We start from the raw sequence: 41,006 nt of genomic DNA on the forward strand, positions 1-41,006 counted from the left end.
CCGAAAATAGATCTTCTTTTGTAAATAAATAATCCTAGTAAGCCAGGTAATATTAAACTCATTAATAAGCCTATTAATGATAATATGCTAAATCCACCCACAATAACACTGTAGATTGACCTAAGTAGTATAGCTATGAAGCATGAGTACACACCAACTTTTTTCTTGAATAATATTAATATTAAAGATATGAATATTATTATTGAGAAAACAAGAGAAATTGAGAAGTTTAATGTTGTTGCTTGAGCTAATGCAGTATCAGCTGCTGATTTAAAAAAAGTACTTCCTGATTGTGCAACAGCCTTTTGCCCTTCAATTAGTACTTGTCTCTTTTCTTCTAGATGTAATAAATTGTCAATAAGTGAATATATTCCACCTACAGAAAGTATAATATAAATAATTGAGCATGTAAGTATTCCGCCGCCTAATTTCTTTTCTTTCATTATTTTTCCTCCTTTTAAATAAATTACAAAATATTGTATAGTTAATAATTTATCATAGTTTTTACCATAAATCAATAAAAAAATTAATTCAAATTATTAGCTAATAAACCTATATTTCTGCATATATTTAAATATGGGGGTGAGTATTATGGAAAATAAGGATTTTAAAAGTGTTAAAGGTATGTTTTTTAGTGTTAGAAAAATAATAGCATTAGGAGTTACGGGTGTGTTTTGTTATTTAAGCATTAGTGGTAAAATAACTAGCACTGAATTTATACCGATTTTTAGTATGATAATAGGTTATTATTTTGGAAAATCGACAGCTTTAGATGGTCCAAAGAATATTAATCAAAGTGATGAAGAAAATTCTAACATATAAAATTAGCAGCGGATTTCTAAAAAAATAACAAGTCGATGTGCAAAATAGACTAGCATATTGGCTTGTTATTTTTAAAAAGGGAAGAGCACTCTATAAATACAGTATTATTTCTAGTAAAATATATAGGTATATAGTAAACTGTTAGAGATTAGGGAACTGAAAGAAAATAGACTAGAATCCTATTAGGTATTTAAAAAAATTCCCTTTATTAGGCTAAGATACATATATGGAGGATTTATTTATGAATATACAAAGTTTTTTAAAATTAGTAGAAATACAAACGAAGGTAGCAAGTGTTATTCCTTTTATGATTGGGACAAGTTATGCAATATTTAAATTTGATAATTTTAACATTAAAAATGCATTTCTAATGTTTTTAGCAACGATATTTTTTGATATGACAACAACAGCAATAAATAATTATATGGATTATAAAAAAGCTATAAAAAAAGATGGTTATGGATATGAGACGCATAATGCTGTAGTTAGTTATAATATTAATCCTAAGACTGTGAGAGTAACAATATATATAATGTTAGTTATTGCAGCAGTACTTGGAATAGTGTTAGTTGAGAATACGGATATTGTTGTACTAGCATTAGGAATGGTTAGTTTTACTATAGGAATACTTTATTCTTTTGGACCAATTCCAATATCAAGAACTCCATTTGGAGAAATATTATCAGGTCTTACAATGGGCTTTATAATAACATTCATATCAGTTTACATACATATATTTGATTTTAATATAATAAAAATAACCTTATCATTATCTTCAAATTTATTAGGGTTAAGTTTAAATATTAATGAATTAGTATCAATATTCATAGTAAGCATACCCGCTATTGTAGGCATATCTAATATAATGTTAGCAAATAATATCTGCGATATAGAGGAAGATATTGAAAATAAAAGATATACATTACCTATATATATTGGTAAAGAAAACTCACTTAAGATATTTAAAGCATTATATTATATGGGATTTATTTCTATAATAATAGGAGTAGTATTTAGAATTTCACCTTCGATATCATTAGTTACACTTATAGCATTAAAGCCAATAAATAATAATATTAAGGAATTTATGAAATTGCAAACAAAAAAAGATACATTTATTCTTGCAGTCAAAAACTTTGTAGCAATGAATGGTATATATATAGTAACAATTATAGTTGGAATATTTTTAGACTGAAAATAAATAATAGAAATTTTAAGAACATTATTAATGTAATTGAGATACATTAAGATTAGATTAGTCAATAAGTAAAGTTGATACTGTAAATATATATAAGGAATATTCAAAAAAATAATAAGCCAATATACATTTCATCTTGATATATTATTTTTTTGAAATGCCTAATGTGGGGGGGGAAGTATGAATAAAATTAAAAAAGGTATATACATATCTATTGGATTAATTTGTGTTGCAATAGGAGCGGTTGGTGTGGTTTTGCCGGTGCTACCTACAACACCTTTTCTACTTTTAGCATCAGCTTGTTTTGTTAAAGGATCTGATAAATTTGATAGATGGTTTAAGGGAACAAAGTTATATAAAAATAATTTAGAAACATTTGTAAACAATAGAAGTATGAAGATGAAAACTAAGGTAAGCATCCTTTTGTTTGCAGATGTAATGATAGCATTTCCATTAGTAATATTAGATAGTTTAATTATGAAGGGAATATTGATTTTACTTATGCTATTTAAATATTATTATTTTATGTTCAAAATAAAAACAATTAAGATAGCTGGTGCGAAATAGAATAGACTATTGTAATGGACTGGGATTTTTTAGGGATATAACATGTAAATGGAAGCAAATATTTAAAGTTAAAGGTTAATAATCTGAAAAATCTAAATTTTTAATAAATTTTTTATTTTTTTGCAGATTTTTAGACTTATTTCTGATATAATCACCGATGTTATCGAAAAAAATGAGGATGACGGAGGGGTTTTTATGGAAAAATCAACAATGCCTACTTTATTTAAAAGAATTACTTTTTATTTAATTGGAATATGTGCCATTGGCTTTGGGGTCGCAGCTATTATTAATGCGCAACAAGGTGCAGGAGCTTTTGATGCATTCATTGTTGGGGTAGCTTCAAAGACTGGATTAACAATTGGTGTTTCAATGAATATAGTTGCTGTGACTTTTTTACTTGTTGCAGCTGTAATTGAAAAAAAATTCCAAGGTTTCTTTCATTAATAACATCTGTGTTAGTTGGAATAATTATTGATTTTTGCATGTTAGTTATTTTTAAAGATATTTCGATTAATAACCAGTTTTGGCAATGGGTTCTTTTAATTAGTAGTACTGTTGTATTATCTGCTGGGATTTCATTTGCTATTAGTTCTACAATGCCACTTAGTCCAGCTGATGTTCCAGTTATCATAATGAATCAGAAATTTGGAATTAAATTGGTAACATCTAAGTTGATTTTTGATGGAATAATGCTAATTTTAGCTATATTACTTGGAGGGCCGGTGGGTATTGGAACTATTATAGTTACTCTAGGTACTGGACCACTTATTCAAATTTTAACGCCTTACACTAAACAATGGATGGATAATAATTAAAATTATTTTAAATAGCTCAAAGCTAATTGCTTTTGAGCTATTTTTCTTGTATGCTAGGATTACTGCTAGAAATTTATTATTTACTTAATTAAGTTATTGACTAGTGATAAAGTCACGTATAGAATTATAAAGATAGATAATTTTTCAAATTATTAAAAAGTCGGGCACTTAAAATTGATAATAAATATTGGGGGATAAATATTGAAGAGTAATAATGTTAAGAAAGTAAAGTTCTGTATATTCATATTGTTAATGGTTATAGGGATAAGCATAGTACTTATCAATTGGAAATTTATATCTAATCTAAAAATAGAAAATATAGTTAAATTTATAAAAGAAAAAAGATACATATCAGTAATACTATACTTAGGTATATATATTATAAAACCATTATTGTTAATTATTCCTACTAGTATGTTGGCATTAGTAGGTGGTGGATTATTTGGCCCTATTAAAGGCTTTATTTTTACAATGACTGGGTTTTGGATAGCAGGAACAATAGCATTTTACTTGGCAAGGTCTTTAGGTAGAGAATTTGTTGCTGGAATATTAAAAAGGAAATTTAATAAGCTAGAGAGTATAATGCAAAAAAGTGGGTTTAAATACTTATTTATATTAAGGTTACCACCAATTATTCCGTACGATCCATTAAGCTATATAAGTGGACTAACTAATATATCATATAAAGATTTCATATTAGCTTCGTTAATAGGGGTTATTCCAGAAACTATATGCTATTCTATAATAGGCACGAGCTTTAAAAGTCCTTTAAGTCCACAATTTATAATACCTGTTATAGTATTGGTTTTATCGACATTATCTGCTAAATATTTAATTGGTAGAGGGAAAAAAGAATAGAATAATAATATATTTAAAATAGAAATAATATTAAGTAGAAAAGATGTCTTAAAAAGTCGTATAGTGTACGACTTTTTTTATTGGGTAAATATATTATAATTTTATTAGAACAGGGAAGATTTAAAAAATATAGAAAAAATATAGAAAATAATAGAAAAATAATGTATAATAATGTAATGGATTAGTAAAGAAAGAAATTAAAAAGATGAATCGGAGAGATAAAATGGTAGAAACTATAATTATAGCTTTAATAGTCGCTAAATTTAAGGATTATAAAATAAAGCCTTTATTTAAAACCTGGGCAATTTATCCTGTAATATTTATGGAGTTAGTATCTTTAGTTATACAAATATGTATATTTAATGAATATTATGAAGTAATAAAATATGCAGGAATATTAAAGACTATATATTTATGTTCCTATTTACCATTAATATTTAAATATGAACAATACATAAGTGCAATAGTGGGATCTATAGTTATGGTTGTAGGAGGATTATTAAATAATCTTGCAATGTATGTAAATAATGGGATGATGCCAGTATTTCCTAAATTATCATATGTAACTGGATACGCAACTGTGGAATCGTTTAATAAAGTAAATGATATTCATATTTTAGGCAATTCAGAAACAAAGCTAAAATTTTTAACTGACATCTTTGATATAGGTTATAGTATTTTAAGTTTAGGAGATGTATTTATAAGGTTTTATGTTTTTATAATAATATTTAAATCAGTAAAACATATAAATAAAACAATCTATATAAATAGTGAAAAAATACAGAAAATTTAAATATACAAATTCATTAAATAGTAATGAATGATAAAACCTAGAACAAAAGGAGATAGTAAATGTTGAGATTAGAACCAATAGAACTTTTTTTAAGAGCAATACCAGAAAGTTTTTTAGCTATATTAGCTGTATATATATTTTCAAATACTCCTATAAATAAGAAAAAATATATAATAACAAGCTTAATAGGTTCTTGTGTTTTTTTTGGAGTTAGAATGTTACCTATAGATTATGGAGTTCATACTATTTTAGCTATAGGGATAATAATAATTATATCTGTATTAATTAATAAAATAGATATAATAAAGGCTATAAAAGCAGAGTTTATTTATTCAATATTTCAATTTATAGCAGAAGGGTTAAATATTTTTATAATACAAAATATTCTTAAAGCTGATATGAATAAAGTGTTCTCTAATGCAGTTTTAAAAACAGTTTATGGATTACCTTCATTAGCTATTTTGGGATTTATAATATTTTTATATTATATTATTACATTAAAAAAGGATGAATTAATTAATGTTTAATGCAGATATGTTATCAAAAAAGGTTGCTTTTAAAATAGCTAATGAACTTAAGTTAGATAATGATAATAAGGAAGTAATTTCTTATGGTATTTTTGCCATTATTCAAATGTTTTATAACTTATTATTAGTTATATTATTTGCAGCAGTATTTAATGTTGTAATAGAAGCGCTTATAGCGTCATTTACAATAGCTATTTTAAGGAAATCATCAGGAGGCGCACATGCAAGTTCAGCTAAAATATGTGTAGTCGTAGGAACTTTTATAACTGTAACTATTGGATTAGTTGCTAAAATAAATATAAATATAAATAGTATAATGATAATAGGGGTTATAACTTTTATATGGGCCTATTATATTATTTTTAAATTAGCACCAGTAGATAGTGCTGCTAAACCTATAAGAACAGAGAAAAAGAAAAAAAGGTTAAAGAGGAGTTCTATATTTATACTAAGCATATATCTAATAATTGTAGGTGTTAGTATTATGTTATATTTATACACAAAGATAGATAGGTTACTTATTTATTCTATTTGTATCTTAGGTGGAGTTATATGGCAGGTACTAAGTCTTACAAAAATTGGACATGAAATAGTTAAAATAATAGATGCTTTTTTAAATAAAATAATACCTATGGGAATTAAGGGGGAAAAGAAAAATGCGAAAAATGAATAATAAAATTTTAATGGCAGTTGCAGCAGTTGCAACTATATTTGCGTCAACAGTAGCAACATCAGCATGCTCTTGGGTTTTTTATCAGCCAGAAGAACCTAAATGTTTAAGAGACGAATAAAAATAAAGATCGGGAAACCGATCTTTATTTATAAAGTTAAGAGGTAATTAATATGAATAAAATAGAAAATAATAAACGAAAACAAATAAATAATATAGTTTCTGTTGTAAAGTTATCATCATTAATGTTTACAACAATAATATTTTTTCAATATTTTTTTGGGAAAAATATATTTGCACAAGAGTCTATATATAAGAATTATGGAATGAATGTAGTTGCTATGGGAGCTTTTTTATTATTCCTTGTATATTTTATATGGTCATGTTCATTTAATAAAAAAATAAGCGAACAGAACATAAAATATGAACACTTTATAGAAAATACATTTTTTATATTAGTATTTATAATAGCTATTATGATTTCAGGGGCACATCTTAGTGAATCAAAATATATATTTATATTTATTATAACAACTTCAACAATACAATCAGGTATGAAGAAAGGTGTAACTATTGCATGTATATCTTCATTAATAATTTTAGCAATTGATCTTATTTATGCACCTAATTTAGTTGTAAATCAATATTTCCAAAATGATTTAATTTTATCAGGAGTTTTTCTTCTTACAGCATGGCCATTAGGATTTTATGTTAAAGTAGAAGGTGAGCATATTAAAAAACTTGAGGGATTAGCTAATGAGGATGGTCTTACGGGAGTGTATAATCATAGGTATTTCCAAGATGCATTAAAAACGAAAATAGAAATGTCAAATAGGTTGTCTCAGCCTATTTCAATGATATTTATAGATATAGATTATTTTAAGCATTACAATGACCTCTATGGACATCAAAAAGGTGATGAGGTTTTAAAAAGTATAGGGAAAATACTTCGGGAGAATATTAGAAAAGAGGATATAGTAGCTAGGTATGGTGGCGAAGAATTTGCAGTTCTTCTTCCTAATATAAAAGAAAATGAGGCTATTATAATTGCAGATAATATTAGAGGAATTATTGAATCAACTAAGTTCTATGGTGAAGAAAACCAACCTAAAGGAAAGTTAACAGTTTCTATGGGAGTTTCTGTTTACCCAGATAAGTGTAAAACAGAAATAGAACTTATAAAAAGTGCAGATGATGCATTATATAGAGCTAAGTTCTTTAATAAAAACAGAGTTGAAACATATACATCTATTTTAGATGGATTGAAAAATGATATAGATGATAAGGATGTAGAATTAGTGGCATCAATAAAAACATTAATTAGTGTAATTAATGCTAAAGATAAATATACATATGCTCACTCTGAACGATTAGTTTTTTATAGTAGACTATTAGCACATAAGCTTAACTTGAGTAAAATTGATACAGATACATTAGTTTATGGAGCTTATATGCATGATATAGGTAAGATTAATATTTCCAAGGAAATATTAATTAAGAAAATGCCATTAACAAAGGAAGAGTGGGAATTATTAAAAGAGCATCCTCAAAATGGTATAGATATTATAAAACCTGTACAATCACTAGAAAAAATAGTTCCGTTAATACTTCATCATCATGAAAACTATAATGGAACAGGTTATCCAAATAAGTTAAAAGGTGAAGATATACCCTATCTTGCAAGAGTATTAACTGTAGTTGATAGTTTTGATGCGATGACATCGAATAGACCTTATAACAAAAGAAAGACTTATGAAGAAGCTGTGGAAGAGCTAATTAAATTTAGTGGAGCTCAGTTTGATCCTAAAATAGTTAAGACATTTATTCAGGTAATAGAAGAAAATAAAGATAGCTTAGATAGCTTAGATTAGTATTAAATATTTAAGCTTTTGAGTGAATATTAATTTGCATATGGATGAAAATATATTGAAATAAAGACTTGCATACATTAATAGATAATTGTATGCTATAGTAATGTATGTTATTGAAATATAAGTAGAAGTGTTATGGAGAGTTATATGGATAATGATGAAAAAAATACAAATAATATTAATATGATAGTTAAGAGGGTAATAAGTGAAATAAATATAGGAAAAAGTAATATATTTAAAATTGTAGATAACGTAAGTGATGAGTTTCAAGTAAAAAATGAAGAGCTTCAAGAGGTTAAAAGAGAAATAGAAGAAGTAATTGGAAAAGTTGATAAATTACAAGTATTAGATAAAAATATGAGGTTAACTTTAGCAGAGGTATCTAAAATTAGTGGAGAAAAAGCAGAAAAGATAATGAAAAAGGCTTATGAAGAGGCTATAGAAATTAGAGTTGAATATATTACTAAGCAAAATGAAGAAAAGAATTTAAAAAGAAGACGAAATTCATTAGAGAAAACTTTGAAAAATTATTTAAAAAATATAGAAGAGGCGGATAATACCGTAAATCAAATAAATATAGCATTAGGGTATTTAGAAGGTGATATGGCAAATGTTGAAGAAGATTCACAAATGCTTATAGGTATTAAAATATTAGAAAGTCAAGAACGTGAAAGAAAAAGAATTGCAAGAGAAATTCATGATGGGCCAGCTCAATATATAGCTAATACTATGATGAGAATAGATTTTTGCAAAATGGTTGTACAAAAAGACTTGAATAAAGGACTTAAGGAATTAGATGATTTGAAAAATAATGTAAGAAAAGCTCTTAAAGAAGTTAGGGGAATACTTTTCGATTTAAGACCATTATCATTAGAAGAGAGAGGATTAAACGAAGCAATAAAAGATATGGTAAATGAAATTTCAATAGAAAGTAATATATGTGTTAATGTAACTTTAAATGCTATGAATTATGAAATAGAGCATATAATAGAAATAGCCGTTTATAGGATAATACAAGAAATTTTAAATAACATAAAGAAACATTCTAAGGCTAATGAAGTATCAGTAAGAATTGAATGTGGAAAGGAATATATATCCTTCATGGTAAAAGATGATGGAATAGGATTTGATTTAAAAGAAACTATGGCAAAGAATAAAGAAAAGGGAACATCCTATGGATTAATTGGAATATTTGATAGAGTTACTCAACTTCAAGGGCATATAGATATAAAATCTGCGCATAACAGAGGAACAATATATAAGATAAAATTACCAATAAATAGAGAGGTATATAAAAATGAGCGAAAATAAGATAAAATTAATTATTGTAGATGATCATGATTTAATTAGAGAGGGTTTAAATAGAATATTAAGTTTTGAAGATGATTTAGTTATATTAGGAGAAGGTAAAAATGGTAAGGAAGGATTAGAACTTATAAAAACTTTAACACCAGAGATTGTACTTTTAGATATTAATATGCCTGAAATGAATGGAATTGAAACACTTAAGAAGATAAAAGAATATTCTAAAGATATAAAAGTGGTTATGCTCACTGTTGAAAATGATAGAAGAACTATTAATGAAGCTATAGATATAGGTGCTGATGCCTATGTCCTTAAAGAATCAGCAGGAAGCGAAATAACGAATGCTATTAGACTTGTACATAGTGGAGAAAAGTATATTGATAAGGCTTTAGTTAAAATAATTTTTTCGGATATTAAGAACAACTTTAATAAAGAAAAAAGCATATTAGATAGTTTGACGGATAGAGAATTAAATATCCTATTTGAAATATCTACAGGTCTTAGAAATAAAGAAATAGCAGAAAAATTATTCTTATCGGAGAAAACAATAAAAAATTACGTGACAAATGTATTTAGAAAAATATCTGTTGAAGATAGGGTGCAAGCTACCATATTTGCTATAAATAATAATATAGAAGAATATTATTATTCTAAAATAAATAAAGATACAAGTAGATATTTTAAGATAAATAACAGGTTAGATTAAGAAACCTTAAAAAATGTATACTTCAATATTACTCATGACTAAACAGAGAAACGTGTTTAGTCTATAGCTGTTTTAAAAAACTTATAATTTTAATATCCCTTAAGGAAACAAAGTTAAGATAATAAAATAAATTTCAGAAAATTGGTTACACTATAAAATACAACTTATAAAAAAATGAATTAGGCATTTAAAAAAATAACAAGTTAAGATGCGATGTATATTAGTTTGTTATTTTTTTAGATGCCTTAATTGAATAGATCATATTAACTTTAATAAATATAAAGGATTGGAAGATAAGAATGAATAATTTTAGGATAGAAGAAAATTTAAATAGAGTTCGTTTAGTCTTTAAAACTATTAAATATAATATTATAGTCGACAGGGATATGAAAGCGAAACATATTAAATATGGAAAAGATATAAAGCAATATTATAGGTTGTATAATGAAAAAAATAATGACAAGCCTGTAATATTTTTCATACATGGTGGAGGTTGGTGGCATGGAAGCCCCAAAATGTGTACTTGCATAGGAAAGTACTTTGCAAAATTAGGATATACAGTAGTTTTGCCAGCATATAGATTAACACCGTTGCATAAGTATCCGAGTCAAATAGAGGATATATATTCTGCATTTTCAAGCTATTCTAAAAGAAATATGCATTATAGGGATAGAAAATTTATAATAATGGGATTTTCTGCTGGGGGAGAGCTTGCAGCAAATCTTATATTTAATAGAAAAATGCAAGAAAAATATAAAATAAATAGCTCTATTTTAAAAGGGTTAATTACATTTTCAGGAGTATTAAACTTCGAAAAATGTACTTCAAAGCATTCTAAAAGACTTATAAAAAATTACTTAGGTGAAAATACTAATATAAATAATGCAAATCCAATAAATTTAATTAGTAAAGATACGAAGGTTCCAGTTTTATGCATTCATGGGGATCGAGACCCACTTATTAATAAAGAAAATTCTAGTAGCTTTATAAATAAAATTAATAGTATGAATAAACTAGCAATGTTAGAAATTGTTAAAGGTAAGCATCACTCAGATATTAATGAATTAATTATAGGTAAGGGAGAACAAATGTCTAAAATAGTATTGGAGTTCATAAATACATTGTAAAAAAATAGAATTACTGTAGATCGTAGGGGGATAGTAATGAGAGAAAATAAAGAGAGAAACTACTTAATAGATAATTTAAAGGTATTACTAATGTTGATGGTTGTGTTTGGACATGTAATAGAATATTATATAAAATCCAGTGATTTACTTAGGGGAATATACATTTTTATATATTTGTTTCATATGCCACTGTTTGTTTTTATATCTGGATATTTTTCCAAAAATGTAGAAAAATGCAGGGTTGGGCTTTTAAAAAGTCTATTAATACCATATGTTTTCTTTAATATAGTATGGTATGTAATAGCATCTATATGGACTGGAGAATTTATATTTTCTTTATTTAATCCTGGATGGACCCTTTGGTACTTAATTAGCTTATTTATATGGAGATTATTAATTAAATATTTAAGTAAAATTAAATACATAATTGCAATGAGCATATTAGGGGCGCTTACAATAAGTATTATACCAAATAGTTATTCATTAGGATTTATGTTAAGAACAGTTACGTTTTTACCATTTTTTTTAATAGGATATTTTACTAAAGAAAGAACCATAAATAATATAAAGTCAATTAATAAAGGATTTTCTTTTGGAATAATAGTTTTGTTTGTGGGTGTATCATATTTTATAACTATAAATAATCTTTTGAATTATAAGTTTTTTTATAACTCACAATCATATTATGATACTGGGTTATCAACGCTAGAAGGAATGATATTTAGAGGATTATTATACATAGCAACAATTGTTTTAGGTATATGTATTATAAATATAACACCTAAATCTAAATTATTATTTACTGGCATAGCTAAATCAACTATGAATATCTATGTATTCCATATATATTTAGTTATTTTATTATATGGTGCTATACCAAAATGGAATATGGGAGTTATAAGAAATATACTCTTATTAACTAGTCCATTATTAATAATGTATATACTATCAAAAAAACCAATAAATACAATGTATATTAAAATATTTAATCCAATAAACAATATAGTTTATCCAAAAACCGTAGGAATATTAAAAAAAGTTAAAAGGTTATTAGGAATTTTAAACGACAACAATTAAAGGAGTAATGTATATTTTGCATATATATTAATTAGATAGTAGAATATATTAAAATAGTATTTGAGAAAACGAAAGTTAAGTTTAATAATTATAAACTTAACTCTTTTTGCGTTATAAACATTAAAATAAATAGGCTAGAACACTGATTTGCTATTTATTTCAATGTCCTTTAGACACTTGAAAAATTACATAGATACTTTACAAAAATAACTGAAACATATATACTAGTGTATATACAGTAAAGGTGTAATCTTTTAAAAATGATTAAGAAAAATTAAAAAAGTAAGGGGGCTTTAAAATGAACAGTAATAAAAAAGTTAGGCAAATGGTTTTTGCAGCACTTTTAACTGCATTTGCAATAATAATACCAATACAATTTGGATTTTTAAAAATAATAATACCACCATTTACAGCAACTATTGCGTCACATGTGCCTATGTTTATAGCAATGTTAATATCACCAATGGTTGCAGTAGTTGTAGGTATAGGATCAACACTTGGATTTTCTCTTACAGGGTTACCGCTTCCAGTAGTATTTAGAGCATCAACACATATTGTGGTTGGACTAATTGGAGCTATAATAGTGCTTAAGAATAGAAACTTTAAAATGGCAATTATAATAACAGGACCTATTCATGGTATATTGGAAGCTTTAGTAATAATACCATTTGTACCAGTAGGTGATTATAAAATTTTAATAATAACATGCATAGGAGCTATTGCTCATCATTATGTTGATGGTACAATTGCTTATGCATTGGCAAAAGCAATTGCAAAATCAAGAAGAAAAAATATATATACAGCATTTAATGATAGTAAAAGTGCATAATTTTAGTTGCTCATTTTATTAAATAATTTGACAAAAATGAGAACAAGTTGTAAAATATAATAAAATTATATGAAGAAATATTTAATGGGATAAAAAAAGTAATAATAGGCAAACTTATAGAGAATATATGGATTATGCAAATAGCGTATTAGCTTATTATTTTGAAGATGACTTATGAATGAAACTTTTGAGTAATTAAGTAAGTAGGGCATATGCTAAGAAGGGTGAAACTGCGAAAAAATTTTCGTGCCTTTGTAGTATGCCTTTTTTTGTACAAAAAAGAATAGGAGTGGATAAAATGAAAGCAATATTAACTGTAATTGGAAAAGATAAGGTAGGAATAATAGCAGGTATAAGTACGCAGCTACAAAAATTAGATATTAACATTGTAGATGTTAATCAAACTATTATGGAAGAATATTTTACAATGATAATGATGTTAAATTTAGAAAAAGTTAATACAAGCTTTGAAGAAGCTAAAACTTCATTAATTTCAAAAGGTGATGAATTAGGGGTAGATGTTAAGATTCAAAGAGCAGAAATATTTAATGTAATGCACACACTTTAATTGGAGGTTAAATAATGAATACTAATAATGTATTAGAAACAATAAAGATGATAGAAGAAGAAAACTTAGATATAAGAACAATTACAATGGGAATATCTTTATTAGATTGTATAGATCCAGATGGTGATAAAGCTAGGACTAAAATATATAATAAAATAACTACTTGTGCTAAGGATTTAGTTAAGGTTGGACATGAAATAGAAAATGAGTTTGGTATTCCAATAATAAATAAAAGAGTTTCAGTAACGCCAATTTCAATAATAGCAGGGGCTACAGATGAAGAAAATTATGTTAAATTTGCACAAACCTTAGACCGAGCAGCCATAGATCTTGGAATTGATTTTATTGGAGGTTTTTCAGCTCTTGTACATAAAGGCTACACAAAGGGAGATAAAATATTAATCAAATCTATTCCAGAAGCGCTTGCAAAAACAAGTAAAGTTTGTTCATCTGTGAATGTTGCTTCAAGTAAATGTGGTATAAACATGGATGCAGTAAGGGAAATGGGTTATATAATTAAAGAAACAGCAGAATTAACTAAAGATACTAAAGGATTTGGTTGTGCAAAGCTAGTTGTATTTGCAAATGCAGTTGAAGATAATCCATTTATGGCAGGGGCTTTTCATGGAGTAGGTGAAGCTGAAAAAGTTATAAATGTAGGAGTAAGTGGACCTGGAGTTGTTAAAGTGGCATTAGAAAAAGTAAGAGGCGAATCCTTTGATGTTGTTTGTGAAACAATTAAGAAAACAGCTTTTAAAATCACAAGGATTGGTCAATTAGTTGCAGAAGAGGCATCAAGAAGATTAAATGTGCCGTTTGGTATTATAGATTTATCATTAGCACCAACTCCAGCAGTTGGAGATTCAGTTGCACATATATTAGAAGAAATGGGTCTTGAAGTTGTAGGAACTCATGGAACAACTGCAGCACTTGCAATGTTAAATGATGCGGTTAAAAAAGGCGGAGTTATGGCATGTGGTCATGTTGGAGGGTTAAGCGGAGCGTTTATACCAGTTTCAGAAGATGCAGGAATGATAGCTGCAGTAGTTAATGGATCATTAAACCTTGAAAAACTTGAAGCTATGACAGCTGTTTGTTCGGTAGGACTTGATATGATAGCAGTACCTGGGGATACACCAGCTGAAACAATTGCCGCAATTATAGCAGATGAAGCTGCAATTGGAGTAATAAATAATAAAACTACAGCAGTTAGGATAATACCAGCACCTGGTTGCGAAGTTGGAGATATGGTTGAACTTGGAGGGCTCCTTGGAACAGCTCCAGTAATGAAAGTTAATAAATTTTCTTCAGCTTTATTTATACAAAGGGGTGGAAGAATACCTGCACCTATACATTCATTTAAAAATTAAGATATCTAAAAGAATATAAGGTAACATATATAGTTTGTGAAACACGAGGCGATGGAACCCCCATATAGTTATACTATATGGGGGTTTTGCTCGGGTCGCATGGATGAAAATTGATTAGTTATTGGATTGTTATTTCTAAAAAAATAGTCTAAATAGAGATATAGTTCTTAATATTCTCTAAAACACAATCATCACCAACATAAACTAAAATATCATTTTCTTTTATTGTAAAGTATGGTCCAGGAGATAAGAATAAATCACCATCTCTTTTTATTGCAATTATTGTAGCTTTAGTGTTTTGCCAAAAATTAAGTTCACCGATACTTTTATTAACAGCTACACTACCATCTTCTACAATACTTTCAAAAGGAATAATTGAACCAACATTTCTAAGCTGTGTAGCAAATTCAATTATAGAGTTAATATTTTTCTCAAGTTGATTATCAATAGATTTTTTTTGTTTAATAAGATTAAAGGTTTCATTATTAAGTGAAAAAAAATCTGATTTAGTTTTAAATATATTTAAAAACTCTTTAGCTTTAAGCTTGCTATTAATTATAATACCACTTTTTTCATTAACAATAACAACATCGTTATCTTTAAGAAGAGATAAGGATCTTCTAATAGTCTCATGAGAAACGTTATATATCCCTACTAGAGTTGTTCTGCCAGAAATTTTACTTCCTTCAATAAACTCATTATTTGTTATTCTATGAGCTATATCTACTGCAATTTTTATGTAATTAGGTGTTTTTGTTTGTTTAGTCATAATAAAATCCCCTTCCTTTACTAAAAGATTTTAACATTTTACATATTAAAAGTAAAAGGAATTATAAATAATAATAAAGAAATTACAAATTATTCATATGATAATCTAAATGGCATTGATATTACTTGTGTAGTAGCCTATAATTAATATATTAGTTTAGCATATTAAAATAAATTTTCAGAAAATATTATTTGATATGCCTTACATTGGAGAGGTGAAAATGAGCGAGTCATTAGAACTAGAAAGAGGAATATTTAAAGAAAAAAAAGCACAGATAATTAATGAATTAGAGGGAAAGAAACAAAACGAAGATAATATTGGGAATAAACTTAAAAATTTAATAAAAGAATCCAAGGGCGATTATAGTGAAGAAATGGAAACTACACAGAGGGTACACTCTGTATTAAGAAAAGAAATAGAAAATTATGAAGAGGCCTTAAGTTCTCCTTATTTTGGGAAAGTAGAGTTTAGAGAGCATAGAGGAGAAGAGGAAAGCATCTATATTGGAAAACAAGGAGTAAGCTCAACTGTTGATGGTGAAGAGGTAATAGTAGACTGGAGAGCACCAGTTTCAGATCTTTACTATAGTGGAACAGGCGGCGAGGCTTATTATAAAGCACCTGCTGGAATAATAGAAGGAAAACTTTCTTTGAAAAGAAAATTCTTGTTTAAAGAAGATGATATAGAAGCGATATATGATGAAGGAATAAATGAAATAATAATTAATCAAGAGGAAGGAACTGATTTAGTTGATGAGTTCTTAAAAATAAATCTTGAAGAAAGTAGAGGGAAAAAGCTTAAAGAAGTTGTTGCTACAATTCAAAAGGAGCAAAATGATATAATTAGATGGCCCAAAAACCTTCCTATTATAGTTCAAGGGTCAGCAGGATCTGGTAAAACAACAATAGCATTACATAGACTTGCATATTTGCTTTATAGATATTCAGATACAATAGAAGGAAAGGATATTTTAGTTTTAGCACCAAATAAACTTTTTTTAGATTACATATCAGAAATCCTACCAAACCTTGGAGTAGATGAAGTTACACAAACAACATTCCAAGAATTGGTTATGAAAAGGTTGAAATTAAAAGGTAAGCTTAAAACTAAGGATGAAAAAATAAAGGAAATAATAGAGATTAAAGATGAAAAAACTAAAAAGCTTATTACAAATTCATCTAAAGTTAAAGGAACTTTATTATTTAAAACATTCATAGATAGATATATAGCCTTACTTGAAAGTAATTCTTTAGATATAAAAGATATAGAAATAAGAGGATATGTGTTATTTACAAGAAAAGAAATAATGAGATTATATTTAAAGGACTTAAAAAATTATCCAATAAATAAAAGAAAAGATGAAATTAAAAGATATCTAAATTTAAAAATAAAAGAAAAAGTAGAGAGTCTTCTTGTTCATATAGATAGGAAATGGGCTACGGAAATAAGAGAAGTAAAAGATGAAATGGAAGATGGAGAAGAGAGAAGGAAAAAATTAAGAGAAGTATATGGTGAAAGAGACGAAATAAAAGAACATATAAGAGTAAACAGTAAAAAGAAAATGACAGAGTACTTTAAAAATTGGAGAGGAATAACTTCTAAAGATTTATATATAAATCTTTTTAAAGAGGATGTAATATTTGAAATAGCAACAGCAAATAAAATTCCGGAAACTTTAGCTGATTTCATGAAAAAAGAAGTAATAGAAAATGCTGAAAATGGAATAATAGATGAAGATGATTTAGCTTTACTTTTATATATAAATTTACTTTTAGAAGGTGTAGATGAAAAAGATAAATTTAAACATATTGTTGTAGATGAGGTTCAAGATTATAATCCTCTTCAAATTTCTTTAATAAATAATCTTACAAATGGGAATTCTTTAACCTTAGTAGGAGATTTAGCACAAGGAATTTATTATTATAAAGGAATTAAAACTTGGGAAGATATAACTGAAGGGGTGTTTAATGGAAATGCTACATATATCCAATTAACACAAAGTTATAGATCAACAGTAGAAGTTATAGACTTTGCAAACGGGGCATTAGAAGCACAAGAGCTTGGGCTAAAGCCGGCTAAACCTGTATTAAGGCATGGAGAATCTCCGAAGATTGTTAAATGCTTAGATAAAAAGGAAAGCATTATAGAAATAAATAATATAATAAATGAAATAAAAGCAAAAGATAAAAATAGTATAGCCATAATTACTAAGAGCTTAGATGAGGCAAGAGATTTAGAAAAATTAATAAAGAAATCTTGTGAACATAAGGTTTCTTTAATTAAAGGGACAGAAAAGAATTCAAATAGTGAAATAGTAATAATCCCCTCTTACCTAACAAAAGGATTAGAATTTGATGGAACTATTATATATAACCCAAGCACGGAAAATTACGGAGACAATATTCTAGATAAAAGGCTTTTATATGTAGCACTTACTAGAGCATTACATTATGAATATATTATAGCTATAGATGAAATCACTGATATGATAAAATATGAAGTATAGTTAAGGCATATTCAAAAAAATAACAAGCCAATATCATAGTACATTGACTTGTTGTTTTTAAAAAATCACTAATGTAAATAAAATGGAGGTAATTTAAAATGGGAGCAGAAAAGTTAAAAGATAATATTTATTGGGTGGGAGTTAAAAACCCAGAACTTAGGGTTTTTGATATCATAATGGAAACTAAAAAGGGAACAACTTATAATTCATATGTTATAAATGATGAAAAGGTTGCTGTTTTAGATGCTGTTAAAGATGGATATTATGATGAATTTAAAGAAAATTTAATCAGTGTTATTGGAGAAAAAAAAGTTGATTATGTAATAGTACATCATACTGAACTAGATCATACTGGGTCATTAATAAAATTAATTGAAGATTATCCAGATATGAAAGTGGTTGGTTCAAGGAGTACATTAATAAATCTAAAAAATATATTAAATAGAGAGTTTAATGGAGTAGAAGCTAAAGAAGAAATATGCTTAGGTGAATTAACTCTTAAATTTATAATAGCTCCAAATTTACATTGGCCAGATACAATGTTTACATATGTAGAAGATAAGAACTTCTTATTTACATGTGACTTTACAGGGTGTCATTATTCACCAAAAGGCAAAATAACAGATAACTTTGGTGAAGAATATTTTGTAGAAATGAAATATTACTTCGATTGTATAATGGGTCCATTTAAAAAATTTGTTAATATGGGATTAAATAAAATAAAAGATTTAGAAATAGATTTTATTGCACCAAGTCATGGACCAGTTCATGTAGCAAATATTGAAGGTGTTTTAAACAAGTATGAAACTTGGGCAAAAGAAGAACCTGTAGATCTTAAAAAGGTAGAAATATTTTATATAACAGCTTATGGAAATACAGAACGTATAGCTAATTTCATGAAAGAAAAATTAGAAGCAAAGGGATTTAAAGCTGATGTAACTGAAATTACATCAATTACACTTGAAGAGTGCAAAAAAAGAATTGAATCTGCAAAAGGATTTATGGTAGGGTCACCAACTATAAATCAAGATGCAGTCAAACCTGCATGGGATTTATTATCAGTAGTGTGCCCTATAACAAATAGGGGGAAAGCAGCTTTAGCATTTGGTTCTTTTGGATGGAGTGGAGAAGGTGTTCCAATGTTAACAGCTAGAATAAAATCATTAAAGCTTAAAACTGTAGATCCAGGGTTGAAATTCTGTTTTGTACCTTCAGAAGAAGATTATAAAAATGCAGAAGAAGCAGTCAATAATTTTATAGAACTAATGTAATCAGTCATCTGAAAGAAAACAGACTAGAATATGATTTGTTATTTTTTGAAGCTCTATAAAATAAACTCAGTGATGATAAGTAATCACTGAGTTTATTTTTATTATATTATTTTTAAGTTATTTTTAAAATAAATCTAACTAGAACGGAGAGTTATTTACTATAAATATTAATAGAATAATCTAATGTAATAACTAAGTTACAGTTATTATATGAATTTGAATGTTTATCAAAATCATTAACTTTCATAAGCTCTTTGCTTGTTTCATAAGTGAAATTAGTAATATCTAGTTCAGGATTTTCAAGTAAGTAGCATTCGTTTTCTAGTAAATAACCAATATTTAAATATTTGGATATAGTAAAAGGAATATAAATTATATTATCTTTATAGCTAGAATTTATCATGCATTTAGATGAGGGATTAGGTTCTAAAGTATAAAAAGTAGTTTTTAAATATCCTTCAAAGTAAAATAGTGCACTAGATGCGCCCATAAAGTTATCAGCTAATAAATAATTATTAGTTATAACTATTTTATTTAAATTGATAACTACATTGTTTATTGGATATGAGAATTTTAAGGAACCCGTAAATATATCTATTACATGACAGCTACCTATTAAAAGAGGTACTCTACAGAGGTTTAATGGAACTTTAGGTAACTGTATTGGCAAATCATTTTTACAGGATATATTTTTTAATTTAGATACTTTAAGTATATCAGATTTTTTAAGCTGTTTAATAGAAGAAGTTATTTGCTTTTTCTTCTTATGATTATGTGTATCGATAGAATTATATAAATCGCCATGACTATTAGTTGAAGTAGTGGTATGTTTATCTAAATCACGCTGACTATTAGTTGAAGTAGTGGTATGTTTATCTAAATCACGCTGACTATTAGTTGAAGGAGGAGTATATTTATCTAAATTACTCTGACTATTAGTTGAAGTGGTAGTATGTTTATCTAAATAGCGATGACTATTAGTTGAAGTATTAGTATGTTTATCTAAATCACGCTGACTATTAGTTGGAGTAGTAGTATGTTTATCTAAATCACGTTGACTATTAGTTGGAGTAGTAGTATGTTTATCTAAATCACGTTGACTATTAGTTGGAATAGTAGTATGTTTATCTAAATCACGTTGACTATTAGTTGGAATAGTAGTATGTTTATCTAAATTACGTTGACTATTAGTTGGAGTAGTAGTATGTTTATCTAAATCACGTTGACTATTAGTTGGAGTAGTAGTGTGTTTATCTAAATCACGTTTACTATTAGTTGGAATAGTAGTATGTTTATCTAAATTACGTTGACTATTAGTTGGAGTAGTAATATGTTTATCGAAATCGCTCTGACTATTAGTTGAGGGAGCCATGTTTTTATCGAAATCGTTCTGATTATTAGTTAAAGTAGCAGTAGAGTTATAAAGGTAGCGTTTATTAGTAGCGGCAGCATTAGTATAATTATTTTTATCGTTGCTCAAAGTAGTAGGAACATTATAAAAATGGATAGGGACTTTAGTCAAATCTGTATTTGAATCTAGGGAAGTATTAATATTTTTAATATACCTTGATAAATTATTATTACAATGATAACAATTTATATGTTTAGGATTTAACCTACTATCATATTTTAGAGTAGGTTTGGTTAAGAACAAATTATTATTATTATTATTATTGTGTTGTTGATAATTTGAACTACATAAATCAATTATAATAGAAAAAAATAGAGATTTTTGGTAGTCTGAATTGCTAAGTGTATATAAAAATAAAAAGGTTGCTAACTGTGATAAATAATTCAATGTATTTCCTGCTTTTAATAATTACTATACTATAATAATATAAAAAACACAGAGTTATTGTGACTCTGTGTTTTTGTATATTTAAATAAAATAAAATATTTTAAAAAATAAATATTAGTTTAGCTTAAAAATCTTCTTTAAGCTTTAATAAGCCCTCAGACATTTCTTCTTCTTGAGTATTATCAACAGAAGCATTAGGGATGGTATCTACTCCTTCTGTTTTGGAATAGTTACCAGTTGTACATGGACGTGGACATGGACATGGACGTGGGCTTGGACAATAAATTGGGCAATGTTTATATTTATATATTGAGAAACAAAGCTTTAATACAAATTTTTCAGTGAAAGTATCGAATAGTCCATCTGGGCATTCATGTCTATTAAGAGCAAGTTCGCAAATGGAATATCCTTCTAATTCAGCAAATGCAGGTTTGTTTAAAGGCGTAAATTGATTATGAACTTTTGCACAATCAGCGTCTCCCATTATTCCTTTATCACAAACATTATCACCCATTGTGTTTTCAAGGAATACTTTTTCAGATTCTTCTTTCTCGTGTAAATGTCCAAGATCTAAGTGATGCAATGGAGTTGAGAAACAAAAAGGAACAATTACTTCTATATCTCTAACTTCATTTCTAACAACGGGACAACATACAGTAGTCCCTGGAGTTATAGGGGTTGTATACATAATATTTTTTTTAACAAAACCCTCAACTATTAATTGCTTGCATACAACTTTAGCTTGAGTAACAATAACTTTTCTTTGAATTTTTTTTATTTCAGAAAATCTTTCGTCACATGGAAATTTTACATCATCAATAATCACTCCGCCAACATGGACAAAACCAACTCTAACAGGAAGTTTTGCTTTTGGTGGATGAGAAGGCCAAGCAAAGCCAGTATCATTACAATTTTTAGTAGCTATTTTTATAGTTTCATCATTACAATTAATATCAGAACATGGATCACAATTCATAAAAATCACCTCATAAATTTTTTTTAGTTGCTTTTAATATATAATAGTGCAATATATGACTATATGTTACAAATTTCTTACTATATATTAATTAAGGTAATTATTAATCTACTAAAAGGATAGAAAATTTACTAAAGTTAAATGTATAGTTATATATTGTAGTAAACTCTGTTTTTTATAAGTACTATAATAATATAAAAAACACAGAGTTATTTTAACTCTGTGTTTTTATATATTTAAATGAAATAAGGCATTTTCAAAAAAAAACTAGCAATATATATCGAACCTTAGATTGCTATTTTTTTGATGATTAATACTATTTAGATATTTAAATAGAAAAATAAATATTAGTTTAATCTAAAAATCTTCTTTAAGCTTTAATAAGCCTTCAGACATTTCTTCTTCTTGAGTACTATCAATAGAATCAATAGGATCAGTATCTACTCCGTCTGTTGTTAAATAGATATCCTTTGAACCTGGGCAGTAAACTGGACAATGCTTATATTTATATATTGAGAAGCAAAGCTTTAATACAAATTTTTCAGTGAAAGTATCGAATAGTCCATCTGGGCAGCCATGTCTATTAAGAGCAAGTTCGCAAATAGAATATCCTTCTAATTCAGCAAATGCAGGTTTGTTTAAAGGCGTAAATTGATTATGAACTTTTGCACAATCAGCGTCTCCCATTATTCCTTTATCACAAACATTATCACCCATTGTGTTTTCAAGGAATACTTTTTCAGATTCTTCTTTCTCGTGTAAATGTCCAAGATCTAAGTGATGCAATGGAGTTGAGAAACAAAAAGGAACAATTACTTCTATATCTCTAACTTCATTTCTAACAACGGGACAACATACAGTAGTCCCTGGAGTTATAGGGGTTGTATACATAATATTTTTTTTAACAAAACCCTCAACTATTAATTGCTTGCATACAACTTTAGCTTGAGTAACAATAACTTTTCTTTGGATTTTTTTTATTTCAGAAAATCTTTCGTCACATGGAAATCTTACGTCATCAATAATCACTCCGCCAACATGGGCAAAACCAACTCTAACAGGAAGTTTTGCTTTTAGTGGATGAGAAGGCCAAGAAAAACCAGTATCATTACAATTTTTGGTAGTTATTTTTATAGTTTCATCATTACAATTAATATCAGAACATGGATTACAATTATTATTCATAAAAATCACCTCATAATTTTTTTTAGTTACTTTTAAGATATAATACTGCAATATATAACTAGATGTTACAAATTTCTTGATATATTAATTGAGGTGATTATTAATCTTCTAAAAGGATAGAGAATTTACTAAAATTAAATGTATAATTAGCAAATGGTAATAAACTTTTTTTTTATAAGTACTATAATAATATAAAAAACACAGAGTTATTGTAACTCTGTGTTTTTATACATTTAAATGAAATAAGGCATTTTCAAAAAATAACTAGCCAATATACATCGAACCTTAGACTGCTACTTTTTCTGATGACTAATACTATTTAAATATTTAAATTGAAAAGTAAATAGTAGTTTAATCTAAAAGTCTTCTTTAAGCTTTAATAAGCCTTCAGACATTTCTTCTTCTTGAGTATTATCAATAGAATCAGTATCTACTCCGTCTGTTGTTAAATAGAGATCCTTTGAACCTGGGCAGTAAACTGGACAATGTTTATATTTATATATTGAGAAGCAAAGCTTTAATACAAATTTTTCAGTGAAAGTATCGAATAATCCATCTGGGCATCCATGTCTATTAAGAGCAAGTTCGCAAATAGAATATCCTTCTAATTCAGCAAATGCAGGTTTGTTTAAAGGTGTAAATTGATTATGAACTTTTGCACAATCAGCATCTCCCATTATTCCTTTATCACAAACATTATCACCCATTGTGTTTTCAAGGAATACTTTTTCGGATTCTTCTTTCTCGTGTAAATGTCCAAGATCTAAGTGATGCAATGGAGTTGAGAAACAGAAAGGAACAATTAATTCTATATCTCTAACTTCATTTCTAACAACGGGACAACATACAGTAGTCCCTGGAGTTATAGGGGTTGTATACATAATATTCTTTTGTATAAAGCCTTCAACTACTAATTGCTTGCATACAATTTTAGCTTGAGTGACAACAACTTTTCTTTGGATTTTCTTTATTTCAGAAAATCTTTCGTTATTTGGAAATGTTACGTTATCAATAATTACATCACTAACATGAGCAAAACCAACTCTAACAGGAAGTTTTGCTTTTAGTGGATGAGAAGGCCAAGAAAAACCAGTGTCATTACAATTTTTAACAGTTGTTTTTATGGTTTCATCATTACAATTAATATCAGAACATGGATTACAATTATTTTTCATAAAAATCACCTCATAATTTTTTTTAGTTACTTTTAATATATAATACTGCAATATATAACCAGATGTTACAAATTTCTTGATATATTAATTCAGGTGATTATTAATCTTCTAAAAGGATAGAGAATTTACTAAAGTTAAAGGTCTAATTAGAGAATTCCGGTAAGTAATTTACGGTGCCAGAAATATTTTGTAAAGAATTTTCTCTAAGTTCTAAAACCATGTAAGATTCATCTGAAACTTCGAAAGGAGATTTTATATTGAAGCTACTAGCCTTTTTGAAATCAAATTTTAAGTAGTAATCACTATGACCAAGGACTACTACAAATTTATAACCAAGGGCCTTAGCTAGGAGTAAGCCTTGATGGATTAATGCAGTACCTACACCTTGGTTTTGATAACTTGGCTTTACTGATAATGGCGCAATGGCAAGTCCACCTAGGTAATCAATATCGCCTTTAACTATTATTTCACTAAAAAGTATATGACCTGCAATTTCATCAATATCTTCCGCAATTAATGAAAGTTCATTTATATGTCTTGGATTTTTTCGGATTTTTTCAACTAATTCTTTTTCAAAATTATTATTGAATGCTTCTTCTATAAGTAAATTAATTTCATTAAAATCATTCGAATTTTCTCGTCTTAGTATCATAAAATATCACCAATCCTTTTTCTATATTACATAATAATAGCTAAAAAAAATAATAAGTACAATATTTTTGTTTAAAAAAAATTAATTATGGAAAAATATACTATAAGGGATAAAAATAAATTTTTTATATAAATTATTAATGTTTTCACTAGAAAAAGGTAGTGAAAATGGTTGGAAAAGATATATAATATAAAAATATAATTATATATATAATAAAAGGAGAATCTTAAATGAGTTATATTTTACTAATAATTGGATTTGTGCTTCTTATTAAAGGGGCAGACATATTTGTAGATGGAGCATCTGAGATAGCTAAAAAGTTTAAAATACCAGAGATAATAGTTGGACTTACCATAGTATCTATAGGAACTAGTGCGCCAGAACTTGCGGTTAGTATAATTTCATCTTTAAAAGGCTCTAATGAAATAACAATGGGAAATATAATAGGATCAAATATATTTAATACACTTATGGTTTTAGGTATAACATCAATAATAATGCCTATAGTAATAAAGAAGTCTAGTATAAGTAAAGATTTTATTATAACTGTAATAGTAGCAGTATTATTATTGGTACTTACTTTTGGAGACCTACTTTGGGGTGGAACTTCACAAATAAGTACATTAAATGGTATTGTATTATTAATTCTTTGTATAGGGTATTTATTATTATTATTATTAGATACAAAGAAAAGTAATTCACTCGTTGAAAATATAGAAAGTGAAGAACCTCAAGAAGAAATAAAAATATTAACTTGTATAATAAAGATTTTGATTGGAGTTGCAGGAGTTGTTAGTGGTGGAGAAATGGTAGTAAATGCTGCTACAAATATAGCTACAACATTTGGAATGAGTCAAAAGCTTATTGGATTAACAATTATAGCTGTTGGAACATCATTACCAGAACTGGTTACATCGATTATAGCTGCAATTAAAGGAAAAAATGATATAGCTCTTGGAAATGTATTTGGATCAAATATATTTAACATGCTCTTAATACTTGGAACAGCAGCAAGTATTAATCCAATACCAGTATTGCCACAACTTGGAATAGATCTCATATTTCTAATAGTTGTCACATTAATACTCGGAGGGTTTATGTTTGTTGGGAAAAAGGGTAATAGTAAATTAAGCAGAAAAGAAGGGCTAATTTTAGTTTTAATGTATGTAGTATATATTATTTATATAGTAATTAGAAATTAATAAATAAACACATATAGTTTATATTTATTGCTAATTATAAACTCAGATGGTAATATTGATATAGAAAAAGAGTTTTAAGTAATAAATAGTATAAAATAAGAATAGTATTTAAGGATGACAAATATGAAAAATAAAATAAAATTTGATATAGGATATGAGCGATACAATGAGTTTAACCTAGTTATAATTATGCTTGCAACTATGGTTATTTTTTTGCCTATAATAGCTTATTTAATTAGACTCATAATACCTAATATGATTAGATGTTTTTATTATGAATTTACTTCTAACCCGTGTCCATTTTGTGGAGTAACAAGTGATATAAGAAATATAATTAAGGGAAACATATTTGCGCCTAAGTATAATATGATTTCTATGCCTGTTCTAATATGTTCAGTTTTAGAAATAATAGGTAGGGTTAGTCTAATATGTAACAAAAGTAAGCTTAAATACATAGACTTAAGAGTGAATGTTTTCAGAGTAGATTTTATATATCATGGCATTATATTTATGCTAATACTTATTTATATTTTAGCTTTTTTTATGTTTCATTTAAGAAGATTTTAATTACTTAAAATTACTTTGAAAAATATTAAAATAGAGGGGATGTTTTTAATATGGATATTGCAGCATTGGTTTTGGGAATAGTTGGAATGCTTTTTAGCTTTTTCTGCGGGTTTATAACTATGATAACGGCACCAATAGGATTAACACTTGGAATTATTGATTTAGTTAAAAAGAAAAAAGAAAATATGACAAACAATGGTATGGCTATATCAGGGATAATACTTTGTAGTTTATCTTTAGTTATAGCTGTTATAATGTTTTTTGTATTGGCTTCTGTATTTAGTAGTTTATCTTATTAGAGACATTTAAAAGAGGGGCTGGTAACATTAACTATGTTACCAGCCCCTCTTTATTAGTAATTATTTTCTGAAGATAAATATGATTTAGAATACCATGAAAACCTTTAAATACAATAAATTCTAATTAATAAAAATTATTACAAAGTATTTCATTTTGAACAAAAGTATCATATAATTATATAAAATTAAGGCATCTGAAAAAACAGTTAGTGAAATAACAGTTATGGTTCAAAATACATTAGCTTAATAACTAGTTATTTTTGATTAATAACTAGTTATTTTTGAATATGCCAAAAACTACATGGAGGAAATTATGATAACTTTTTTAAAAAATGAAGCAGATAGATGTTTAATGTGCAAAAATCCAAGGTGTAAACAGCATTGTCCAATAAGCACACCTATACCAGAAGTAATTGCATTATATAAAGAGGGCAAAATAAAGGAAGCTGGAGAAATGCTTTTTAAAAATAATCCTTTATCCTTAATATGTTCAATAGTATGCCCTCACGAAGAGCAATGCAAGGGGAATTGTATTAGAGGAATAAAAGGTGAACCGGTACATTTCTATGAAATAGAAAAGGAAATATCTACTGAATTTCTAGAAAAAGCAGAAATAATAGTTGAAAATAAATTAAAAGATAGAATAGCCATAATTGGTGGAGGCCCTGCAGGAATTACAATTGCATTTGTACTTGCAACTAAAGGATATAAAGTAACTATATTTGATAGTCATGAAAAAATAGGTGGAGTTTTAAGATATGGTATTCCAGAATTTAGACTTCCAAGAACTATTATAGATGAACTTGAAAATAAGCTTATTCAAGTAGGTGTTAAGATAAGACCAAATACTTTAATAGGACCGGTTGTTACCTTAGATAAATTATTTAAAGATGGTTATAGTGCAGCGTTTATAGGTACAGGAGTTTGGAACCCAAGAACTTTAGATATAAAGGGAGAAACTTTAGGTAATTCGCATTATGCAATAGATTATTTGAAATCTCCAAGTGTATATAGATTAGGTACTAAAGTTTGTGTTATTGGAGCGGGAAATGTTGCTATGGATGCAGCTAGAACGGCAAAGCAAAATGGAGCAAAAGAAGTCTATGTATTATATAGAAAAGGCGTTGAAGATATGCCGGCAACAAAAGTAGAAATAGAAGAAGCTAAGGCTGATGGAATTGAGTTTAAATTATATAAGGCTCCTCTTGAAATTACTGAAGAGGGAGTTAGATATATAGAAACTAAAAAAGTAGTTTTAGAAGATGGAAGGGTTGATTTAGTTTCAATAGAAGGTTCAGAAAATATATTTGAATGTGATTCTGTAATTATAGCTATTAGTCAATTACCTAAAAACAATATAGTAAATAACACTAAGGGGCTTGAAACTAATAAATCGGGATTGTTACTTGCAGATCATACGGGGCATACAACTAGAAATGGTGTTTTTGCATCTGGAGATGTAGTAACTGGAGCTAAAACTGTTGTTCAAGCTGTTGCAGATGCAAAAAATGTAGCAGAGGCTATAGATGAATATTGCAATAAACTTAGGGCACTTTAAAAAAATAACTAAGAAATTTTAATAGATGTTTTTTATTGGAAAATTATATATTAATTACAATGAATTTTAAAATGAAATTAGAGCAAAATAGAATTATTAAGGAAGAGCAAGAAAATAACTAGCAGATAAGCTGGTAGATTTCTTGTTACATTCTTTAAATAATAAGGAGGTGTAGGTAATATGAGTAATGCTGAAGAAAAAACATCTTATAAAAATAATAAACATAGCGATGAATCTCGTTGTGGACACAAACATTCAAAGGATGAAAGTTCTTCACATCAAGGCTCTCAACATGGTGATGAAAAAACAGCAACAAACAATGAATGGACTTCAACTAATTTAAAATAACCATGAATATTACAATATGAATTAAGCATCAAAATCATAATGTAAAACTAAAATAACTAAAATCAAATTAGTAATGTGAAAAGTGGATTCAATAATATGAATCCACTTTTTTATGTTTTATATAAAATATTAATAATATATCTCAAAACATAAATATTAAATTTAAATTAGTAAGGAATATTTTATTTATTATCTTTAAAAGTAGTTAAAAAATTATTAAGTATTTTAGCTGTTAATCCCCAAATGACATAATCATTATAAATGTAAAATTGAGTTGGATAAGGAGAGGTCTTAAATTTGTAATTAGGGTCTTGAATTAAATCAAAAGGAAAATCAGCACATCTATTAATACCGATAGTATTAATGTATTCTAAAGGAGCATATTTCAACAAAAAGTCTACGGGAACTAAAAATATATGATCAACCTCATCTTTGTTAATATGTAAATCTTCTATATTTTTTAACCAGCCAACATAAGGATTAATTATAAAATTAAATGGAGATACAAATAAATCTAAAGGTGATATTATTTCTATATCATTATTATTTATTCCGAGTTCCTCACAAGTTTCACGAATAGCTGCATCATAGGTAGATTCATTATTTTCAATCCCTCCACCTGGAAAACAAATTTCTCCAGGTTGTGCTCTTAGAGTTTTAGCTCTTACCTCAAAAAGTATATGTGTCTTATTATCCTTTTCTACTAAAGGTATTAAAATAGAATATTTCTTCATATTTTCAGCTCCATTAATATATGGAGTAAAGTTTTTAAACGCCTTATATAAATTTTCTTTCATAAAATCACCTCATAAAAGTTTATAAATTAATAATATCAAAATATACTACATTATAAAACCTAAATAAGTTGATTTGATATTAAAAATAAAAATATGTATATAATTTCAAAAAAGTGTCTAGAATAATAATGTAGGTAGTTAGTATAGGACAGCATACTATTTTGACTGACTATAAGGCGTTATAACGTAAGTTATAACGCCTTTAATTTTAGGAAATTTTTTAAAAAGTAATATAATATGAAAGCTTATTCCTCTTTTATTGAAGTAGCATAGAATATAGTAAATACAGAATAAAGGAGGGGGACATACTGTGAGATTATTTCAAGTTAGTTTAATGATAACAATAGGAGTTCTTATGGCTATAATAGATGTTACTCCATATTTAAGAACTCAAAAAGCTATAAAAAAAGCAAAAGAAGTAAAAGATACTCTTAAAAGTGATTTTAAATAAAATATAAATAGTTTTTTTTATAATGTCATGCTATAATGCAATTAGAAGTAATAAAAAAATCAATATTTATGGAGGAATTAAATTGGATAATATTCGTGAATTTAAACCAAAGAAGAGTTCATTTGTTAAATATTTAAAATTTTTAATTGGGGCATATGCATTAGGTGGAGTTATTTTATTTTTAGGTGGTAACCTAATATTAGATGTTACATTAAGCATATTTTATGTGATAGGTATATTTGTGGTGGTAAGTATTGCATATTCATTGATGACATTTGATAAAAAATATGGAATGGCAGGAATTATAGCTGTAGTTATATATTTTGCATTGATAATTGTCTCTAGTCCAATTATAAATTATAAAGCACATAGAGGCTTGATTGGTGAAGTAAAAGAAGTTGATTTTACAAGTCAGATAGAATATATTGATCTTAAGCAATTACCAACTATAGATAAAGATGTTGCTTATAAATTAGCAGATAAAAAACTTGGAGAAATCTCAAGTTTAGGTAGTCAAGTTACTATTGGTGATTTAAATTTACAAAGTGTTAATGGACAACTATACTATGTTGCTCCACTTGAACATTCATCATTATTCAAATGGTTAACTAATAATGATGGTACTCCAGGGTACATAAAAGTTAGTGCCACAAACCAAAGTGATGTTCAATTAATTACAGAAATAGAAGGAAAAGAATTAAAAATAAAATATCTAAAATCAGCATATTTATTAGATGATCTAAATAGAGCAGCTTATTTTAGGGATATGAAAGCAGGACACACTGATTATACCTTTGAATTAGATGACTCAGGAAATCCATATTGGACTATTACTAGATATGATAATGCGGTTGGAATAGCTGAAGCAAAAGCAATAGGAACATTAGTTATAAATTCTCAAACAGGAGAATCACAAGTTTATGATATTGAAAATACTCCAAAGTGGGTAGATAGAATACAACCAGATAAGTATATTAAGGGTTATGTAGATAAATGGGGAAAATTAGTTCATGGTATATTTAATTTTAACGATAAAGATAAATTAAAGAGTACAGAGGGAATGAATTTAATATTTAATAAAGATATTTGTTATTATTATACAGGAGTAACTTCAGTTGGTAATGATGAAGGATTAGTAGGATTTACATTAACAAATACAAGAACAGGAGAAACTACTTTATATAAAACAGCAGGAGCAACTGAAACTGCAAGTATGCAATCTGCTGAAGGTAAGGTACAACAATTTGGATATAAAGCAACATTCCCATATTTAATTAATATTCAAAATGAACCAACTTACTTTATAACATTAAAAGATTCAAATGGACTTGTAAAACAATATGCAATGGTAAATGTTAAAAATTATAATATAGTAGGTGTTGGAGATTCTCTTCAAGGCACATTAAACAAATATTTAGAAGGTTTAACAAATACTAATATATCTTTAGAAGGTTCAAGTAGTGAAGAAACTCTTGAGAGTGAAGTTGAAAGAATAGGGCTTGTTGTTAAAGATGGAACAAGTATATATGATATAAAATTAAAAGGAAATGATCATATTTTTTCAATTTCAACAGAAACATCAAGAGAAGTAGCATTAACTTCCCTTGGAGATAAGGTTAAGGTTAAGTATATAAAAGTTGGAGAGGGTAGATTTGTTTTAACAAACTCCTTTGAAAATATAACAATAAAATTAGTAGAAAAATCAGAAACTGAAAAAACAGATACTCCAGTAGTGCCTGAAGTACCGATAAAAACAGGATCATAATAAAATGATAAAAAAGAAACTCGAAAAATTTCGGGTTTCTTTTTTATTAGAACTAAAAAAATAACCAGTCAAAGGCTTAAAGGTATCATATAACTATACAATGTGTATGGAGGTATTTCTAGGTACATTATCCCAAATCCACTTAGCGTTTTCTTTAGCGAGCCTTACGCAACCATCAGAGATAGCCATGCCAAGTCTACCATCTTTTATAGATCCATCTAAATTATAAATAATTGAATGGAATAAGTAATTGTTTTTTATTTGGCTATAGTACCAACATTTATAACCTCTATTAACTCCAAAATAAAGACCTTTAATGCCTAATTTAAAGTCGCCTTTAATAGTAGGGGTAGATGCCTTTCCAATACTACATAGGTAACTGCGCGAAAGCTTCCACTTATTATTAGAGCCTTCAAAAATATTTGTCTTAAAATTTTTAGTATCAACGTAAATAAAATAGTAGGTATCACTAGTAAAGTTATTACTATTGACAAGATTTGTAATAGTGGTTAAATAATCCTTATCAACTTTATACTCCCTAAGGATAGTATTTAATTTATAGTTAATATTTCTATAAAAATTTTTAAAGTAATGAGTTAAGTAATTAGCCATAAAAACACTCCTAAAAACTTATATATATATAATATTATAATCAATGATTAAGAAAGTGTGAGTTTGTCCATAATTTAAAAAAAGGGAGGTTTTAAATTATGGTTAAAATTTATATTGATGGTGGATGTAAAAGAAAAGGTATGTTTTCAGGAGTATATTGCAATTATAAAGATATTAATATTAATTATTCCAAAAGAGTAGGACAAGGGTTAAAGAAAAATTCCCAGGAATTAGCGTTATGTCATGCTATTGAAATTATTAAAAGACTTGGAATAAATGAAGAAATAAAAATTTATTCATCTAATAATAAATTATCAGAAATATTAACAAGAAAAATAATTACTGATAAAGATATTAAAAAATTTCCAATGATTAATGAAATAAATAGATTTATGCAAAGTAATAACATTGAGTTAGAGTTTATATCAAAAAGAAAAAATAAATGTAGAAATTTAATAAAGGAAGCAGGTAAAGGTATATTCTATAATGAAGTAGGTATAGTAAATCTACAGGATTTAGAAACTAAAAAAGGAAAATTAATGAAGGTTATATTTAATGGCCCAAGTAATGGAATTATTAATTATGAAGAAGTTATAGCGTAAGTTATTAAGGCGTTTTTAAAGAATATTATGTTCCAGTAGATAAGTATAGGGCGGATATAATTTTAGAAAATGAAAAAATAACTATATATGTAAGTAATAAGGCGTCATAAAATAAATAAAAATAGGGAATCTAACAAAAGGTTCCCTATTTTTCATATGTTTTAATTTAATAAAGTGTAACTTTATTAAATTATATTTGGTTTATAAAAGATTATAATAGTCTAAATACCTACGGTCAAAATCTTCAGGCTTCATATCATTAGTTAGGCTATGTGGTTTTTGTGGCGTATTGCCCCAAAGGTTTTCTATTTTAGTTTTAATTGGTGCAAGTGTTTTAACTTCTAAGGTTACTTTTCTATTAAAGATTACCTCATTAGTATTTTCACTTATTATTTTTTTTCTTACTTGAATTAGATCTTCTAAGCTATGCATTAATATATAAGCTTTTTTTCTGCCTAGATTTACATTTCTTGATTCATCTTTATCTAAACTAAGCATGAATACTATTCCAGTGAAATGTTCAAAGACATCTTTTTCCTTTTGCAACTCTTCTTTAAAAAAATCAGTTATATCTGGTATATTTGCTTCTATCATATTTTCTTTAGCTTGTATTTTGTACTCTAATGCCTTATGAACTACACAAGCACTTTTGTGATTAAATAATATATTACTCATTTAGTAACTCCTCTTTATATGAAATATTAATGATTAGAAATTTTTTTGTTTTTAAATATTATTATATTAATTAAGTTCTATTATCCCAATGTAAGGAGTTGAGTATAGCATAAGTTTTTCCTAGTTTCAAATAAACTTAGGTGATAGTTATATAAGTAATTCACAAAAAATGAAGTAATATTAAATTCTCTTTAACTATACAATAAGACTTATTTGTTGCTTATTTAAAAATAACTTAACGCTAAGAAAGCGTAATTTCATTTAAATTATTTGATGGTGTATTACATGAACCATTAGTGCATAAATAATAAGTGGTTTTATCATTTTTCATAGTATAGTTTTTAGTAAATGGAATTAGGTTTTCTAGTTCTTTTTCATTTTCTTTAGTTTTAACTACAATTGTTAAATTAGGTGTGAATTTATTTTTCAAAGTGATTTTAAGGTCTTCTAATTCGCTATTATCGTTGGCAACTACTACTAATTCTTTTGAAGGATAAAGCATTTCCATTAAAGCTATAACATAAAAACTATAACCAATAGGCATTTCTTTAACTGTTCCATAGAAAGCAGTAAGCTGTTTAAAGGCGTATTCTTCTAAATTTTTATCGGCCGTTAATTTGTATAGCTTAACTAAGTTAAAACTTGCAACAGAGTTTCCTGAAGGCAATGCACCATCATAAATATCCTTAGGGTTAGCAATTAAAGTTTTAGAATCCCTACCATTTAAGAAGAAACCATGATTTTTTGTATCCCAAAATAAATCAATCATAGCTTTATTAAGTTTTAAAGCTTCTTTTAAATATTTAACATCAAAAGTAGAATTGTAAAGTTCCGTTAATGACCAAACTAGGTATGCATAATCATCTAAATAGCCTAAGTATTTAGAATTACCATCCCTAAAGCGGGCAAGTAATCTACCATTATCATTAGTTAATTTTTCTTTAATAAAGTTTAAAGCTTTTTTTGCAGCGTGAAGATATTTTTCATCTCCTAAAACTTTATATCCTTTTGCAAGAGCTGTAATCATTAAAGCATTCCAAGATGTTAGTATTTTATCATCCTTATGAAGTTTAGTTCTTAAATTTCTATATTCAAAGACTTTATATCTAAGAGACTTTATTTTTTCATCTTCTTTATTATAAGCATAGTTATCTATTAAGTTTAAAATGTTTGAACCTTCAAAATTACCTTCTGGAGTAACCCCATAGTAATTATTAAAGTAAGCTCCATCTTCATCACCAAGAAGTACTAGGATTTCAGCTGGGTTAAATACATAAAATTTACCTTCAATTCCATCACTATCAGCATCTTCAGCAGAATAAAAACCACCTTCCTCACTTGCCATTTGAGTTAGAATATATTCAAATGTATTTACACATATGGTTTTGTATAAAGGGTTTTTAGTTTGCTCATATGTTTCTAAATAGGTTATTAATAAAAGTGCATTATCATATAACATTTTTTCGAAGTGGGGAATAAGCCATGCTTCATCTGTAGCATATCTAGAAAAACCATATCCTATATGGTCATAAATACCACCTTTAAACATTGAATTAAGAGTTTTCTCCACCATTTCTAAAGGATTTATCATATTTTCATTAATACCAAATCTTAATAAAAACATTAATTTATGAGCAGATGGGAACTTTGGAACATCTCCAAAACCACCATTAGTTGAATCAAACATTTGGCTAGATAATAAGAATGTATCTTTAACAGGTGTTTTTGTTAATTCTTCACTAGAATTTTCTGGAGAAAAATCATCTTTTATAGACTCTAGTATTCTATTTCCAGATTGAATAATTTCATCCTTAGAAGTATACCATTTGCTACCTATGGATTTAAGGATTTGAAGCAAACCGGGTTTTCCATATTTATTATCCTTTGGAAAATAAGTTCCTGCATAAAATGGTATTTGATCAGGGGTCATAAGTATTGTTAAAGGCCATCCGCCCTGTCCTGTAAGACGCTGGCAAACTGTCATATATATACTGTCTATATCAGGGCGTTCTTCTCTATCAACCTTAATAGCTATGAAATTATTATTCATTAGATCAGCGACTTCAATATCTTCAAAGCTTTCATGAGCCATAACGTGGCACCAATGACAAGTGCTATATCCAATGCTTAAAAAGATAGGCTTGTTTTCTGCCTTAGCTTTTTCAAAAGCCTCACCTGACCAACTAAACCAGTTAATTGGATTATAAGCATGTTGAAGAAGATAAGGTGATTTTTCTTTAATTAAATGATTTGTTTTTTTATTCAAATTCGAACACCTCCTAAGTATTATTCTGCCTAAATTTATAATTATTATAACTTATAAAAGTATGTTGCAGATAAAAATTAAGTGATATTTAATTATTTTTACTATTTGTTGGGTAACATAAATACAAGTTTATAAATAATAAATTTTATTAATTACAACTTATATATACATAAAGGTTAAGGTGGATTTTTATTTATCATAATTCAAGTAATGTTAATAATCAAATTTTTATATAGGAGGAAAAATTTTTATGGACAAAAAAAGACTTATAGCTTTAGTTGCAGTAGTTACTACTATGTTTGCTGGGTTTGGAAATACGGCAGAATCTCAAACCATAATAAAAGGAGATGTTAAAGTTGGTATGGTTACAGATTCAAATAATATTGATGATAAATCATTTAATCAAGGTACTTGGGAAGGTATAGAAAGAGCAGCAAAAGATTTCAATTTAGATAGTAAATATTTAAAATCACTTAGCGAAACAGAAGATGAATATACTAAAGCAATTGATAGATTAGTTGATTTGGGATTTAACTTTATAGTAACTCCAGGATTTGCATTTCGGACTACTATATTCAAAGCTCAAGAAAAATATAAAGACATAAAATTTGTTTTATTAGATGGATCTCCTGTTGAGGGTGGAATAGCTGGTGAAAAAGTAAAAGTTGGAGATAACACAGTTTCGATATTATTCGCAGAACATGAAGCTGGTTTTATAGCCGGGGTAGCAACAGCTCTTAAAATGAAAGATGGCAATGTAGGGTTTATTGGAGGAATGGAAACACCACCAGTACAAAGATTTAATTGGGGATTCCAACAAGGTATAAAATATGCAAATTCTAACTTAGGAACTAACATAGAATTAAAATCAGAAAATATTATATACCAAGGTTCATTTACTAATGTTGCTGAAGCTCAACAATTAGCTGCTGAAATGTATGATAGAGGAGCTAAAGCTATATTCTGTGCTGCTGGCAACTTATGTAATGGCGCTATAAATGAAGCTAAAGAAAGAGCTAGTTTAGGTAAAGAAGCTTGGATAGTTGGTGCTGATAAAGATCAATATGATAGTGGCATATATAAAGGTAAGCAATCGGTTGTTATAACTTCAGCCATTAAGAACCTAGACAGTGTAACTTATAATATGATTAAAGATGCTACTGAAGAAAAATTTCAAGGTGGAAAAATTTTAATTTATGATGTTAAAAATGATGGTGTAGGTATACCAAAAAAAAATCCAAACCTAACCGAAGATACAATGAAAAAAGTTGATGAGATATATGGAAAAATTAAATCGGGTGATATAAAAGTATCAGCAGAAAAAGGCGACTTAATAAAATAATAAAGACTTGATTGGATCCAAGTCTTAAAAATTGTTGTAAATAATGGATATTTAATTATTAAGCAACTTATTTTTTTAAAATGACTAAAGAGGTGTATAATAGTATAGACTCTGTACAAGAGAGGAGACCGGTTTATGGGAAGAGGTAAAAAACAAGTAGTAGAGGATAATATTGATAAAAGAGAATCAGGATATTATTCAACACCGAGGTTTGTAGCAGATTATGTCTCCAAAAGAATGCTAGAAATTAATCCTTCTGGTAAAAAAGTTTTAGATCCATGTTGTGGCAAAGAAGAACTTCTTAACATATTTTTAAAAGAGAATATGCTAATAGACGGATTTGATATAAATACATATAGCCATAATTATAAATGTAATTTTAAAGAAAAAGATTTTTTAAGATTTTATGGAGATAGGAAAAATAAAAAATTAAATAATATGCAGCTAAAATATGATTACTTTATTGCAAATCCTCCATATAATTGTCATGAAGTAGAATTAATAAAGGGCAACAAGACGGATCTTAAAAAGATTTTTAGTGATGTAGGAATTTATAATACATATAGCATGTTTATTTCAGCTATAATTGATTTAGCAAAACCTAATGCAATTATTGGATTAATTACACATGATTCATTTTTCACGGCAAAATATCATGAATCATTAAGAAGAAAAATAGTTAAAGAATGTGCAATTCATGAAATAACAATGTGTCCAACAGATTTATTTAAGGAGCAAGGGGCCGATGTAAGAACTAGTATAATAATTTTACAAAAGGGAATAAAAAATCAAAAATATATTAGAGTAAATAATAGAGTAACATCTACAAAAGAATTTAGAGAACTTATAGAAGGTGGAAGTGGTAGTGAAAATATAACTAGCCTTAAAAATATACTATTAGATACGCCTTATGATAATCTTGAATTTATTATAGACTGTAATGAAGAAATTAAAAAAATATTTAAAATGGAGAGAATTTCAAATGAATTCAAATGTGTAACAGGAATATCAACTGGAAATGATAAAAAGTATTTATCAACTGAAAAAATAGAACCATATATAATACCTTACTATAAAAATCCTGGAAACAATAGATTTTATACAAATAATTACATATACATACATAAGAGTTTTTTGGAAATACAAAAAGATATTAAAAATTTTATGGTTAGAAATAAAGAATTATTATTTTTACCTGGAATAACATGTTCATCAGTAGGCGTGAATTTTACTGCAGCTAAACTTCCAAAAGGTAGTGCTTTTGGAGTTAATCCTAACATTATATGTAAAGAAGAAGATTCATGGTGGCTGATGGCTTACTTAAATTCATCGCTAGTTACATATTTAGTAAGAGGAATATTATTAAGAAGTAATATGATTACATCGGGATATGTTTCAAGAATTCCCTTGATAAAATTTACAAAGCTAGAGAAAGAGGAACTTAGTAAGTTGTCTAAAGAAGCATATACACAGGCTAAGGAAGGCGAAGATATAAGTAATTCATTAATTAATATTAATTCAATAGTATATAAAGCTTGTAAATTATCAGAAGAAACTATAAGAAAAGTAAGTGAATTTGAAAAAAAGATAGTTAAGAAAGTTTAAAAATAAAAGGTTGAAAAATATTAGGTAGCTAAAAGTGAGAAGATTTTCAGCTACCATAGGTATATAAATTTTATAAAATTCTCATAAATGCTAAAACTATTAGCAATACTCCAGAAAGCCAAGAAAGATTAAAATTCATTTTTTCAACGAATTTTCTGCCTATAAATACACCTAGTAAGATTGAAATAATACCTGTAATCAAACAAAAAAATATAACCTGTATAAGATTAATAGTTATTAAACTACTTCCAAAACCAACGGCTAAACTATCTAATGAAAGTGCAAGGGATAAATAAAATGCTTCTTTAGGACTAAGAGTTTTTGAATTATCAAAGTCGGCTTTTATTTCATCTGCATAAACTTCCATTACAAATTTAAAGTCAAATAACTTGAAAGTTAAGGGTTTATGTGAATTTGAACGTTTTAGTATATAACCTTTAAATATACATTCAAATAATCTATAAATACCAAGCCAAAGCAAAATTGTAAAACTAAAAATCACAGCTATATTTCCAGGAATAAAATCTTTTATTATTGATCCAATAGCTAATGAAAAGCCTAAAACCAAAGCGGAAACTATATCGATAATTAAAGCCGATTTTAAAGGAATTTTAATTTTATTAGTTCCATATGCAATACTAGCTACGAAAGAATCTAGTGATATGGATAACACTAATAATAGTGATGCAAACATAAAAACACCTCGAAAATTATTGTAATTAATAATAATTTATGAAAATAATAGGACTTTAGTGACAAAAAATGTGTTATAATATCATTTGCAAACTATATTTTATAAAATATAGGGATGGCTTAATAAAAATAATAAGTTTATAAATTTACATTTAGGCATTTAAAAAAATAAGCCAAGGTGCCTTAAATTAAAATGTGAAACGAATGGGAAGAGTTAAAAAATATGAGTAGATGGGGAAAATCTATTAAGTCAATGAAAATAGTTTTGATATTAGTTATTATGATTGTAATTGGAAATGATTTATTTCTTATAGTGAAAATAAACTTAACAGAAAGTAAAGTTGCTAAGTCTTATTTTTCAAATAATTACTTTATAGAAGCAAGCAATGAAGAAATGAAAATAGAAAATTTTAAAGAATATATGCTAATGGAAGGCTGGAGCTTTTCAGAAAATTATTATGGAACAATAATTTTTAGAAAAGGAAATTTACAAAAAGAGATACCAGTATATAGACTAATAAAAATTTAGGTATCTTAAAGAAAATAATAATACAAGGTGTGATATATATTTTGTGGCTTCTATGAATGAAGTATAATACAAAATAGATTAGCATAGTGGATTGTTATTTTTTTTTATCGAAAATTGAAGGAAAAAATATAAAAATTTGTAGCAAAAATATATTTTAATATATAGAATAATAAAGTATAATTCTATATATTAAAGAAATAAAACCTCTAAGGCTAGACATAACTAGGTTTTGGAGGTTTTGTTATTTGCTTAAATAGCAA

41 protein-coding genes and 1 pseudogene (1 of these 42 running past the window's edge) are annotated in these 41,006 nt (G+C 27.1%); 30 read left to right on the top strand and 12 right to left on the bottom strand.

Features of this window, described 5'->3' with window-relative positions; genetic code table 11:
- On the bottom strand, positions 1 to 443 hold the 5' portion of the coding sequence (locus BLS77_RS01360) for a hypothetical protein (protein WP_089965063.1). It extends 40 nt beyond the left edge of the window; only the first 443 of its 483 coding nucleotides appear in the window; it begins with the start codon at positions 441 to 443; the stop codon falls past the left edge of the window.
- A gap of 148 nt (positions 444 to 591) precedes the next feature.
- Between BLS77_RS01360 and BLS77_RS01365 the strand changes: the two genes are divergently transcribed.
- The 17 genes and pseudogenes from BLS77_RS01365 (at position 592) to BLS77_RS01450 (ending at position 15,103) form a co-directional block, all read left to right on the top strand.
- Positions 592 to 822 carry a hypothetical protein gene (locus BLS77_RS01365; protein WP_242873907.1) on the top strand — a complete coding sequence of 77 codons (231 nt, stop codon included), beginning with the start codon at positions 592 to 594 and terminating at the stop codon, positions 820 to 822.
- 241 nt (positions 823 to 1,063) lie between these two features.
- Entirely contained in the window at positions 1,064 to 2,017 is a 954-nt protein-coding gene (gene menA, locus BLS77_RS01370) for a 1,4-dihydroxy-2-naphthoate polyprenyltransferase (protein WP_089965065.1), read from the top strand.
- A 183-nt stretch (positions 2,018 to 2,200) separates the two neighbouring features.
- Positions 2,201 to 2,587 (top strand): YbaN family protein, encoded by a 387-nt coding sequence (locus tag BLS77_RS01375; protein ID WP_089965067.1) that lies wholly within the window; start codon positions 2,201 to 2,203, stop codon positions 2,585 to 2,587.
- A 210-nt stretch (positions 2,588 to 2,797) separates the two neighbouring features.
- A pseudogene (locus tag BLS77_RS20845) lies at positions 2,798 to 3,402 on the top strand (YczE/YyaS/YitT family protein).
- 201 nt (positions 3,403 to 3,603) lie between these two features.
- On the top strand, positions 3,604 to 4,260 hold the full coding sequence (locus BLS77_RS01390; protein ID WP_242873908.1) for a TVP38/TMEM64 family protein: 657 nt from the start codon (positions 3,604 to 3,606) through the stop codon (positions 4,258 to 4,260).
- 223 nt (positions 4,261 to 4,483) lie between these two features.
- Positions 4,484 to 5,053, top strand: a complete 570-nt coding sequence (locus BLS77_RS01395; protein WP_089965073.1) for a DUF5317 family protein — start codon at positions 4,484 to 4,486, stop codon at positions 5,051 to 5,053.
- Between the two features lie 59 nt (positions 5,054 to 5,112).
- On the top strand, positions 5,113 to 5,580 hold the full coding sequence (locus tag BLS77_RS01400) for a hypothetical protein (protein ID WP_089965075.1): 468 nt from the start codon (positions 5,113 to 5,115) through the stop codon (positions 5,578 to 5,580).
- Complete coding sequence (locus BLS77_RS01405) at positions 5,573 to 6,253, top strand: accessory gene regulator ArgB-like protein (RefSeq protein WP_089965077.1); 681 nt, start codon at positions 5,573 to 5,575, stop codon at positions 6,251 to 6,253. Before BLS77_RS01400 ends, BLS77_RS01405 begins: the two co-directional genes overlap by 8 nt.
- Positions 6,246 to 6,371: a cyclic lactone autoinducer peptide gene (locus BLS77_RS01410; RefSeq protein ID WP_175490729.1), complete on the top strand. Its 126-nt coding sequence runs from the start codon at positions 6,246 to 6,248 to the stop codon at positions 6,369 to 6,371. Before BLS77_RS01405 ends, BLS77_RS01410 begins: the two co-directional genes overlap by 8 nt.
- A gap of 52 nt (positions 6,372 to 6,423) precedes the next feature.
- On the top strand, positions 6,424 to 8,121 hold the full coding sequence (locus BLS77_RS01415; protein ID WP_089965082.1) for a bifunctional diguanylate cyclase/phosphohydrolase: 1,698 nt from the start codon (positions 6,424 to 6,426) through the stop codon (positions 8,119 to 8,121).
- 147 nt (positions 8,122 to 8,268) lie between these two features.
- Positions 8,269 to 9,432 (top strand): sensor histidine kinase, encoded by a 1,164-nt coding sequence (locus BLS77_RS01420; protein WP_089965084.1) that lies wholly within the window; start codon positions 8,269 to 8,271, stop codon positions 9,430 to 9,432.
- Positions 9,419 to 10,132 (top strand): response regulator, encoded by a 714-nt coding sequence (locus BLS77_RS01425; protein ID WP_089965085.1) that lies wholly within the window; start codon positions 9,419 to 9,421, stop codon positions 10,130 to 10,132. The genes BLS77_RS01420 and BLS77_RS01425 overlap by 14 nt, the downstream gene beginning before the upstream one ends.
- Positions 10,133 to 10,431: 299 nt before the next feature.
- Positions 10,432 to 11,259 carry an alpha/beta hydrolase gene (locus BLS77_RS01430; RefSeq protein ID WP_089965087.1) on the top strand — a complete coding sequence of 276 codons (828 nt, stop codon included), beginning with the start codon at positions 10,432 to 10,434 and terminating at the stop codon, positions 11,257 to 11,259.
- A 36-nt stretch (positions 11,260 to 11,295) separates the two neighbouring features.
- The gene (locus BLS77_RS01435) at positions 11,296 to 12,336 is read left to right on the top strand and encodes an acyltransferase family protein (protein ID WP_089965089.1); all 1,041 of its coding nucleotides are present in this window, start codon (positions 11,296 to 11,298) and stop codon (positions 12,334 to 12,336) included.
- 298 nt (positions 12,337 to 12,634) lie between these two features.
- A complete protein-coding gene (locus BLS77_RS01440; RefSeq protein WP_089965092.1) occupies positions 12,635 to 13,165 on the top strand; it encodes an ECF transporter S component in 531 nt (176 codons plus the stop codon).
- Positions 13,166 to 13,463: 298 nt separating this feature from the next.
- A complete protein-coding gene (locus BLS77_RS01445; protein ID WP_089965094.1) occupies positions 13,464 to 13,733 on the top strand; it encodes an ACT domain-containing protein in 270 nt (89 codons plus the stop codon).
- Between the two features lie 14 nt (positions 13,734 to 13,747).
- Positions 13,748 to 15,103 (top strand): PFL family protein, encoded by a 1,356-nt coding sequence (locus tag BLS77_RS01450; RefSeq protein ID WP_089965096.1) that lies wholly within the window; start codon positions 13,748 to 13,750, stop codon positions 15,101 to 15,103.
- A gap of 148 nt (positions 15,104 to 15,251) precedes the next feature.
- Here BLS77_RS01450 and BLS77_RS01455 read toward each other — a convergent pair whose 3' ends face one another.
- The gene (locus BLS77_RS01455; RefSeq protein WP_089965098.1) at positions 15,252 to 15,872 is read right to left on the bottom strand and encodes a GntR family transcriptional regulator; all 621 of its coding nucleotides are present in this window, start codon (positions 15,870 to 15,872) and stop codon (positions 15,252 to 15,254) included.
- A 220-nt stretch (positions 15,873 to 16,092) separates the two neighbouring features.
- On the opposite strand from BLS77_RS01455, the gene helD reads away from it, so the two are divergent.
- Both helD and BLS77_RS01465 read left to right on the top strand, forming a co-directional pair.
- Positions 16,093 to 18,378 carry an RNA polymerase recycling motor HelD gene (gene helD / locus BLS77_RS01460; RefSeq protein ID WP_089965100.1) on the top strand — a complete coding sequence of 762 codons (2,286 nt, stop codon included), beginning with the start codon at positions 16,093 to 16,095 and terminating at the stop codon, positions 18,376 to 18,378.
- A 98-nt stretch (positions 18,379 to 18,476) separates the two neighbouring features.
- On the top strand, positions 18,477 to 19,649 hold the full coding sequence (locus BLS77_RS01465; protein WP_089965102.1) for an FprA family A-type flavoprotein: 1,173 nt from the start codon (positions 18,477 to 18,479) through the stop codon (positions 19,647 to 19,649).
- Between the two features lie 151 nt (positions 19,650 to 19,800).
- On the opposite strand, the gene BLS77_RS01470 is transcribed toward BLS77_RS01465, so the two are convergent.
- The 5 genes from BLS77_RS01470 to BLS77_RS01490 all read right to left on the bottom strand — a co-directional run bounded on the left by BLS77_RS01470 (position 19,801) and on the right by BLS77_RS01490 (position 25,435).
- Complete coding sequence (locus BLS77_RS01470) at positions 19,801 to 21,129, bottom strand: hypothetical protein (protein ID WP_139164804.1); 1,329 nt, start codon at positions 21,127 to 21,129, stop codon at positions 19,801 to 19,803.
- Positions 21,130 to 21,571: 442 nt separating this feature from the next.
- On the bottom strand, positions 21,572 to 22,423 hold the full coding sequence (locus BLS77_RS01475) for an SPOCS domain-containing protein (protein ID WP_089965106.1): 852 nt from the start codon (positions 22,421 to 22,423) through the stop codon (positions 21,572 to 21,574).
- 357 nt (positions 22,424 to 22,780) lie between these two features.
- Positions 22,781 to 23,608, bottom strand: coding sequence for an SPOCS domain-containing protein (locus BLS77_RS01480; protein ID WP_089965108.1), 828 nt, complete (start codon positions 23,606 to 23,608; stop codon positions 22,781 to 22,783).
- 356 nt (positions 23,609 to 23,964) lie between these two features.
- A complete protein-coding gene (locus BLS77_RS01485; RefSeq protein WP_089965110.1) occupies positions 23,965 to 24,783 on the bottom strand; it encodes a hypothetical protein in 819 nt (272 codons plus the stop codon).
- A gap of 142 nt (positions 24,784 to 24,925) precedes the next feature.
- Positions 24,926 to 25,435 (bottom strand): GNAT family N-acetyltransferase, encoded by a 510-nt coding sequence (locus tag BLS77_RS01490; protein WP_089965112.1) that lies wholly within the window; start codon positions 25,433 to 25,435, stop codon positions 24,926 to 24,928.
- Between the two features lie 230 nt (positions 25,436 to 25,665).
- On the opposite strand from BLS77_RS01490, the gene BLS77_RS01495 reads away from it, so the two are divergent.
- The 5 genes from BLS77_RS01495 to BLS77_RS19645 all read left to right on the top strand — a co-directional run bounded on the left by BLS77_RS01495 (position 25,666) and on the right by BLS77_RS19645 (position 29,409).
- The gene (locus BLS77_RS01495; RefSeq protein WP_089965114.1) at positions 25,666 to 26,637 is read left to right on the top strand and encodes a calcium/sodium antiporter; all 972 of its coding nucleotides are present in this window, start codon (positions 25,666 to 25,668) and stop codon (positions 26,635 to 26,637) included.
- A 123-nt stretch (positions 26,638 to 26,760) separates the two neighbouring features.
- Positions 26,761 to 27,204: a hypothetical protein gene (locus BLS77_RS01500; protein ID WP_089965116.1), complete on the top strand. Its 444-nt coding sequence runs from the start codon at positions 26,761 to 26,763 to the stop codon at positions 27,202 to 27,204.
- Between the two features lie 50 nt (positions 27,205 to 27,254).
- On the top strand, positions 27,255 to 27,503 hold the full coding sequence (locus BLS77_RS01505; protein ID WP_089965118.1) for a DUF4190 domain-containing protein: 249 nt from the start codon (positions 27,255 to 27,257) through the stop codon (positions 27,501 to 27,503).
- Between the two features lie 313 nt (positions 27,504 to 27,816).
- The gene (locus BLS77_RS01510) at positions 27,817 to 29,061 is read left to right on the top strand and encodes an NAD(P)-dependent oxidoreductase (RefSeq protein WP_242873909.1); all 1,245 of its coding nucleotides are present in this window, start codon (positions 27,817 to 27,819) and stop codon (positions 29,059 to 29,061) included.
- A 180-nt stretch (positions 29,062 to 29,241) separates the two neighbouring features.
- The gene (locus BLS77_RS19645) at positions 29,242 to 29,409 is read left to right on the top strand and encodes a hypothetical protein (protein WP_175490730.1); all 168 of its coding nucleotides are present in this window, start codon (positions 29,242 to 29,244) and stop codon (positions 29,407 to 29,409) included.
- A 182-nt stretch (positions 29,410 to 29,591) separates the two neighbouring features.
- Here BLS77_RS19645 and BLS77_RS01515 read toward each other — a convergent pair whose 3' ends face one another.
- A complete protein-coding gene (locus BLS77_RS01515; RefSeq protein ID WP_089965122.1) occupies positions 29,592 to 30,206 on the bottom strand; it encodes an NUDIX hydrolase in 615 nt (204 codons plus the stop codon).
- Positions 30,207 to 30,516: 310 nt separating this feature from the next.
- Here BLS77_RS01515 and BLS77_RS19650 point away from each other — a divergent pair, with 310 nt between their 5' ends.
- Positions 30,517 to 30,657: a hypothetical protein gene (locus tag BLS77_RS19650; protein WP_167867461.1), complete on the top strand. Its 141-nt coding sequence runs from the start codon at positions 30,517 to 30,519 to the stop codon at positions 30,655 to 30,657.
- Positions 30,658 to 30,739: 82 nt separating this feature from the next.
- Positions 30,740 to 32,422: a cell shape-determining protein gene (locus BLS77_RS01520; protein ID WP_089965124.1), complete on the top strand. Its 1,683-nt coding sequence runs from the start codon at positions 30,740 to 30,742 to the stop codon at positions 32,420 to 32,422.
- Between the two features lie 93 nt (positions 32,423 to 32,515).
- Here the strand turns inward: BLS77_RS01520 and BLS77_RS01525 are convergent, their stop codons facing one another.
- Positions 32,516 to 33,034 (bottom strand): L,D-transpeptidase, encoded by a 519-nt coding sequence (locus BLS77_RS01525; protein ID WP_089965126.1) that lies wholly within the window; start codon positions 33,032 to 33,034, stop codon positions 32,516 to 32,518.
- 98 nt (positions 33,035 to 33,132) lie between these two features.
- Between BLS77_RS01525 and BLS77_RS01530 the strand changes: the two genes are divergently transcribed.
- Positions 33,133 to 33,636 (top strand): ribonuclease H family protein, encoded by a 504-nt coding sequence (locus BLS77_RS01530; protein WP_089965127.1) that lies wholly within the window; start codon positions 33,133 to 33,135, stop codon positions 33,634 to 33,636.
- A 201-nt stretch (positions 33,637 to 33,837) separates the two neighbouring features.
- Here BLS77_RS01530 and BLS77_RS01535 read toward each other — a convergent pair whose 3' ends face one another.
- Together BLS77_RS01535 and BLS77_RS01540 are read right to left on the bottom strand one after the other, a co-directional pair.
- Complete coding sequence (locus BLS77_RS01535) at positions 33,838 to 34,311, bottom strand: hypothetical protein (RefSeq protein WP_089965129.1); 474 nt, start codon at positions 34,309 to 34,311, stop codon at positions 33,838 to 33,840.
- Positions 34,312 to 34,552: 241 nt separating this feature from the next.
- Positions 34,553 to 36,577: a thioredoxin domain-containing protein gene (locus BLS77_RS01540; RefSeq protein WP_089965131.1), complete on the bottom strand. Its 2,025-nt coding sequence runs from the start codon at positions 36,575 to 36,577 to the stop codon at positions 34,553 to 34,555.
- 250 nt (positions 36,578 to 36,827) lie between these two features.
- Here BLS77_RS01540 and BLS77_RS01545 point away from each other — a divergent pair, with 250 nt between their 5' ends.
- Positions 36,828 to 37,919: a BMP family lipoprotein gene (locus tag BLS77_RS01545; protein ID WP_089965133.1), complete on the top strand. Its 1,092-nt coding sequence runs from the start codon at positions 36,828 to 36,830 to the stop codon at positions 37,917 to 37,919.
- A 135-nt stretch (positions 37,920 to 38,054) separates the two neighbouring features.
- On the top strand, positions 38,055 to 39,524 hold the full coding sequence (locus tag BLS77_RS01550) for an HsdM family class I SAM-dependent methyltransferase (protein ID WP_089965135.1): 1,470 nt from the start codon (positions 38,055 to 38,057) through the stop codon (positions 39,522 to 39,524).
- Positions 39,525 to 39,594: 70 nt separating this feature from the next.
- Here BLS77_RS01550 and ytaF read toward each other — a convergent pair whose 3' ends face one another.
- Positions 39,595 to 40,218 carry a sporulation membrane protein YtaF gene (gene ytaF / locus BLS77_RS01555; RefSeq protein ID WP_089965137.1) on the bottom strand — a complete coding sequence of 208 codons (624 nt, stop codon included), beginning with the start codon at positions 40,216 to 40,218 and terminating at the stop codon, positions 39,595 to 39,597.
- Between the two features lie 222 nt (positions 40,219 to 40,440).
- Here ytaF and BLS77_RS01560 point away from each other — a divergent pair, with 222 nt between their 5' ends.
- On the top strand, positions 40,441 to 40,746 hold the full coding sequence (locus BLS77_RS01560; protein ID WP_089965138.1) for a hypothetical protein: 306 nt from the start codon (positions 40,441 to 40,443) through the stop codon (positions 40,744 to 40,746).
- Positions 40,747 to 41,006 lie beyond the last annotated feature (260 nt).

Origin of the sequence: Clostridium gasigenes, assembly GCF_900104115.1 — a bacterium.
In the GTDB taxonomy this organism is placed as follows: domain Bacteria; phylum Bacillota; class Clostridia; order Clostridiales; family Clostridiaceae; genus Clostridium; species Clostridium gasigenes.

What these genes read in the sequence shown, in the direction of transcription:
- BLS77_RS01415 (WP_089965082.1), top strand. Translation starts at nt 6,424, where the DNA reads ATGAATAAAATAGAAAATAATAAACGAAAACAAATAAATAATATAGTT.
- BLS77_RS01545 (WP_089965133.1), top strand. Translation starts at nt 36,828, where the DNA reads ATGGACAAAAAAAGACTTATAGCTTTAGTTGCAGTAGTTACTACTATG.
- helD (WP_089965100.1), top strand. Translation starts at nt 16,093, where the DNA reads ATGAGCGAGTCATTAGAACTAGAAAGAGGAATATTTAAAGAAAAAAAA.
- BLS77_RS01445 (WP_089965094.1), top strand. Translation starts at nt 13,464, where the DNA reads ATGAAAGCAATATTAACTGTAATTGGAAAAGATAAGGTAGGAATAATA.
- BLS77_RS01435 (WP_089965089.1), top strand. Translation starts at nt 11,296, where the DNA reads ATGAGAGAAAATAAAGAGAGAAACTACTTAATAGATAATTTAAAGGTA.
- ytaF (WP_089965137.1), bottom strand. Translation starts at nt 40,218, where the DNA reads ATGTTTGCATCACTATTATTAGTGTTATCCATATCACTAGATTCTTTC.
- BLS77_RS01560 (WP_089965138.1), top strand. Translation starts at nt 40,441, where the DNA reads ATGAGTAGATGGGGAAAATCTATTAAGTCAATGAAAATAGTTTTGATA.
- BLS77_RS01505 (WP_089965118.1), top strand. Translation starts at nt 27,255, where the DNA reads ATGGATATTGCAGCATTGGTTTTGGGAATAGTTGGAATGCTTTTTAGC.
- BLS77_RS01440 (WP_089965092.1), top strand. Translation starts at nt 12,635, where the DNA reads ATGAACAGTAATAAAAAAGTTAGGCAAATGGTTTTTGCAGCACTTTTA.
- BLS77_RS01550 (WP_089965135.1), top strand. Translation starts at nt 38,055, where the DNA reads ATGGGAAGAGGTAAAAAACAAGTAGTAGAGGATAATATTGATAAAAGA.
- BLS77_RS01405 (WP_089965077.1), top strand. Translation starts at nt 5,573, where the DNA reads ATGTTTAATGCAGATATGTTATCAAAAAAGGTTGCTTTTAAAATAGCT.
- BLS77_RS01480 (WP_089965108.1), bottom strand. Translation starts at nt 23,608, where the DNA reads ATGAATAATAATTGTAATCCATGTTCTGATATTAATTGTAATGATGAA.
- BLS77_RS01410 (WP_175490729.1), top strand. Translation starts at nt 6,246, where the DNA reads ATGAATAATAAAATTTTAATGGCAGTTGCAGCAGTTGCAACTATATTT.
- BLS77_RS19645 (WP_175490730.1), top strand. Translation starts at nt 29,242, where the DNA reads ATGAGTAATGCTGAAGAAAAAACATCTTATAAAAATAATAAACATAGC.
- BLS77_RS01455 (WP_089965098.1), bottom strand. Translation starts at nt 15,872, where the DNA reads ATGACTAAACAAACAAAAACACCTAATTACATAAAAATTGCAGTAGAT.
- BLS77_RS01420 (WP_089965084.1), top strand. Translation starts at nt 8,269, where the DNA reads ATGGATAATGATGAAAAAAATACAAATAATATTAATATGATAGTTAAG.
- BLS77_RS01430 (WP_089965087.1), top strand. Translation starts at nt 10,432, where the DNA reads ATGAATAATTTTAGGATAGAAGAAAATTTAAATAGAGTTCGTTTAGTC.
- BLS77_RS01450 (WP_089965096.1), top strand. Translation starts at nt 13,748, where the DNA reads ATGAATACTAATAATGTATTAGAAACAATAAAGATGATAGAAGAAGAA.
- BLS77_RS01500 (WP_089965116.1), top strand. Translation starts at nt 26,761, where the DNA reads ATGAAAAATAAAATAAAATTTGATATAGGATATGAGCGATACAATGAG.
- BLS77_RS01365 (WP_242873907.1), top strand. Translation starts at nt 592, where the DNA reads ATGGAAAATAAGGATTTTAAAAGTGTTAAAGGTATGTTTTTTAGTGTT.
- BLS77_RS01525 (WP_089965126.1), bottom strand. Translation starts at nt 33,034, where the DNA reads ATGGCTAATTACTTAACTCATTACTTTAAAAATTTTTATAGAAATATT.
- BLS77_RS01400 (WP_089965075.1), top strand. Translation starts at nt 5,113, where the DNA reads ATGTTGAGATTAGAACCAATAGAACTTTTTTTAAGAGCAATACCAGAA.
- BLS77_RS01375 (WP_089965067.1), top strand. Translation starts at nt 2,201, where the DNA reads ATGAATAAAATTAAAAAAGGTATATACATATCTATTGGATTAATTTGT.
- BLS77_RS01510 (WP_242873909.1), top strand. Translation starts at nt 27,817, where the DNA reads ATGATAACTTTTTTAAAAAATGAAGCAGATAGATGTTTAATGTGCAAA.
- BLS77_RS01475 (WP_089965106.1), bottom strand. Translation starts at nt 22,423, where the DNA reads ATGAATTGTGATCCATGTTCTGATATTAATTGTAATGATGAAACTATA.
- BLS77_RS01395 (WP_089965073.1), top strand. Translation starts at nt 4,484, where the DNA reads ATGGTAGAAACTATAATTATAGCTTTAATAGTCGCTAAATTTAAGGAT.
- BLS77_RS01490 (WP_089965112.1), bottom strand. Translation starts at nt 25,435, where the DNA reads ATGATACTAAGACGAGAAAATTCGAATGATTTTAATGAAATTAATTTA.
- BLS77_RS01515 (WP_089965122.1), bottom strand. Translation starts at nt 30,206, where the DNA reads ATGAAAGAAAATTTATATAAGGCGTTTAAAAACTTTACTCCATATATT.
- menA (WP_089965065.1), top strand. Translation starts at nt 1,064, where the DNA reads ATGAATATACAAAGTTTTTTAAAATTAGTAGAAATACAAACGAAGGTA.
- BLS77_RS01535 (WP_089965129.1), bottom strand. Translation starts at nt 34,311, where the DNA reads ATGAGTAATATATTATTTAATCACAAAAGTGCTTGTGTAGTTCATAAG.
- BLS77_RS01530 (WP_089965127.1), top strand. Translation starts at nt 33,133, where the DNA reads ATGGTTAAAATTTATATTGATGGTGGATGTAAAAGAAAAGGTATGTTT.
- BLS77_RS01495 (WP_089965114.1), top strand. Translation starts at nt 25,666, where the DNA reads ATGAGTTATATTTTACTAATAATTGGATTTGTGCTTCTTATTAAAGGG.
- BLS77_RS01425 (WP_089965085.1), top strand. Translation starts at nt 9,419, where the DNA reads ATGAGCGAAAATAAGATAAAATTAATTATTGTAGATGATCATGATTTA.
- BLS77_RS01465 (WP_089965102.1), top strand. Translation starts at nt 18,477, where the DNA reads ATGGGAGCAGAAAAGTTAAAAGATAATATTTATTGGGTGGGAGTTAAA.
- BLS77_RS01485 (WP_089965110.1), bottom strand. Translation starts at nt 24,783, where the DNA reads ATGAAAAATAATTGTAATCCATGTTCTGATATTAATTGTAATGATGAA.